The organism is Pseudomonas sp. GW823-FHT03E05, assembly GCF_058796855.1.
This window is the reverse complement of the sequence record NZ_JBXAJB010000009.1, coordinates 1-42,953: the sequence shown is the minus strand read 5'-3', so window position 1 is coordinate 42,953 and position 42,953 is coordinate 1. Positions and strand designations below refer to the sequence as shown.

The following is a 42,953-nucleotide window of genomic DNA, read 5'->3' as shown; positions in this document are numbered from 1 at the left end:
TGATCGGCACTGGCCCTGTAGCCGCTGCCGAGCGTCAGCGAGGCTGCGCAAAGGCCCGCAGGGCCTTGCCTGGCGATCCTCCGTCGGAGCGCTGTCGGCCTTGAGAGCGCCGCGCCCCTTCGGGTCATTCGTCCGAACGCGGCCCGAGCCTGCGGCAGCGGCTACAGGAGAGCGATTTTCAGAGGGTGCGAATCGAGGTGCGGATGGCCCTGGCGCATTCGATCACCGAGGGCGCGAGCTTGCGTTCGGCTTCTTCCAGGGTCCAGCGGCTGCTGGGCACCACCACGTGCACCGCGGCCACCGGCAAGCCCTTGCCGTCGAGGATGGGCGCGGCTATCGCCATGTCGCCCAGGAACAGTTCTTCCGGGTTCAGGGCATAGCCGCGGCGCTGGGTGGCGTCGATCTCGCGCTGGATCTCGTCCAGGTCGGTGCGGGTGTGTCGGGTGTGGGCCTTGCGCTCGCTGGCTTCGAGAATCTGGGTGGCCTCGGCGGCGGGCAGGGCGCTGAGGTAGGCGCGGCCCGAGCCGGTGCAGTACATCGGGATACGACTGCCGATGGGCATGTGGATGGGGATGAACTTGGGCGCCACGAATCGCGCTACATAGACCATGTCCAGGCCATCGGGCTCGGTGAGGTTGGTGGTTTCCCCGGTGACCTGGGCCAGCTCGGCGAGGAAGGGGTTGGCCACGTCCACCAGGGTGTCGGCTGCCAGGTAGTTGTAGCCGATCTCCATCACCCGCGGGGTCAGCTGGAAGCGCTTGGTCTGCGGGTGCTTACGCACGTAGCCCAGCTGTTCCAGGGTGTGGATCATGCGCTGCGCCGAGCTTTTGTTGATGTCGGCGGCCGTGGCGATTTCCGCCAGGTTCATGGTCCGTTGCGCGGCGTTGAAGGCCCGCAGCACCGCCAGGCCCTTCTCCAGTGACTGGTTGAAAAGGGAGTTGTTGTTATCGCTCATGACCAGTCCTTTCAGGTTATTTTGTGTTTTGAATATCGATATTCGATATTTATAAATCTCTTTACGATTTTTGTAAATTGTTTATAGTCGGGTTCATGCCTCCTGCCTTCCACAACAGAGGCTATCCATCACGGACTTCAAACAATAAAACCGTCCAATGGGAGATTCGCCATGCACACCCGCACTCGCGTCCTTGCACCCGCTGTTTTCGCATTCTGTTGCGCCCTTGGCCTGGGCCTTTCGGCGTCGGCCCAGGCCGAGCCGCTGTACAAGGTCGGGGCCACCGCCACCGGCATTCCCTTCACCTTCCTTGACGTCAAGAGCCAGAGCATCGAGGGCATGATGATCGATGCCGCCCGGGCCGTGGGCAAGGCCGGCGGTTTCGCCGTGGACATCCAGCAGACCACCTTCGCCGCGCTGATCCCGTCTCTGACCTCGAACAAGATCGACATCATCTCCGCCGCCATGCTGCGCACCCCGGTGCGCGAGAAAGTGGTGCAGTACTCCGACCCGGTGTTCAGCTATGGCGAGGGCCTGATCGTCAAGGCCGACGACGCCAGCGACTACCGCCGCATGGAGGACCTGGCCGGGGAAACCGTCGGCGCCCAGGTCGGCACGGTGTTTATCGACGAGTTGAACAAGCGCGGGATCTTCAAGGAAGTGCGCGGCTACGACTCGATTCCCGATCTGATGCGCGACCTGGCCCTGGGGCGGATCAAGGCCGGTTTCGCCGACCGGCCGATCCTCGCCTACCAACTGGCCCAGGGCACCCAGAACAAGGTGCGGCTGGTCAAGGGCTACCAGCCGGTGGTCATGGGCGATGTCTGCCTGATCGTGCGCAAGGGCGATGCCCAGACCCTGGCCGAGGTCAATCGCGGGATCGCCGCGATCAAGGCCGACGGCACCCTGGACCGCATCATCGAGCACTGGAAGCTCAACTGATCCAGTCGCGGCCCGGCGCCTGGCCCGGGTCCCTTTCCTGCTGAATAAACGGGTCTCTCCATGTTTCTCCAGAACGCTCTGGACTTCCTGCCCATTCTGTTGAAAGGCGCAGTGGTCACCCTGCAGGTCACCGTTGGCTCCTTCGTGCTCAGCTCGCTGATCGGCCTGGTCTTCGCCTTGATGATGGTGTCCAAGGTGCGCTCGGTGGCGTTGTTCGCCATCGGCGTGGTCAACGTCATTCGCGGGCTGCCGATCATCGTCCAGCTGTTTTACATCTACTTCGTGCTGCCGGATTTCGGCATCCAGCTCACCGCCATGCAGGCCGGGGTGATCGGCCTGGGCATCGCCTACTCGGCGTACCAGGCGGAAAACTTCCGCGCCGGTATCCAGGCCATTCACCAGGGGCAGATCGAGGCCGCCGAATCCATCGGCATGCGCGGGCCGATGATCATGCGCCGGGTGGTGCTGCCCCAGGCCCTGCGCATCGCCTTGCCGCCCTATGGCAACACCCTGGTGATGATGCTCAAGGACTCGTCCCTGGTGTCCACCATCACCGTGGCCGAGATGACCCGGGCCGGGCAACTGATCGCTTCCTCGACCTTCGAGAACATGACCGTCTACACCCTGGTGGCCTTGCTCTACCTGGCCCTGAGCCTGCCGCTGTCCTTTGCCCTGCGCCGCCTGGAGGCGCGCATCAGCACCCGGAGAAAGCCATGATCCAGATCAAGGGCGTACACAAGAGCTTTGGCAACGTGGCGGTGCTCGAAGGCATCGACCTACAGGTGCACAGCGGTGAAGTGGTGTGCCTGATCGGGCCCTCGGGGTCCGGCAAGTCGACCCTGCTGCGCTGCATCAACGGCCTGGAAAGCTACGAGCAGGGCGACATCCTGGTGAGCGGGGCGCGGGTCGACCGGCAGGCCAAGAGCATCCATGAACTGCGTACCCGGGTGGCCATGGTGTTCCAGCGCTTCAACCTGTTCCCCCATCGCACGGCCTTGCAGAACGTCACCGAGGGGCCGATCTACGTCAAGAAACAGGACCCCCGGCAAGCACGCCTGCGGGCCGAGGCGCTGCTGGAAAAGGTCGGCCTGGCCCATCGCATGCACGCCTACCCGGACGAGCTCTCCGGCGGCCAGCAGCAACGGGTGGCCATTGCCCGGGCACTGGCCATGGACCCGGAGGCGATTCTCTTCGACGAACCGACTTCGGCGCTGGACCCGGAACTGGTGGGCGAGGTGCTGGCGGTGATGCGCAAGCTGGCCGACGAGGGCATGACCATGATCGTGGTCACCCATGAAATGGGCTTTGCCCAGGACGTGGCAGACCAGGTGTGCTTCCTCCACAGCGGGCGCATCGTCGAGGCCGGCCCGGCCCGAACCGTGCTCAGCACCCCGAGCCACCCGCGCACCCAGGACTTCCTGCGGCGCTTGCTCAACCAGGGCGCGGAGGTGCAGGCATGAGCGCATCCGAGCCCCTGCGCATGCCGCCCTCGCTGTGGGCGGCCACGGCCATGCCGGCCGAGCACACCCCGGCACTGGCCGAGGACCGGGAGGTCGATGTGGCGATTGTCGGCGCCGGCTACACCGGGTTGGTGAGCGCCCTGCGCCTGGCCCAGAGCGGTGCCAGCGTCTGTGTGCTGGATGCCGGCGAGCCCGGCTGGGGCGCCTCCGGGCGCAACGGTGGGCAGGTGATCCCCGGGCTCAAGTTCGACCCCGAGCAACTGCTGGCCAGGTTCGGCCCGGTACAGGGCGAGGCGCTGGTCGATGCCGTGGGGGGCGCGGCCGATGAAGTGTTCGAGCTGATCAAGGAACACGGCATTCGCTGCGACGCCACCCGCAAGGGCTGGATCCAGCCGGCGTTTTCCGGCGCCGCGATGCACACCCTGGAGCAGCGCGCCGAGCAGTGGCGCCAGCGCGGCGTGGCCGTGGAGTTGCTGGACAAGGCAGCGGTGAGCCAGCGCATCGGCAGCCCGCAGTACCTGGGCGGCTGGGTCGACCCGCGGGCCGGCAGCCTGCACCCGCTGAACTACGCCCGGGGCCTGGCCCGGGTGGCGATGGGGCTGGGGGCGAGCATTCACGGCCAGAGCCGGGTCCGACAACTGCAGCGCGATGGCGGGCGCTGGACCCTGGAGACCGACCGCGGCGCTCGAGTGCGTGCCTCGAAGGTGCTGCTGGCGACCAATGGCTACACCGACGACTTGTGGCCGGGGTTGCGCCAGACGGTGATCGCCGCCAACAGTTTCATCATCGCCACCCGGCCGCTGCCTGCCGAGCTGCGCCAGAGCATCCTGCCGGGCGGCGAGGTGTGTTCCGATGCCCGGCGCCTGCTGCTGTATTTCAAGCAGGACGCCCAGGGGCGCCTGCTGCTGGGTGGGCGCGGGCCGTTTTCCGAGCCGCGCCGGGATGCCGACTGGAACCACCTGGAGCGTTCGTTGCTGAACCTGTTTCCGCAATTGGCGGGGGTCCCCATCGAGTATCGCTGGAGCGGGCGCGTGGCCCTGACCCCGAGTTTTCTGCCGCAGTTGCACGAGCCGGCGCCGGGGCTGTCGATCCTGCTGGGCTACAACGGGCGCGGCATTGCCTTGTCGACCCAGCTGGGCAGGCACCTGGCGGCGCGGCTGACGGGAGCGGGGCAGGGTTTTCCTTTCCCGGTCACGCCGTTGCGGCCGATTCCGCTGCACGGCCTGCAACGCCTCTACCTGGGGGCGGGGATTGCCTGGTACCGGTTGCTCGACGCCCTGGGCTGATCAGCTCGGGCAATCCTGCTCGCCGCCGTCCAGGCCCTGTTTGTAGCTCTGGCTGTGCAGGCTGGCCTTGCCGTTGCGCCAGGTCAGGGTCAGCACGTACAGCGAGTCGAAGTCGCTGGAGGCCCAGTCTTCGGTGATCGGCTGCTGTTGGCCCACGGCTTCTTCGGCGACCTTGTTGATCAGCTCCGGCAGGTAGCCGTGGGACCAGGCGGTGTAGATGATCGAGTTGTGGTAGCGGTCATGCAGCAGCTCGTCCGCCAGGTCGCTGGTGTCATTGGCGGCAAAATCGATGTTCACCGGCAGGCCGAGCTTGATGGCGCTGGGGCTGATGGTCATCAGCGGGCGGATGTAGCTGTAGGAGTTGTCCAGCTCGCCTTCCTCGACGTTGCGCGTGGGGTTGGCGGCGAACACGTACTGCGCCTTGCCGAATTTCTCCGGCAGCAGCGAGGCCAGGTCGATGGCCCGGTTCAGGCCCTGGCAGTTGAGCTGGCCGAGGCCGCCGGCGGGCTTTTCCGCGTGGCGCAGGAACACCAGGGTCTGGGTGCCGTCCACCGGTTGCGCGCGGCTGGCGCTGGATTCCAGGGACAGGCACAGGGCGCTGCCCAGCAACAGGGCCGGCAACGGCAGGTAGCGACGGTGCTTGAAGTGGCGGGCAAGGCGGCGGGGCAGGTTCATGGTGCGGTCATTCTTCAAGTGCGATGCGTGAGGCTGACAAACCCATGTTCCCTGTCGTTGCTCATGGCCTGATCGGGCCGTGGCTTATGAGTCCCTGAACGGCTTTTGGTTCGATTGCAGACAGCTTAAGCACTGCATGTTGCCGATTTAAGAAAACCCGGCGGATAATTCCCCGCCGTTGCCCATCCGTGGCGCCGCCCCCCTTTGATTGAGACTGGAAGCCTGTCATGAGCGATCTTTCCGCCTTTGCCGTCACCCAGAAATGGCCTGCGCAATTCCCTGAGTGGATTCAGTTGTATTCCTTGCCGACCCCCAACGGGGTCAAGGTCTCGATCATGCTCGAAGAGATCGGCCTGCCCTACGAGGCGCACCGGGTCAGCTTCGAGACCCAGGACCAGATGACCCCGGAGTTCCTCAGTGTCAGCCCGAACAACAAGATCCCGGCGATTCTCGACCCCCACGGCCCGGGGGACCAGCCGCTGGCGCTGTTCGAGTCGGGGGCGATCCTGATCTACCTGGCGGACAAGAGCGGGCAACTGCTGGCCCAGGAGTCGGCGGCGCGTTATGAAACCATCCAGTGGCTGATGTTCCAGATGGGCGGCATCGGCCCGATGTTCGGGCAGGTGGGGTTCTTCAACAAGTTTGCCGGCAGGGAGTACGAGGACAAGCGGCCGCTGGAGCGCTACGTGAACGAGGCCAAGCGTCTGCTGGGGGTGCTGGACAAGCACCTGGGGGGGCGCGAGTGGATCATGGGCGAGCGCTATACCATTGCCGATATCGCGACCTTTCCGTGGATTCGCAATCTGATCGGGTTCTATGAGGCGGGTGAATTGGTGGGCATCGACAACTTCCCCGAGGTCAAGCGAGTGCTGGCCAAATTCGTGGCGCGCCCGGCGGTGATCCGCGGGTTGGAGATTCCCAAGGTTTCTTGACGCACGCACGCCCTGTAGCCGCTGCCGCAGGCTGTGCACGAGCGCGCAGCGGTGGCGGCGATCCCAAGAATGCCAGGGGTGTGTCTGGGGGCGCCAAGCCAGGGCCTGCGTACCGAACGCAGCCCGCTCTTTCGCAGCTTCGCCCTGGCTCGGCAGCGGCTACAGCCAACGTTGTGCCTCATAACGCTGGGCCTTATTAAGAAACAGGAATTTTTGTATGCCCCCCTTAAGTTTCAAGCAAGTCGATGTCTTCAGTTCGACTCCCCTCAAAGGCAACCCCTTGGCCGTGGTATTCAACGCCGACGAGCTCAGCACCGAGCGCATGGCCACCTTCGCCAACTGGACCAACCTCAGCGAAACCACCTTTCTGCTCCAGCCCCGCGATCCCCGGGCCGACTACCGCCTGCGGATCTTCACCACCACCCAGGAATTGCCCTTCGCCGGCCACCCGACCCTGGGCAGTTGCCACGCCTGGCTCGAAGCCGGCGGCGTGCCCCGGGGCGAGGAGATCATCCAGGAGTGCGAAGTGGGCCTGGTGCGCATCCGCCGCCAGGGCGATCAGTTGGCCTTTCTCGCGCCGCCGCTGCTCAAGGCCGGCCCGGTGGAGCCCGAGGTGCTGGAGCAGGTGCGCCGTGGCCTGCGCCTTACGCCCGGGGACATCGTGCAGGCGCAGTGGGTCGACAACGGCGCCGGCTGGCTGGCGGTGATGCTCGGCGAACGCCAGCAGGTGCTGGACCTGCAACCGGACTACCCGGCGCTGATCGGTCTGGCGGTCGGGGTGATCGCGCCCTGTGACCCCGAGCGTGATGACAGCGACGCGCAGTTCGAGGTACGGGCCTTTATCGCCGGTGATGGCATGCCCGAAGACCCGGCCACCGGCAGCCTCAATGCCGGCATCGCCCAGTGGTTGCTGGGCGCCGGGCTGGCACCGGCTCGCTACCGGGTCAGCCAGGGCCTGAGCATGGGGCGGGCAGGGCGGATTGACGTGGAACAGATCGGCGACGAAATCTGGATCGGCGGCACGGTGCGAACCTGCATTGAGGGACACCTGCGGCTTCTCCAAACCAGTGAGCAAGCGTGCGGGAATACACCTTCGCCCACTGGACCGAGGCATCCATGAGCGCGCTGGCGCCTGGCGATTTTGCAGGCACCGCCACGCACAGGCAGGCACGGCTCCTGTGCGCCTGGGCCCAGGTTGTTTCCTGTAAGGGCTGGATGCTGCGGGCAGGCCTGCTGGGTTTGCTGGCGCTTGATCCACTGCTTTGCATTGCACAAACCACGGCGGTCAAACAACCGCCCGGCCCGGCAACCTTGCCTGGTAATACACCGGGGAGCGAATCCGCGGCATCCGCCAGCGTGGCGGCCACGCCAGGGGACAACGGCGTGGTGGTGAATGCCACGTGCAACCTGCCGGTCAAGCCATCGGCCGGCAAAGTCGTGGAGATATATTGGACCCAGGGCCCGGAAAATCGTCGCGTGGTGGGCCGCGAGGCTGACCATTACGTCGATCTCAATCTGATCGTTCGAACTGTGGGTTACCGGCCTGGCGAGTGCATCGAGGCGACGATTCAGTCCGAAAACGCTGCCGATGAAATTGTCGACCGGATCAAGAAGATCGTGCTCAGGGGAAAGGTTGACGATACCGGCATGGCCTACTTCAAAACGCCTCTGAAGGACTACACCCTCAATTTGCAGGGCAGCGAGCCGCCGTAGTGTGCACACCCCTGCGGGAGCCAGGAGCTGCTGCAAGCGGCCAACCGCCGGATTTGTCGCACGCAGGTTTTTCAATGGCGGCTGCCGCTGTTGCGTCAGATGGTCGCAGGCTGGCCGCGTCGAGTGACCGATACCCCTTGGATCGCGGGGCCTCAAGGGCATTGTTACGGCTTGGGCAAGACTCTCTTGAGCCGTGCGGGTTTGTACCGGGGCGGCTGCGGGCATAAGCTTTCAGCCTTTTTTCGCCATAGCTCGTGTTGTTTCGCGCTCAGCCTTAGGAAAAATCATGTCCAGCCAGTTCCCAGAAGCCCGTCCGCGTCGCCTGCGTCGCTCCGAACAACTGCGCAGCCTGTTCCAGGAAACCGAATTCACCCTCAACGACCTGGTGCTGCCGATTTTCGTCGAGGAAGAAATCGACGATTTCGTGCCGATCAAGAGCATGCCCGGGGTGATGCGCATTCCCGAATCCAGGTTGGCCGGCGAGATCGAGCGTTACGCCCGCGCCGGGATCAAGTCGGTGATGACCTTCGGCGTCTCCCACCACCTGGACTGCGACGGCAGCGATACCTGGAAGGAAAACGGCCTGGTGTCGCGCATGTCGCGCATCGCCAAGGATGCGGTGCCGGAGATGATCGTGATGTCCGACACCTGCTTCTGCGAATACACCGATCACGGCCACTGCGGGGTCATGCACGGCCATGAAGTGGACAACGACCAGACCCTGCTCAACCTCGGCAAGCAGGCGGTGGCTGCGGCCCGTGCCGGCGCCGATGTGATCGCGCCGTCGGCGGCCATGGACGGTCAGGTCCAGGCCATCCGCCGCGCCCTGGATGCCGCCGGCTTCACCCAGACGCCGATCATGGCCTATTCCACCAAGTTCGCCTCGGCGCTCTATGGCCCGTTCCGTGAAGCCGGCGGCAGCGCGCTCAAGGGCGATCGCAAGAGCTACCAGATGAACCCCATGAACCGCCGCGAAGCGGTGCGCGAGTCCTTGCTGGACGAGCAGGAAGGCGCCGACTCGCTGATGGTCAAGCCCGCCGGGGCCTACCTGGACATCATCCGCGACATCCGCGAGGCTTCGCGCCTGCCGGTGGCGGCGTACCAGGTCAGCGGCGAGTACGCGATGATCAAGTTCGGCGCCCAGGCCGGCGCCATCGACGAGCAGCGAGTGGTGCGCGAAACCCTGGGTTCGATCAAGCGCGCCGGCGCCGATCTGATCTTCACCTACTTCGCCATGGACCTGGCCCTGGCCGGGATCTGATTAGGCCCCGCAGTACTTCCACGAACGTCGCCCGGCGTTCGTGGCTATTGCCAAGACTTCCGCCTCTACATGACAATGCGATTCATTATCAAATATGAATCCTTACTGTCATGCCCGCCGACGACTTATCCCTGCGCTGTGCCGTCACCGACCTCTACACCCATCACCATGGCTGGCTGCAGGGCTGGTTGCGCCAGCGCCTGGGCAACGCCTTCGATGCCGCCGACCTGGCCCAGGACACCTTCGTGCGGGTGCTCAAGGCGCGCAACGCAGTGGAGATCCGTGAGCCGCGGCCCTACCTGTCGCGCATTGCCCGGGGCCTGCTGATCGATCTGTTTCGCCGGCGTTCCCTGGAACAGGCCTACCTCGAAGCCCTGGCGCTGGTGCCCGAGGGCGAGCATCCGTCGCCGGAGGAGCAGAGCGCGCTGTTCCAGGCGCTGATGGAAATCGACCGGCTGCTGGATGGCCTGGGGCCCAAGGTGAAACAGGCTTTCCTGCTGTCCCAGTGCGACGGCCTGACCTACGAGCAGATCGCCGAGCGCCTGCAGATTTCCGTGCGCAGCGTGAGCAACTACATGGCCAAGGCCATGGAGCATTGCTGCCTGATGCAGATGCGGATGCAGCTGTCATGAGTTTCGCCGGCCTGCAACTGAGCGTCGGCGAGCGCCAGGCCATCAGCGGCGCGGCACGCTGGTACGCGCAATTGCGCTCCGGCAGCGCCAGCGAGCAGGAGCAGGCCGCCTGGCGCGAATGGCTGGCCGCCGACCCCTTGCACCGCCAGGCGTGGGAACGCATGCAGCAACTGGGCGAGCAGATGTCGGCGCTGCCCGGCGGCCTGGCCGGTTCCACCTTGCGCGGGGCAGGGCGCTCGCGCCGCGAGCTGATGCGCAACCTGGTGGTGCTGGCCTCGGCCGGTTCCCTGGGCTGGCTGGGCTGGCGCAGCGACAGTGCCCAGCAACTGCTGGCGGACTACCGGACCCAGATCGGCGAGCGCCGGCAAGTGCGCCTGGCGGACGGCACTTCGCTGCTGCTCAATACCAACACCTCGATCAACGTGCAGTTCGACAGTCAGCAACGCAAGGTGCAGCTGTTGTGGGGCGAGATGCTGGTCAGCACCGCTGCCGATCCCTTGCAGCGGCCGTTCCGGGTCTTCACCCGGGACGCCGAGGTGCTGGCCCTGGGCACTCGCTTCGTGCTGCGCAGCGATGAGCGTGAGGAGCAGGTGGCGGTGCTGGAGCACGCGGTGCAGGTCAGCCTGGGCGCAGGCCTTGCGCCGCGTCGGGTCGAGGCCGGCCAGCAACTGGCGTTCAGCGCCGGGGGCTTTGCCGCGCTGCGGCCCAACGATGCCGCGGTGGGTGCCTGGCGCCAGGGCAGCATCATCGCCATCGACCGCCCCCTGGGGGAATTGCTGGCCGACCTGTCGCGCTACCGCCGCGGGGTTGTGCAGTGCGATCCGCAGATTGCCGGGCTGAAGATCTCCGGGGCCTTCCCCATCGATGACACCGACCGCGCCCTGGCGGCGCTGGAAAGCGGTTTCTCCCTGCAGATCAAGCGCTACACCCGCTACTGGGTACGGGTTTCCGATAGCCGCGTGGGTTGAATCCGCGGGGCGAAAAAAAATTCAAGGGTCTTTGCATGTTTGCCCCTCCTGGTCCGGCTTATCCCCCAGTGGATTCATTTTCGTTAGCGGGGAAGGCAAAGCATGTCTGATGTTCACAAGTCGAAGTTGGCCCAGGCGATCAAGGTCGGGCTCTGGGGCGCACTGGCGGTCTACGGGGCGGCACTGCTGCCGTTGACCGCAGTGGCGGCCAGCGAACAGACCGCGGTGCGCCGCTTCGATATTGCCGCCGGTGACCTGACCGAGGTGCTGAGCCGTTACGCCAGCGCCGCCGGCGCGGCAATTTCCTTCGATGCCCGGCAGACCGCCGGCCTGCGTTCGGCGGGGCTCAAGGGTGAATACGGGGTACAGGAAGGCTTTGCGCGGATTCTCGCCGGCAGCGGCTGGCAGGCCGAGCCACAGAGCAACGGCAGCTTCGTGCTGCGCCCCGTGCCCCAGGGCAGCGGCGCTCTGGAGCTGGGCACCACCCAGGTGCAGGGCCAGGAGCTGGGGGCCACCACCGAGTATTCCGGTTCCTACACCACCGGCGCGGTCACCATCGGCAAGGGCCAGCACTCGCTCAAGGAAACCCCGCAGTCGGTGACCGTGATCACTCGCAAGATGCTCGATGACCAGAACCTCAACACCATTGACCAGGTGATGGAGAAGACTCCGGGCATCACCCTTTACGACTCGCCCATGGGCGGCAAGTATTTCTACTCCCGGGGCTTTCGCATGACCGGCCAGTACCAGTACGACGGCGTGCCCCTGGACATGGGTAGCAGCTACGTACAGGCCGACAGCTTCAGCAGCGACATGGCCTTCTATGACCGGGTGGAGATCCTGCGCGGCGCTGCCGGCATGCTCAAGGGCGCGGGCGGCACTGCCGGCTCGGTGAACTTCGTGCGCAAGCGCGGCCAGGCCACGCCGCACACCGAACTGACGATGTCCGCCGGCAGCTGGGACAACTACCGGGCCCAGGTGGACACCGGCGGGCCGTTGAACGATGCCGGTACCGTCCGCGGCCGGGCGGTGGTGACCCAGCAGACCCGGCAGTACTTCTACGACCTGGGCGATCGCAAGGACCAGGTCTATTACGGCGCCCTGGATTTCGACCTCAGCGACGCCACCACCCTGGGCCTGGGCATGGCCTATGAAGACGTCGACTCGCGCCCGTGCTGGGGCGGCCTGCCGCGCTACAGCGACGGCAGCGACCTCAAGCTGGGCCGTTCCACCTGCCTGAACACCGCCTGGAACAATTCGCGCAGCAAGCGCGCGACCTATTTCGCCGACCTGCGCCAGCAACTCAACGACGACTGGGCGCTGAAGGTGGCCGGGGTCTACACCCGCAATACCCAGGATATCGAGTACGCCTTCCCCAGCGGTTCGGTGCCGGTGGGGGCCAGCCGTTCCAGCACCCTGATGCTGGGCAGCATCTACGACTACGACCAGGTGGACTACGGCTTCGATGCCTATGTCGACGGGCACTTCCAGGCCTTTGGCCAGGAGCACGAGCTGACCTTCGGCGCCAACGCCAGCCGCTCGATCAAGGACGACTTCTACGCCGTGGCCGGCTTGCCCCAGCGGCAGAATGTGCTGGACCCCGATCACCACCTGCCCAAGCCCGACGACAGCTACTACGAAAGCAACTCCACCCGGGGCGGCCCCACTGATCTGCGGATCCAGCAGCAAGGGTTGTATTCCACTGTGCGCCTGAAGCTGGCCGACCCGCTGACCCTGGTCATGGGCAGCCGGGTCAGCTGGTACAAGTCGCAGAACGATTCGGTGGCCTACTGGCGCGATACGCGCACCCCCAGCAGTGCCCGATCCAAGGAAACCGGCGAGGTCACGCCGTTCGCCGGGGTGCTGTACGACCTCAACGACAACCTCACGGCCTATGCCAGCTACTCCAGCATCTTCACCCCCCAGGGCAGCTATCGGACCCTGGACGGCGCCTCCCTCAAGCCGCTGGTGGGCAAGAGCTATGAGCTGGGGATCAAGGGCGAGTGGTTCGATGGCCGCCTCAACAGCGCCTTCAGCCTGTTCCGCACCATCCAGCAGGACGCGCAGCAGGACGACCCGGCCTGCCCGGACAGCACCTGCTCGCTGAACTCGGGCAAGGTCCGCGCCCAGGGCTTTGAAGCGGAACTCAGCGGTGAGGTGATCGAACACCTGCAAGTGCTGGCCGGCTACACCTACACCCAGACCAAGACCCTGGAGGACGCCAACAGCGCCAACACCGGCTTGCCGTTCACCACCTATGTGCCGCGGCACCTGCTGCGGGTCTGGGGCGACTATCAGCTGGGCGGTGCCCTGGAGCGCTTCACCGTGGGGGCCGGGGTCAACGCCCAGAGTGACAACTACCGAGTCTCGCCCACCAGCGGCAACCACATCCGCCAGGCCGGCTATGCGATCTGGAACGGACGCATCGGCTATCGCATCGACGACACCTGGTCCCTGGCGCTGAACGGCAACAACCTGCTGGACAAGCGCTACTACACCACCATCGGCACCGAAGGCTTCGGCAATTTCTACGGTGACCCGCGCAACCTCACCCTGTCGGTCAAGGCCGACTTCTAAGGCCCGGTGGCGGTCGCGCAGGCCTTCTGCACGGCCGCTTCAGGCCCCGGGCCCGGCGTCGAGCAAGGCCATGAATCGCTGCAGCTGTGGCGAAGGGTTGTCCCGGTGCCAGTTCATGTACAGCCCGATGCTTGGCCCGGGCTGCGTGCCCATGGCCCGCAGCGGGCGGTAGGCGACGCTGCCCTGCAGCACCGCATCGGCCATCGAGCGGGGTACCAGGGCCACGCCGAAACCGCAGCCCACCAGGCCCAGCTGGGTCTGGACCCGGGCCACTTCCTGGACCACCTTCGGGGTGAACCCGGCCGCGCTGCACAGCGCCATCAGCTGGTTGTGGTAGCCGCTGCCCAGGGCCTGGGGCGTGAACACGAAGTCGTCGTTGGCCAGCTCCCGCAGGTCCACCTCTGGCGCCTGGGCCTGGGGGTGGTCGTGGGGCAGGGCGATGACGATCGGCTCATCGAGGATCAGGCGCGAGGCTATCTGCCCTTCGGGCAGCGGCAGCTCACGCATGAACGCCAGGTCGATGTCGCCGCCGAGCAGGCCCTTGAGCTGCTCGGCCGAAGGCAGTTCCCGCAGTTCCAGGCGCACCTCGGGCAAGGCCTGGCGAAAGCCCCGCAGGCTGGCGAGCAAGCTCGGGTAGCCGGCCAGTGACAGGCTACTGACGCGCAGGCTGCCGGCCAGGCCCTGGGCAATATGGCGCGCCTGCTCGATGCCCTGTTCCAGGGTGGCCAGGGTGCGCCGGGCGCTGTGCAGAAAATCCGCCCCGGCCGGGGTCAGGAGCACGCCTCGACGATTGCGCCGCAGCAGGCTGAAACCGAGTTTTTCCTCCAGGCGGGCGATGGCCTGGCTCAGGGGCGGCTGGGCCATGTGCAGGCGCGTGGCGGCCTTGTGAAAGTGCAGTTCTTCGGCGACGGCGATGAACTGGCGCAACAGGCGCGTTTCGATCATGGCGATGCTTCCTGGCTGGGGGCTTTGGGACTGTAAACCCCAAGGCTCATGGTTTCACAGCGAATTCATTGATATCAAAAACCTCTCACAGAACCTGGAATTTAGTATTAAGTCACTGATTTTCATGCTGTTACCCTGGAATTCACACGGGAGGGAAGAGCATGGATTTCAGCGGCAGAACGGCGATTGTCACCGGCGCCGGGCGCGGCCTGGGCTTGAGTTATGCACGGGCCCTGGCCCGTCGTGGTGCCCAGGTGGTGATCAGCGATTGCGGGAGTGACGGCAGCGGTAGCGGGGCGGATGACAGTGTCGCCCATGATGCGGTGCGGGCCTTGCGGGCCAGCGGTGCCAGGGCGCTGGCCGACACCGCCGACCTGGGCACCGAGGCCGGTTGCCAGGGGCTGGTGCAGCGCACCCTGGAGGCCTTTGGCAGCCTGGATATCCTGATTCACAACGCCGGCTGGGTTGGCTACCAGGCGCTGGAGCAGACCGACGCCGGGTTTCTCGAGCGCATGCTGGGGATCAACCTGTATGCGCCCATCTGGCTGGCCAGGCATGCCTGGCCCCATCTGCGGCAGTCCGCCGCACCGAGGCTGCTGTTGACCACCTCCGACCGTGCGCTGTACCCGGAATATGCCCAGCCGGGGCTGCTGGCCTACTGCGCGGGCAAGATGGCCCAGGTCGGGATCATGAATGCCCTGGGCCAGGAAGGGGCGGAGCACGGGATCCGGGTCAACGCGGTGTCGCCGGTGGCCAAGACCCGCATGTGGGGCGTCAGCGAGGAGCCGCCGGAACTCAAGCCGGACTGGGTGACGCCGGGGGTGCTGTTTCTGGTCAGCGAGCAGTGCCAGGACAGCGGCTACATCCTGCGGGCCAGCAATGGCCAGTTCAGTGCCTGGCGCCCCCAGGAGGCCCCCGGTGTGGATTACCCCCGGGACCTGAAGCGGATCGCGGCGGCCACGCCGGAGCAGTTCGCCCGGCGCTGGGGGCAGATCAAGCAGCCTTTCATCGGGGCTTGAGGGAGGGGGCGGCGCTCTGCGGGGAGATCTCCCGTTCGCGGAAGTAGCGCTCCAGCACGCGCGGGTCGGCCGAGCGCTCGGCCAGGGCCACGTAGGTGTCCGGGCGCAGCAGGTAGAAGGCGTTGCGCGCCAGCCCCGCGGCGGCATGGGCCGGGCGCCAGTCGAAGGTGCTCAACGGCACCTGGTGCGCGGTGCACCAGTCGCGCAGGGCGTCACTGGTGACGCCGTAGACATGCACCTGCCAGCCCAGGTACTCCAGGCTGTCGAAGTTGTCGTGTTCACCATCGCGCACCCAGGGCAGGCGGTCGCCGCCGTGCACCGGGCCGACGCCGCCGGCGCTCAGGGGCATGCCGCGGTAGTTCAGGGTGATCTGCGACACGGTACGGAAGAGAAACTCCCGGGCGCTGTCGAAGGCGGCGATCTTCGGCAGCAGCAGGGGCGCCAGGCGGGTGCGCGCCAGGTAGGCCACCGGGCCGTCGGCGGTGGCGAAGCTGAACACCCGGTCGGTGGTGGCCACCAGGCGCCGGGCGAACTCCATGCGTTCGGTGGCGTAGGTTTCCAGCAGGCGTTCGGCACTCTTGCCGCTCAGTACCGCTGCCAGTTTCCAGGCCAGGTTGATGGCGTCGCCGATCCCGGTGTTCATGCCCTGGCCGCCGGCCGGGCTATGCACGTGGGCGGCGTCCCCGAGGAGGAACACCCGGCCGGTGCGAAACTGCTCGGCCACCCGGTGATGCACCTTGTAGGTGGAGAACCAGTTGACCTGGGCCACCTCGACCTTGAGCTGGCGCATGGCGCGCTGGCTGACATCCTTGAAGCGCAGGTTCTCCGGGTGCTCGGCACGCTCGTCGCGCACCGTGCCGATCAGCCGTGCGCGGCCGCTCTGGGCCAGGGGGAACACCGCGAGAAAGTCGGCGTCATCCAGGTCCACGTGCAACTGGCCGTCGATGCTCGGGCCGCTGGCCTGCACATCCGCGACGTAGAACACCTGCTGGTAGGTGCCGCCGGGAAAGCTGGTGCCCAGGGTCTTGCGCACCGTGGAGCGGGCGCCGTCGCAGCCGGCCAGGTAGAAGGCCTGGCAGTGTTCTTCGCGCCCGTCGGGGCCGCGCAGGCGGGCGTTGATCAGGTGGCCGTGGTCGGTGAAGGCCAGCAGCTCGGTGTTGCGTTCGACCTCCACCCCCTGCAGCGCCAGGCGTTCGATCAGCAGTTGCTCGTGTTCGTCCTGAGGAAAGATCTGCAGGAAGGGGTAGGGCGTCAGGTCTTCGCCGATGGCGTTGAGCGGCAGGTGGGCGGCGCGCTCGCCCTTGACCCAGAGGTTCACCGCCGGCACATGGTGGCCGCGCTCGACGATGGCCCGGGTCAGGTCCAGCTGGCGGTACAGCTCAAGGGTTCGCGCCTGCACCGCCAGGGCCCGGGAGGTAGTGCCCGGGCCCGGGGTCTTGTCGATGATCCGCACCTTGACCCCCTGCCGGCGCAGCCAGAGCGCCAGGACCAGGCCGGTGGGGCCGGCGCCGATGATCAGTACGTCGCTGCAATTCATGGGCTTGCCCTCGGTAGACGATCAAGGTCATGCAGGCGGCTGCCGCCGGGCTCAGCGCTGGGCGAAGGCCAGGTTCAGGCCGAGCCCGGCGAAGCTTGCGGCAAAGCTGCGGCGCAGCCAGTTCTGCACCTGGGGCGACTCGATCACCGCGGTGCGGAACAGGTTGGCCAGCAGGCCATAGAGCACGAACACGAAGAAGGTCATGGCCATGAACACGCCGCTCAGGAGCAGCATCTGCGGGATCGGGTCGCTGCCGTCATGGGCGATGAACTGGGGCAGGAAGGCCAGGAAGAAGAGGGTCAGCTTGGGGTTGAGGATATTCAGCAGGCAGGCCTTGAGCATCAGCGCGCCGGGGCCATGGCTGACGGCGTTGCTGTCCACGGCGAAGGCCGAGCGGTCGCGCCAGGTGGCGTAGGCCAGGTACAGCAGGTAGGCGACGCCGGCGAACTTCAGGCCCTGGAAGGCCAGCGCGCTGGAGTGCAGGATGGCCGACAGGCCGAGGATCGAGGCCAGCAGGTGCGGGACAATCCCGGCGGTGCAGCCGATGGCGGTGAACAGGCTGGCGCGCTTGCCGGCCACCAGGGCGGTGGAAATGGTCAGGATCACGCCGCTGCCGGGAATCAGCACGACGATCAGGCTGGTGATCAGGAAATCCAGGGTCAACATCCGGGCATCACTCCATTGAGGGCAGGCGCGGGGTCAGGGCTGGGCGCCACACCGAGGTCGGGGGTCATCAAAATACACCCAGCCACACCGCCAATAGAAGGATTCTAGCCTGTAGCCGCTGCTGAGCCCGCGAAGCTGCGCAAAGGTCCGCAGGACCTTGCCTGGCGATCTCCCGCCGATCGCGCAGAGGCCTCAGGGTCGCGGCGTCTGCTGCGCAGCCTGCGGCAGCGGCTACAAGGGCCGCGGCGGGAACAGCGCTCGCATTCCTTGGTCGAACGCCCCAGCCGCTGCTTTACTTGCACGGCCCTCGCCCAGCCATCTCGCGGAGCCCCATGATTTCCTCTCGTCTTCTCAGTTGCTTCCTGGGCCTGTCGCTGCTGGCCGGTTGCGCCAGCCAGCGCGGCCCCCAGGCACCAACACTGACCCCCGAACAGACCCAGGCCCGGATCCTGCGCCTGCTGCCGGCCCAGGTGGCGGACCGCCCGGGCTGGGCCCGGGACATCCAGGTGGCCTTCAGCGCCCAGGGCCTTGAGCCGAGCCAGAGCAACCTGTGCGCGGTGCTGGCGGTGACCGAGCAGGAATCCACCTTCCAGGTCGACCCGACGGTGCCGGGCCTGGGGCGCATCGCCCGGCAAGAGATCGACCGCCGCGCGGCCAAGGTGCATGTGCCGGCGCTGCTGGTCAGCGCCGCCCTGCAAGTGCGCGGCCCGGACGGCCAGTCCTACAGCCAGCGCCTGGCCAGTGCCCGCAGCGAGAAGGAATTGAGTGCGATCTTCGATGACTTCATCGGCATGGTGCCCCTGGGCAAGACCCTGTTCGGCGGCTTCAACCCGGTGCACACCGGTGGGCCGATGCAGGTCAGCATCGAGTTCGCCCAGCAGCATGCCCAGGGCTATCCCTACCCGGTGCAGGACTCCATCCGTCATGAGGTCTTCAGCCGCCGCGGCGGCCTGTATTTCGGCATCGCCCACCTGTTGGGCTACCCGGTGGACTACCCGCAGCCGTTGTACCGTTTCGCCGATTTCAACGCCGGCTGGTACGCCAGCCGCAACGCGGCGTTCCAGAGCGCGGTGAGCCGTGCCAGCGGGATCAGGCTGGCGCTGGATGGCGACCTGATCCGCTACGGCTCGGTCATGCCCGGCAGCACCGAACTGGCGGTGCGCACCCTGGGCAAGCAGCTGGGGCTGCGTAACCCGCAGATCCGCGCCCAGCTGGAGAAGGGCGACCGCCAGGACTTCGAAGAAACCGAGCTGTACCGTCAGGTGTTCGCCCTGGCCGATCGCACGGCGGGCAAGCCCGTACCGCGCCAGCAACTGCCCGGCATCGAACTCAAGAGCCCGAAGATCACCCGCCAGCTGACCACTGCCTGGTTCGCCAAACGGGTGGACGAACGCTACCAGCGCTGCCTGCAACGCCCGCTGTAGCAGCTGGCGTGCCAGCGAAGGCGGCCGCCAGGGCGATGCAGGGCCTCTTCGCCGGCAAGCCGGCTTCCACAGAGGGCACTGTTGTGCGGGGCGCAGGTGCTTGCTTGTCAGGCCCGGGGGCGGCGTGGCAGGATGCGCCATGAATTTTTCCCGGCTCGTCTCCCGCCTTCATCACCATCGACCTCATCTCCGGGGCCGTGGTCGCTTGTGCGCGTCGAGCTGTCAGTCATCGAGCAATCGCGAGCACTGACCTTCGATGAAAAAAACCAAGGCGCCCCACAAGGCGCCTTTTTTATTGCCTGTCAAAAAACCAGAGGAATGACCCATGACCATGTTACGTGGCACTCGAATGATCACCGGCGAACAAGCCGCCACCCTGCGCACCCTGGAAGGACGCTTCCGGAGCTGGCTTCATCGAAGCGGGCGCTGAAGAAGTCATTGTCCCGGCGCTGTGGGGCCAGGACACCTTTATCGAGAAGGCCGGCGGCAGCGAAGTCATCGGCCAGATGTGGGCCTTCAACGACAAGGCCGGGCGGCCTTGCTGCCTGATCCCGGAAGCCACCGCGCTGTTCCAGGAAACCGCCGGCGAGCTGCTGGCGGGGCGCGAGCAGGCGGCCTTCTTCTACGTTGCCCGCTGCTATCGCTACGAGCGGCCGCAAGCCGGGCGCTACCGCGAGTTCACCCAGTTGGGCCTGGAGATTCTCGGCCCCGATCCGCAGCGCGCCCTGGAGCAGGCGCGGGCGCTGTGCGTGGGCTTTCTCGACGCCTTGGGCCTGGAATACCAGCTCAACCTCGGGGTCAAGCGCGGCCTGACCTACTACCTCAATGGCGAGGGTTTCGAAGTGCGCTGCCCGCGCCTGGGGGCGCAGCAGCAAGTGGTGGGGGCAGGCGCCTATCGCCAGGGTGCCGGCTTCGGCATTGGCCTGGAGCGCCTGCAACTGGCGCTGCAAGCCTGACCGCCTGCGTGCGGTAGGAGCTGGCTTGCCAGCGAAGGCGTTCGCCAGGGCGGTGCAAGGCTTGAGGGCCTCTTCGCCGGCAAGCCGGCTCCTACGGGGTGGGGCTGCGGGAGGTGCCTGCTTGCTGTAGGAGCTGGCTTGCCAGCGAAGGCGTTTGCCAGGGCGGTGCAAGGCTTGCGGGCCTCTTCGCCGGCAAGCCGGCTCCTACGGGGTGGGGCTCCGGGATGTGCCTGCTTGCTGTAGGAGCTGGCTTGCCAGCGAAGGCGTTTGCCAGGGCGGTGCAGGGCTTGCGGGCCTCTTCGCCGGCAAGCCGGCTCCTACGGGTGGGGTCAGGGGCGCCGGCGTACGAATTTGCGCCACAGCCAGACCCACAGCAGCACCAGGGGGAAGGCCAGGATCACGAAGGGCAGCACATAGCTGCCTTTCTCCAGGGCCTCGGCGGTGCCGTCGGCCAGGTTGTCCAGCAGGTTGCTGAAGGCGCGCTTGAGGCTGGATTCGCGCTGGACGCCGTCGCTGGGCAGGAACTTCAGGGTCAGGAGGTTGGTGTCCAGGCGGCGTTGCTGGCCGGCGGCGGTCTGGGCCAGGGCCTGCAGGTCGTTCTCGATGCCGGCCTGTTCCCGGCTCAGGGCAATCAGGTCGCTGACGCTGATGTCCTTGCGCGCCGCCAGTTCGTCCAGGCGCTGCTGCTGGGCCTTGAGCCGCTGCTGCTGGCGCTGCACATCGGCCACGGCATCGGCCAGGTCTTCGGCGCTGGTGATGCGCTCGCCCAGTTCCGCGCCCTGGGAGGCCTGCTGGACGATGGGCTCCACACCGTCCGGGACTATTCGCAGCGTCACCTGGGCACGGTACTTGCCCTGTTCCAGGCGCAGGATATTGCACGGGCCGAACTGGACCTTCTCGCAGGCTTCGCGGGTTTGCGCCAGGCGCGGACCGATCTGCGCGGCCGGCAGTGACAGGGTCAGCTCATGCTCATAGGCCAATTGCGCGCCGGCCTTGCCCTGGGCCCCGCCCAAGGCCACGGCGCTGCTGTTGTGGTCGCCGGGAGAGCAGGCGCTGAGGGCCAGGGCGCCGAACAGGGCCAGGGCCAGTCGACGGAATTTTGCAGGGTGATCGTCCTGATGCTGCATGGGGGCTCCTTGAGGGATGAATCGGCGACAGGGTCGCAGGTGCGCATCTTACCGTCGTTCGGGGAAAGACCACGATCCCGGCTTGGCTTATCGACGACAATTTTCCTGGCTGATGCTGATAGGCGCGGCGCGGGTTCAGGACTACACCTGTGGCAGCCCGGGACGACGGTGTTTCGGCGCAGATCAAGGAGTGCGTCATGCGCGAGTCGGCTATCCCCCCAGGTTTTGCCCCCTTGCCCCGCAGCAGCCCGCTGCTGGAACTGATCGGCCCGGTCTACGGCTGCGGCAGTGGCAGCGAACTGCGCGTCGGCCTGCGGGCCGATACCCGGCACGCCAACGGCCGGGGCACGGTACATGGCGGCATCATCGCCACCCTGGCAGACATCGGCATGGGCTACGCCATGGCGTTTTCCAGCGATCCGCCCTTGCCGTTGATCACCGCCAGCATGACCCTCGACTACCTGGGGGCGGTGCAGGTCGGGGAATGGATCGAGGTGCACCTGGAGCATGCCAAGCGTGGCCGGCAGATGGCCTTTGCCACCTTGGTGCTGCGGGTCGGCGAACGGGAAGTGGCCCGGGCCAGCGGCGTCTTCGCCGTCCCAGCCGCAGCCCTGTAGCCGCTGCTGAGCCCGCGAAGCTGCGCAAAGGTCCGCAGGACCTTGCCTGGCGATCTCCCGCCGATCGCGCAGAGGCCCCAGGATCGCGGCGTCTGCTGCACAGCCTGCGCCAGCGGCTACAGCTGTTTCCAATCCAGGCCGAAACGCGCCAGGTATTTGCGCAGGCGGTCGGCGTCGTTGGGGTTGGCCTTGCCCAGGCGTGACACGCCGAACAGCCGGCGCCCCGCCTCCGACAGGCTGTCGGCGCGGCGGCACTCGGCAATCACTGCCTTGAGTTGCAGGCGGTCGAACAGGTCCAGCTCCACATCGTCGCCCAGCAGTTTCTGCAGTTCGTCCTCTTGGTTCTCCAGCCCCCAGGCGTGGCGCAGGCGCTGGATCTCTTCCTCGGCCTGGGCCTGGTCGATGCGCCCGCTGTCGGCCAGGGTGGCCATGCGGGTGATGGACGCCGACAGCTCGCGGAAGTTGCCCAGCCACGCCGCTTCGCTGGAGCTGGCAAAGGCCAGGTAGCGTCGCCGCGCTTCAAGGTTGAAGCGCACCAGCTGCCCTTGTTCCCGGGCGTGACGCTCCAGCTCGAAATCGATGTTCGGTTCGATGTCTTCGCGGCGCCCCGCCAGCCCCGGCAGGTTGAAGGTCCAGAGGTTGATCCGCGCATACAGGTCCTCGCGGAACAGGCCCTGGGCCACCCGGCCACGCAGGTCGCGGTGGGTGCCGGCGATGATCAGGAAATCGCTCTGCACCTCCTGGTCCGAACCCATGGGAAAGAAGCGCTTCTCCTCGATGGCCTTGAGCAGCATGGCCTGTTCGTCCAGCCCCAGTTCACCGATCTCGTCGAGAAACAGCATGCCGCCATCCGCCGCCCGCAGCAGGCCTTCGCGGGCATTCTGGGCGCCGGTGAAGGCGCCCTTGATATGGCCGAACAGTGCCGACATGGCCCCGTCGCCGCGCAGGGTGGCGCAGTTGACCTCGACAAAGCGCCCCTGCACCTGGTGCCGGCCACGCTTGAGCTCATAGATGCGCCGGGCCAGGAACGACTTGCCGGCACCGGTGGGACCGATCAGCAGCATCGGTGCCCTGGAGCGCACGGCGACCCGTTCGATCTGCTCGATGGAGCGGTTGAATGCCGGGTTGCGGGTGGCGATCCCGGACTTGAGGAAGGCCAGGCCTTCCAGGCGCTTGTGGGCAAAACGCGAGGCGATGCGGTCGTAGCGCGACAAGTCGAGGTCGATCAGGGCGTGGGTGCCGGTGGCGTGCTGGTCCGGGTCGCGGCGCCGCGCCGGCGAGGTCTGGATCAGCCGGGCAGGGAGGTAGCGCGCCTCGGTCAGCAGGAACCAGCAGATCTGCGCCACGTGGGTGCCGGTGGTGATATGCACCAGGTAGTCCTCGCGCTCGGTGTCGAACGGGTAGGCGCTGGTGAAGTCGTGCAGGGCGCCGTACACCTCCTCGAAATCCCAGGGATTGTTCAGGCCCATGGGGTGCAGGCGCACCTCGGTTTCCGGCGACACCTGGCGCACGTCGTTGGCCACCCGTTCGGCCAGGCTGACATCCCGCGCGTCCAGGCCATGGATCAGTTCCAGGCGGTTGATCAGCACATCCTGCTGCTGGCACAGACCGACCGTGGGCCGCCAATGGCTCCAGCGGTTGGCACCCTTGCCGACGCGATCGAGGGTGGAACCGACAAAACCTATGGCGACCGTGGGCTTGTTCGACATGTTTATACCTGGAGATAAAAAACGATAAGCAAAGATATAAAATTATCGAGGCGTTTGTCTTTCCGGATACGTGATGAAAAAGTGATAAAAAATAAAAACCTTATAAATCAATGAGTTGAAAAATAATTTGTTGGAAAATCAAAACCTGGCACAGCGGCTGCAATATCTCTGGCAACGAACAAGACAACAGAGCGAGACGCCAAGATGGCCAACTTCCAGCTGTTCAACACCCAACAGGCAAAAGCGCCAGCGAGCACCACCCTGAACGCTTCCAAGGCCGGGGCCTATGCCTACAACGCCAAGCATCGCCTGGCCCAGCTGGCGGTTACCGGTTGCTTGAACTCGACCTTCTACACCTCGCCTGAAGGCCAGCTGGAAGCGGTGCTGCAACTGGTGAGCGAGCTGGACAGCCGCTTCGTCGCCCAGGCCGCCCGTTACGCTCGCCAGCAAGGCCATATGAAGGACATGCCGGCGCTGCTGCTGGCGGCGCTGACCGCGCAACGTTCGGCCCTGGTGCCGGAGCTGTTCGCCCAGGTGGTGGACAACGGCAAGATGCTGCGCAACTTCGTGCAGATCCTGCGCAGCGGCGTGACCGGGCGCAAATCCCTGGGTTCGCAGCCCAAGCGCCTGGTGCAGAACTGGTTGAACAGCGCCACCGAGCGTCAGCTGTTGCAGGCCTCGATCGGCAACCAGCCGTCCCTGGCGGACGTGGTGAAGATGGTTCACCCCAAGCCAGGCGAGGCCTGGCGTGAAGCCTTCTTTGCCTGGTTGATCGGCAAGCCGGTGGATGTGCAGGCGCTGCCTGAGCTGACCCGGGACCTGCTGGCGTTTCGCAGCGGAGCGACCCGGGAAGTGCCCCAGGTGCCGTTCCAGTTGCTCGGCAACGAGACACTGAGCGCCGAACAATGGGCCGGGCAGGCCCGCAACATGGGCTGGCAGGGGCTGCGCATGAACCTCAATACCCTGGCCCGCCACGGCGCGTTCCAGGTGCCGGGTTGCACCGAGTACGTGGCGGCGCGGCTGGCGGATGCGGGGGAGGTGGCCAAGGCCCGGGTCTATCCGTACCAGTTGCTGGCGGCCTACCGCATGGCCGGTGACGAGGTGCCGCAGCCGGTCCGCGAGGCGCTGCAGGATGCCCTGGAGCTGTCCCTGGCCAACGTGCCGGCGCTGGCGGGCAACGTGGTGGTCTGCCCGGATGTCTCGGGCTCGATGCACAGTCCGGTCACTGGCTATCGCCAGGGCGCCACCACCGCGGTGCGTTGCATCGATGTGGCGGCACTGGTGGCGGCCGCGGTGTTGCGCAAGCAGCCGGCGGCGCGGGTCATGCCGTTCGAGCGTGGGGTGGTGAACATCCACCTCAACCCGCGGGACAGCGTGATGAGCAACGCGCAGAAGCTGGCGAACATCGGCGGAGGGGGGACCAACTGCTCGGCGCCCCTGGCGCAGCTGGCCAACGCCAAGAGCCGCGTGGACACGCTGATCCTGGTCTCGGACAACGAGTCGTGGATCGATGCGCGGCGCCACGGCGCCACGGAAACGATGCGCCAGTGGGAGCGGATCCGGGCCATCAACCCGCAGGCGAAGCTGGTGTGCATCGACATGCAGCCCGGGGCCACGACCCAGGCACCGGACCGCGAGGACATCCTCAACGTCGGCGGCTTCAGTGACGCGGTGTTCGATGTGATCGAGCAGTTCACTGCGGGCAATTATGGTGCGCAGCACTGGGTAAAGGCGATCGAGGCGATGTAACGCTGATCGGTAGAGGATGAAACACACCGTGCGCCGGCCAGCCGGCGCACACCACAGATTTTTTGCTCATTGGCCCTGAATGCCGCTGTGACTACATCCAAAGGCGTCTCAGCAACTCTTGTCAGGGCCGGTGACGGCACGAATGCCAGTGGCTGTACATATTGGTTAAGCCGGTTCGAATCCGGCGATCAGTCACTTCTTTTGTCGTGCCACCTTTTTTGCAGTTTTTGCGACGAATGCTGATGGAACTACATCCAAGGTTCGAGATGCGGGTTCGATTCCCGCCGGTGCCGGAAAACGGCGCCGTGGTTCAATGGTCAGAACGCGAGTGCACCGTTTCATCGACTCCTTGTCGTCGCATCTTTTCCCCCCGCCTCGGCGGGATGGCAGCGAATGCCACGGGTACTACATCGTGTCGCGGGTTCGAACCCCGCCAGCCGCAAGTCTGTAGCTCAGTCGGTAGAGCAAATGTGCCTGTTCCCTTGTCGCTGCCCGCAGGCCCGGCCTGCACCGATTGACCCGGCGAATGCCGGTGGAACTACAGGACAGCGTGGTCGCGGGTTCGAGTCCCGTTCACCGCAAGGTGCTAGCTCAGAGGCAGAGCGCGCTGCATGTTTCACCTCCACTTGTCGCCGTTTGCACCGAACACCGCAATTTCGTAGGAGCTGGCTTGCCAGCGAAGAGACTCCCGAGATCGTCTGCTGCGACCCGGCTCCTGCGCACCCTATTGAACAAGGCCGTATCCGCGGCCACAGGAAAAAGAGTCAACGACATGGAACACAAGACCTACCAACTGCTGGAAGTCGCCAACGGCAAGCCGATCAAGATGTGGACCCAGGGCGTGCCGGTGGAAAACGAAGCCCGCCAGCAATTGATGAACACTGCGAAGATGCCGTTCATCTTCAAGCACCTGGCGGTGATGCCCGACGTGCACCTGGGTAAGGGTTCGACCATCGGTAGCGTGATCCCCACGGTGGGCGCGATCATCCCGGCTGCGGTCGGGGTGGATATCGGCTGCGGAATGATCGCCGCCCGTACTTCGCTGACCGCCTCCGACCTGCCGGATAACCTGGCCGGATTGCGTAGCGCCATCGAGGCGGCGGTGCCTCACGGTCGTACCTCGCCCCGTAGCGGTCGCGATAAGGGCGCCTGGGGCGACGTGCCGAATCAGGCCGACCAGGCCTGGGCTGCGCTGCACCCACGTTTCAAGGCGATCACCGATAAGTACCCGGCCCTGGCCAACAGCAACAACCGCAAGCACCTGGGAACCCTCGGCGGGGGTAACCACTTCATCGAGGTCTGCCTGGATGAGGCCAACCGGGTCTGGTTCATGCTCCACAGCGGTTCCCGTGGCGTAGGTAACGCCATCGGCAACCTGTTCATTCACCTGGCCCAAGCCGATATGCGCCAGCACATCGCCAACCTGCCGGACCGCGACCTGGCCTATTTCGAGGAAGGCAGCCAGCACTTCAACGATTACGTGGAAGCGGTGGCCTGGGCCCAGGATTTCGCCCGGCAGAACCGTGAGCTGATGATGCAACTGGTGATCCAGGCCACCCGCAAGGTGATCAGCAAGCCCTTCGAGGTGGCGCTGGAGGCAGTCAACTGCCACCACAACTACGTGCAGAAGGAGCGCCACTTCGGTGAAGAGGTGCTGGTGACCCGCAAGGGGGCGGTGTCGGCGAAGAAGGGCGAGCTGGGGATCATTCCGGGTTCGATGGGGGCCAAGAGCTTCATTGTCCGCGGATTGGGTAACGAGGAGGCGTTCTGCTCCTGCAGCCACGGCGCGGGGCGTACCATGAGCCGCACCAAGGCCAAGAACACCTTCACCCTGGCCGACCAGATCCGCGCGACCGCCCATGTGGAGTGCCGTAAGGACGAAGCGGTGATCGATGAAATCCCGATGGCCTACAAGGACATCGACCAAGTGATGCACGCCCAGCGCGAGCTGGTGGAAGTGCTGCACACCCTGCGTCAGGTGGTGTGCGTTAAGGGGTAGAACAATGGACGACATGGATGCATTGATAGCAACCCCGCCCGGCTGGCAGTACCAGCTGAGCGACTACGAAGCCCGCCGCGTGCGGGAGGTGATGGACGAGTTGGACAGGCACAGCGCCTGGCTGGAGCTGAGCCGCTTCGGCAACGGTTTCGTGCGTCAGGCCGCGGTGCGCGGGCTGGCCGCGCAGCCTTCGGCAGAGGCCCTGGTGGCTTTGCTGGAGCGCCTCAACGACTGGGTGCCCCAGGTTCGCCAGGAGGCCGCCGCGGCGGTCGAGGCCTATTGGGTGCCGGAGCATGCCGGGCTGCTGTTGCAGACCCTGGCACCGCTGCTGGCCCTGGCCGGCAAGCAGCGCGCCGACCACGGCGCGACTCTGGAGCGGGCCAGCGCCGTGTTGCAACTGGCCCAGGTGCGCGACCAAGTGCAAGGGGCCTTTGGCACTTGCCGGGGCAAGGCTGCGCGCTTTGTCTTCGAGCTGTTGCTCAAGGGCGTCGAAGACCGACCGGCGCTGCTGGCCATGGCCCTGCGCCACCCGGAGGTCAGCGTGCGGCAGATGGCGGTGGACGCCTGCGCCGAACTGCCCGATGAGCAGGCGCTGCCCTTGCTGGAAGAGGTGATGCGCAGCTGCGGCGCCAGTGTGCGGGTCAAGGCCCTGCGGCTGCTGCTGTCGCGCCTGGCCGATTGTCGCGAGTATCTGGCGCAGGCCCTGCTCGACCCTTCGGGGGCCTTGCGTTGCCTGGCTCACTGGGCCGCGCCGCGCCATGGGCTGGACCCGCGGGCAGTGCTGCTGGCCCGCTTGCAGCAGCCGGCCCCGGGCAACAAGCGCCAGTGGCTGGGGCTACTGGGGTTGGTCAGGGAGCTGCAGGAGCCACAGGCCGATGCCATGGTGCGCCAGGCCCTGGCTTCGCCGGCGCTGAGCGTGCGCCTGCAGGCCCTGCAAACCCTGGGCGAACGTGGCATGGCCGAGCAACTGGCGGCCCTGGACGATGCCTCGGACAAGGTCTTCGACTGCGCCCTGGGCCTGTTGCGCCAGCAGCCGTGGGCGGTATTCGACGAGGCCCTGGAGCAGCGTCTGGACCAGCATTGGCACGATCTGCCCAAGGCGCGACGCTGGGCCATGCTGGCCCTCAAACCGGGCTGGCGTCAGTTGGAGTACCTGCTGTGGCGCCTGGGGCAGGGCGGCAGTGACGCCGCCTATTGGCGCGAGGCCCTGGCACGCTGGTGCGACAGCCGCTACGGGATGTTCGACCCGGTGACCCCCAAGCCCCTGCGCGAGGCCATGGTGCAACGCTTGCAGGCGATGGAAGCCGCCGGGGAATTACCCGTCGGTTCGGTCCAGCGGCTGTTGTGAGGAAAGGAGAGCCGCCATGTTGACCCTGGTTGAAGATGAGCACAGCCAGGCGCTGCGCCAACAGCTGGAAGCGGCGTTTTGCGTGTTCGATTTTGTGCGGCTGGCGGTGGAGCCGGGTGTCGAGGTGAATCAGGCCTTGCATCGCCAGGGCTTGCAGCACCTGTATCAGCACCTGATGGCCAGGCGCCGTGAGGCCTGGAAAAAGCTGCGCCAGGACCCGCGCTACGCCGACGTTGGTGAACCGCAGATGCGCTGGGAACCGGAGCGGGCACTGCCTGAGCGGCTCAGCCCGCAGCAGGTCCGGCAACTGGTTTGCGAAGACCCGGAGCAGCAGGACTGGGCCTTGTACCGGGCGTTTTGCCAGCCACCGTACGGGCTGCATTTCCCGGGTGGGGCCGAACAGGCCCGGCAGGTGTACGGCCAATGGCTGGACCTGCTGGGGCTCGATCTCCAGCAGCAGCCCCAGGTGATCAACTGGGTGGGCGACCTGGAGCTGGATTGTCAGGCCCCGGCCATGGGCCCGCATTGGCTGCCCTGGAGTGAATATTTCGACGAAGGCCTGGAGTGGTGGGGCGTCTGGTGCCTGACGGTGTGGAACCCCGTGCGCCGGACCCTGAGTGTGCTGGCCGCCAGCGCCACGGATTGAACAAGGAAAAGGATCATGGAACATCTGGAGCGCCATCCCCTGAGCAGCGCCATGCGCGAACGGGTATTGGCCGAGCTGGCGCGGATCGAGCGCGAGCGCAATGTGCAGGTGCTGTATGCCTGCGAATCCGGCAGTCGGGCCTGGGGCTTTGCCTCTACCGACAGCGATTACGATGTGCGTTTCGTCTATGTGGAAAAGCCCGAATGGTTCATCCAGGTGGATGCCGGGCGCGACGTGATCGAGCGGCCCCTGGACGACGAGCTGGACATCAGCGGCTGGGAACTGCGCAAGACCCTGGGGCTGTTGCGCAAGTCCAACCCGACCCTGCTGGAATGGCTGGATTCGCCCCTGGTGTACCGCAGCGAACCGACCGCCGCCAAGCGCCTGCGTGAGCTGGCCGAGGCGTTCTACAGCCCGCCGGCGGCGCGCAACCATTATCTGTCGATGGCCAGGAAGAACTTTCGCGGTTACCTGCAAGGCGACAGCGTGCGCTTCAAGAAGTACTTCTACGTCCTGCGGCCCTTGCTCGCGGTGCGCTGGATCGACCAGGGGCGCGGCCGACCGCCGATGACCTTCGCCGACCTGCTGACCACCGTCGACCATCAGCCACTGCTGGACGAAGTGGCCGAGCTGCTGGTTTTGAAACGCTGCGCCGACGAGTCCGCCTACGGACCGCGACGCCCGGCACTGCACGCCTTTATCGCCGCCGAGCTGGAACGCCCGGTGCCGAAACTGGCGCGTACCCATGAAGACAACGCGTTGCTGGACGCTTACCTGCGGGAAACGGTCCGGCACTACGCCTGAGGAATGTGATGAAACAGGATGTAATCGAACTGGACGGCGCCATCGGCGGCGGCCAGGTACTGCGCAGCGCCCTGAGCCTGTCGATGCTCACCGGCAAGACCCTGCGTATCCATAATATTCGCGCCCGGCGCAGCCGCCCTGGGCTGTTGCGCCAGCACCTGACTGCGGTGCTGGCGGCGGCCCAGGTATGTGGCGCCAGAACCACTGGGGCCGAGCTTGGCTCCCAGGTCCTGAGCTTCGAGCCGGGGCCGATCCGCGGCGGCGACTACCGCTTCGCCATCGGCACCGCCGGCAGTTGCACCCTGGTGCTGCAGACCCTGCTGCCGGCCTTGCTGCGAGCGCCGCAGCCGAGCCGCGTGAGCATCAGCGGCGGCACCCACAACCCCCTGGCGCCGCCGGTGGATTTCCTCCAGCAGGCCTGGCTGCCGCAACTGCGGCGCATGGGCGGGCGGGTGGAACTGCAGCTGCTGCGCCATGGTTTTGTCCCGGCCGGCGGTGGCGAGCTGGAGGCCTTTATCCAGCCTTCGGAGCTGCAACCCTTGCATCTTCAAGAGCGCGGAGCATTGCTCGGCAGTCGAGCCTGGGCCTTGAGCGCGGGCCTGCCCGAGCATGTGGCGGAACGCGAGTTGCGCCGGGTGCACGATCGCCTGCAACTGCCTCGCGAGCAGCTCACCCCGGTGCTGCTGGATGAAGAGTACGGCCCGGGCAATGTGCTGCTGCTGGAGTTCGCCTTCGAGCACCTGACCGAGCTGTTTTGCGGTTTCGGCCAGAACAGCCTGCGGGCGGAGAAGGTCGCCGACGGCGCCATCGATCAGGCCCTGGACTGGCTGGACTCCGGTGCCGCAGTGGCGGAACACCTGGCCGATCAACTGTTGCTGCCCATGGCCCTGGCCGGTGGCGGCAGCTTCACCACGCCGTGCATGACCGAGCACCTGCAGAGCAATATCCGGGTGATCGAGGCATTCTTGCCGGTGCGGATCGAGGCGCGGCCACTGAGCGAGCAAGTACTGCAGGTGCAATGCCACGCCCTGTCGTGAAAGGGCTAATGGGCCCGGGTCATCAAGGAGGTTATCGCCATGTATCACCTGTATGGAAGCCAGGGCACCGGCTCGGCCATCGTCGAGATCGCCCTGGAGTACTGCCAGCTGGCCTACCGCCGCATCGAGGCCGCGCCCTGGGAGGACAGCCCCGGGCGCGAGGCCCTGGCACGGCTCAATCCGCTGTTGCAGATTCCCACCCTGCAACTGCCCGATGGCAGCATCCTCACCGAAAGCGCGGCGATCCTGATCCACCTGGGCCTGGAGTTTCCCGACTCCGGGTTGCTGCCTGCGCCAGCGTCGGCCCGGGCCCAGGTGATACGCGGCCTGGTGTACATCGCCGCCAACTGCTATTCGGCCATCGGCATCCTCGACTACCCGGAACGCTGGATCAGCGACCCCGACGAACCGCTCAAGGCCCGGATGCGCGCCGCCGCGGCCGAGCGCCTGTATCGCAGCTGGGGGCTGTTCGCCGAGCAGTTTGCGTCGCGACCATATTTCGGCGGTGCGGCGCCGGGTGCCCTGGATATCCAGGCGGCAGTGGTGTCGCGCTGGTCCGGTGCGCGAGAGCACCTGCGCGATAGCCATCCCGATTTTCTCGCCCTGCTGCAACGCATCGACCGCGAACCGCGCATCTCCGCGGTCCTGGCCCGCCACTGGCCCCCCGCATCCTCGTAGGAGCTGGCTTGCCAGCGAAAGCGGCCGCCAGGCGTATGCAGGGCTCAAGGGCCCCTTCGCCGGCAAGCCGGCTCCTGCGGTTAGGAGGCGGGGTGATAGAGAGGTGAATCAGCGGTTGAGTTTCCTGGGGCGAAGCTGGCAGTCTGCGCGCCCGGTTCAGTGTCGGTTTTCTCTCAGGGACGTACTCGATGGATGGCAACACCTGGCTCAAGGCCTTGAACACTCTGCTGACGATTGTGCAGCGCCTGGTGCTGCTCAGTGGCTGGTTTATCGCCGCGCTGGTGCTGGGGTTCACCATCAAGTCCGGGTTGCAGCCCTTTCTGGCGATGTTCCTGGCTTCGCTGTTGGGGGTTGTCGCGTTGGTGGTGCATGAGGGCGGGCATTACCTGGGGGCACGCGGGTGCGCGATGCCGGTGTTGCATGTACGGGTGGCCGCCGTGGAGATCCAGGTGCTGCGGCGCGGCTGGCGGGTGCGCTGGGCACCGCAGCTCAAGCGCAATCGCCTGGGCGGCTATGTGATTGCCGCGAGCAATCTGCAACGGCCACTGCGGCAGCAGTGGATGCTGGTGGTCCTGTGCGGGCCGCTGCTGAATCTGCTGGTGGGTGGCGCTTCCCTGGCGCTTGGGCTGTCCTGGCCCGGGGTGCCGGGGGCCATTGCCCTGGCGTTTGCCGTGATCAATCTGGCCATGGGGGTGGGTAACCTGATGCCTGCCTGGCGGGTATTGCCCAGCGACGGCATGCTCCTGCTGGGCTGGTACCGGCATCGCGACGATCAACGTCCGGAGCTGGCCCAGGCACGCCTGTTGGCCCTGACCGTGGCCGGGGTGCCCAGCGCACAATTGCCGGTGGACGATCTTCAGCGCCTGGCCGAAGGCCCCATGCCCGGGCCCCTGGTCGCATTCGGCTGCCGCCTCAATGCCCTGCAGGACCAGGGCGACTGGCCGGCCGCGGTGCAGATGGAGCAGGAACTGGATCAATTGCTGGCGGCCCGGTCGGCGCAACTGAACGGCATGAGTGGCCTGATCGAGTTGTTGAGGGGCGAGTTGGCGTTCTGCCGCGCTTTGCTGCAGCGTGACGCCGCGCCCCTGAACAACACGCCGATGAGCGCCGAAGTGGATTGGAACGCACCCTGGCTGCGACCGCGCTGCCTGGCCTTGCAAGCCATTCTTGAAGGCGACCGGCAGCGGGGCGAGCACCACCTGCAACAGGCGCTGCAAGCGGCCAATAACAGCGTGGTGCTGTCCCAGGGCAAGAGTGAAGCCCTGCTGGCCGAACAGCTGCGAGCCTTGCCGGCGCCCACCCATCTGTAGGCGCTGGCTTGCCAGCGAAAGCGGCTGCCAGCCTGGCGCAAGGCTCGCGGGCCGCTTCGCCGGCAGCCCGGCTTCTGCGGCCTGGGGATGAAAGTAGTCGGTGCAGGAGGACAAAACTCTTATACTCCGGCGCTTTATTTTCCCCACTCCGCCAGAGGAACGCCCCGTGGCCAATGACACCGACCAGGATTTCTACAACCGCGCCGACGCCGTTATCGAGCTGGCCAACTCCCATATCGCCGACAGCAGCCGGGGCAAGGCCAGCGCGTCGCTGATGTACGCCAACTCCCGTTTCAGCGCCTGGGTCAGCGCCTGCGGGTGCCGCAATGCCCAGGAGCTGGCGGCGGCCAAGCAGCAGGCGGTGGATTATTTCGTCGAGGAGTTCCGCCTGATGATGGAAGAGAACCTCACGGACTACATCGAGAACTTCGAGCTGTACATGGGCGCCAAGCAGGACTGAAGGCGCCAGCGCCGCCAGTTGTGTAGCGCTTCTCGTGCCTGGCCCGGGCTGCCCGTAGCCGGGGGTCTTGTTTCGAGGATGGCAGGGCCCCGGCTACCGAGGGCCCTGCCTGAGTCGCCCCCTCTCCAGGTGTACTCCCGCCTGTTGCGCTGACAAAAAAAGTGAACGGCATCACTCTTTGTTCAAGGGAAGCATGCATCCGGTCGATAAGCTCTGAATGCCTATTGATATGGAGTTCGTCATGGCCTTGCTACCGGTTCGTCTGTCTCATCGTTTGACCCTCGGCAGTGTGTTGCTGTTGCTGTTCACGGCGCTGGCGGTATTTGCCGTGATGACCTTACGGGGGCAGCCCAAAGTGGTGGAGGCAAGCTCGGCACTGATCGAGCAGACCGGCAGCGCCATCGTTCGCCAGCTGGCGTTGCAGTTGGCGGGCATCGAAGGGGTGACCGCGAGCATGGCCCACCTGCTGGAAGGGCTGCCCAAGGAGCAGGCGCTGGTCATGGCCACCCTGCCCAAGGTGATCGACCATGAAGGCGACAAGGCGATCGCCGGGGGCGGCATCTGGCCAGAACCCAATGCCTTCACCCCCGGCGTGGAGCGCCGCAGTTTCTTCTGGGCCCGCAGCGATGCCGGGCCCCTGGCATTCTCCGATGACTACAACGCCGCCGGCAGCGCCGGTTATCACCATGAAGCCTGGTATACCGGCGCCCGCAACAGCGCGCCGGGCCGTTGCCTGTGGTCCGAGGCCTACCAGGACCCGGTGACCCAGGTGCCGATGACCACCTGCAGCGTGCCCTATCGCCAGGACGGTGCCTTTGCCGGGGTCGCCACCATCGACCTGCGCCTGGACGACCTGGCGCGCTTCCTCAAGGAGCAGGGGGCGGTCACCGGCGGCTATGCCTTCGCCCTGGACCAGGCCGGCAACGTGCTGTATTTCCCTGATGCCCAGGCCGGCGGCGGGGGCCAGATGCTCAGCTTCGACGCCCTGAGCAAGCAGCAACCCTGGTTGCTTCCGGTGGCCGAGGCCCTGGCCAAGCCGGCACCGACCGGGCAGGTGCGCAGCCTGGACCTGGACGAGGACGGGCGCTTGCAGGAAGCGGCGCGGGTCAGCTTGTTCAGCATGCCCGGCAGCGGCTGGACCATCGGCCTGGTGACCCCGGAGCAGAAGGTCACCGGCCTGGCCCGGGCCATGACCACCGAGATCCTGCTGTTCCTCCTGCCGTTGCTGGCGCTGCTGCTGTTCTTTGCCTGGCTGGCCGGGCACAAGCTGATTGCCCAACTGGAAGAAACCACCCGGCAGATCGATGCCCTGGGCAGTGGCCAGGCCAGCGACAACGCCGAGCTGCACGTGGCCCGGGCCGACGAGATCGGCGCCTTGCGCGCCGCGGTGAACCGCTATGCCGGGCAGTTGCGGCAAATGCTGCAGAAGATCGCCAGCGAAGCCCGGCAGTTGCAGAACGAAGCCGCGCGCCTGGGTCAACTCAGCAGCACCCTGGCCCAGCGTGCCGAGCAGCAGCGCCAGGAGAACACCCAGTTGGCCACGGCCATCACCGAGATGTCCTCCAGTGCCCTGGAAGTGGCGCAGAACACCAACAACTGCGCCGACACCGCGCGCCAGTCCCTGGTGGTGGTGCAGGAGGGCCAGCACAAGGTCGATGCCAACAGCCAGTCGATCCAGCAGTTGTCCGCGGAAATGGCCGAGGCGGCGGCAGTGATCCAGCGCCTGGAGCAGGACAGCCAGCAGGTCGGCGCGGTGCTGGATGTGATCAAGGCGATCTCCGAGCAGACCAACCTGCTGGCGCTGAACGCCGCCATCGAAGCGGCCCGGGCCGGGGAGCAGGGCCGGGGCTTTGCCGTGGTGGCGGACGAAGTGCGGACCCTGGCCGGCCGCACCCAGACCTCGGCCAACGAGATCAGCGGCATGATCAACGACTTGCAGCAGGCCTCGCGTCAGGCGGTGCAGGCGATCCAGGCCGGCGAAACACGAACCCGCCAGGCGGTGGGCGAGGCGTCCGGTGCATCGGATGCGCTGTCCAGCACGGTGACCAGCTTCGACGATATTTCCCAGCGGGCGCAGCAGATTGCCGTGGCGGCCCAGCAGCAGAGCCACGTGACCCAGGAGATCAACGAACTGGCGGTGCGCATCCACGGCATCAGCGAGGACAACGCCCGGGACGCCCAGGCCCTGGACAAGGTCAGCGAGGCCATGCAGGCCCTGTCCGGGCGCTTGTCGAACCTCAGCCAGGGCCACCGCTGAGGCATTGTCTGCCCGGGCCGTCGGTGGCCCGGGCGGGTTTCAGTTCCCTCGGGCCGCATTCGCCGGCCAGTTTCAGACCTGGCTGTACATCATCAGCTTGAAGTTCAGCAACAGCCCCAACGACACCCAGCCGAGCCCCAGCAGGCCATTGATCAACGGCTTGCCGGGAGCCACGCGCGTGGCCAGGAAGCGGGCGATGGCGGCGCCGATCAGCGCGCCGGGAAAGTCGAACAGATAGAACAGCCAGCCCAAGGCGCCTTCCGGGGAACTGATCCACAGGCAGAACAGTTGCAGGTGCGCGGCCAGGGCCAGGGCCACCCCGGTGAACAGCGCCGGCGTGGGCCGGGTGCACAGCAGCAGGCCGAGAATCAGCCCCTGGGGCAGCCAGTAGGCGGCGAAGTTCTCCCAGAAATAATCTATCGGTTGCCAGGCCCGGACGATTGCCAGGGACAGCCCCCAGAGCAACGCGGCGGCAGCGGGCAGGTGATTCAGGGAGAGCAGGCGCAGGGAGCTGGAAGACATGCAGGATCTCGCTAATGAAGTTGTGGATCAGCCGGGCTGATGGTCGGGGAGGGCGCTCTGGCTGCACAGCTCATGCACCACCTGGCGCAACCAGCGATGGGCCGGGTCAGCCTCCATGCGCGGGTGCCAGAGCAGGGAGATGGTCATTTCCGGCAGGGGCACCGGCAGGCTGAAACCGTGCAGGCCGTGCCGCAGGTTGCTGGTGTGGCGCTCGGGCACCATGGCGATCAGGTCCGAACCCCGGGCCAGGGCCAGGGCGGCGGAAAAACCGCTGACCAGGGTGACGATCTGCCGTTCCAGGCCCAGGGCTTTCAGGGCCTCGTCCATGCGCCCATGAGCATGGCCCTGGTGGGCGGCGAGGATATGTTCGCCAGCCACGTAGGCATCCAGGCTTACCGGCCCCCGGCTCAAGGGGTGGCCGGCGCGCACCACGCCGATAAAGCGATCGCAAAACAGCGCCCGGGTGCGCAACTCGGGGCTGGTGTCGGCGTCGATCACCGCGGTTTCCAGGTCGACGCTGGCATCGCGCAGGGGCTGGCTGTCGCGGTCCAGCTTGGGTACGAAGTGCACCCGCACCCCGGGCGCTTCAGCCCGCAGTCGACTGACCAGCGCCGGGCCGAAATTCTCGACGAAACCATCACGGCTGCGCAGGGTGAAGGTGCGCTGCAGGCGGCCAAGGTCGATCTGCTCGGCCGGGCGCAGAGCGGCCTGGGCGTCTGCCACCAGTTGGCCGATGCGCTGGCGCAGCTCCAGGGCCCGAGGGGTGGGCACCAGGCCGCGCCCGGCGCGCACCAGCAGCGGGTCGCCGGTGGCCTGACGCAGGCGGGCCAGCGCCCGGCTCATGGCCGAGGGGCTCAGATGCAGGCGCTGGGCAGCCCGCGCCACGCTGCCTTCGGCCAGCAGTACGTCCAGGGTCAGCAGCAGGTTCAGATCGGGAGTCGACATCGGCGCAATGTAGCACGCAGGCAGCTGGCATGGCGTTGAATGCATCAATTAACTGCAAAGGCTGCGCCTTCCGCCTAGTCACGGCTGGCCCTAGGCTGGCGGGCATCACCTTGCCGGAGCCTGTGCGATGCCCATTCCCGAGTCCCAAGCCACCCCCCAGGAAGCCCTGGCGCCCCGTGCGCGCCGGGCCCTGGCCAGCCTGTCGCTGGCGATGCTGATGCCGTCCCTGGACACCAGCATCGCCAATGCCGCGCTGCCGAGCCTGGCCCAGACCCTTGAGGCGTCGTTCCAGCAGGTGCAATGGATTGTCCTGGCCTACCTGCTGGCCATCACCACCCTGATCGCCAGCGCCGGGCGCCTGGGGGACCAGTGGGGCCGGCGTCGGGCGCTGCTGGCGGGGATCGCCCTGTTCACCTTGGCCTCGCTGTGCTGCGGCCTGGCCCCGGGCCTGGGCTGGCTGCTGGCGGCCCGCACGCTGCAAGGCCTGGGGGCGGCGGTAATGCTGGCCCTGAGCATGGCCCTGGTGGGTGACGCGCTGCCCAAGGCCCGCACCGGGGCCGCGATGGGCTGGCTGGGCAGTATGTCGGCCCTGGGCACCACCCTGGGCCCGGCCCTCGGTGGCCTGATACTGGCCAGCGTCGGCTGGCGCTGGATGTTCCTGGTCAATGTGCCTCTGGGGTTGGTGGCGCTGTTACTGGCCTGGCGTTGCCTGCCACCGGACCGGCCTGTGGCGTCTGCCAGTGCCTTCGATGTGCCGGGCAGCCTGCTGCTGGCCTTGAGCCTGGGCGCCTATGCCCTGGCCCTGACCCTGGGGCCCAACTTGCTGGCGCCGTTGAACCTGGGCCTGCTGGCGGCCAGCGTGGTCGGGGTCGCGCTCTTGGTGCGTGTCGAGCGCCGGGCCGCCGCGCCGCTGTTCCAGCCGGCCCTGCTGCGCCGGCCACAACTGCGCAGCAGCCTGTGGCTGAGCCTGCTGGTGTCGACGGTGATCATGACCACCCTGGTGGTGGGGCCGTTCTACCTGGCCCGGGGGCTGGGGCTCGGGAGCCTGGCAGTGGGCCTGAGCCTGTCCCTGGGGCCGCTGGTGGCGACCCTGTGCGGCGCCCCCGCCGGGCGTCTGGTGGACCGTTATGGTGCCTGGCCGCTGTCCCGGCTCGGCCTGCTGGGGTTGTGTGGCGGCCTGGGCCTGCTGGCGCTGCTGCCCCGGAGCCTGGGGCTGGCAGGCTACCTGCTGCCGCTGGCCCTGGCCACCGCCAGCTACGCGCTGTTCCAGGCGGCCAACAACAGCCTGGTGATGCGTGATGTGGCGCCGCAGCAGCGCGGGCTGACGGCGGGGTTGCTGAGCCTGTCGCGCAACCTCGGGCTGATCAGTGGCGCGGCGGCCATGGGCGCACTGTTCGCCTGGGGCTCGGGGCCGCAGGCCAGCGTCGAGGCCGTGTCCCGCGGCATGCACTGGACCTTTGGCGTGGCGGCGCTGCTGATGCTGCTGGCCTTGCTCAGCGCCGGGCGCAACCGGCTGTCCGAGGACGCCGGCTCGCCCTTCATCAGTCGTCTGCTGGCGCACAAACCCACCTACATGATCCTCGACGACCACGAGATCGAGGACAACTGAACGCAGGACCGCATCGACAAGAACGGTAGCAAGCGCACCCTGTTCAACTGGGCGATGAGCGCCTACATGAGCTACCAGTGGAGCCATGGGCCGCGCTTCGAGGACAGCTATGTGCAGAACCGTGCGATGTCCGGCAACGATCAGTACCTCAAGCACCGTTCGGTCAAGCAGCTGTTCTACGACTTTTCCTGTTCCAACTATCCGTTCTTCGTGCTGGATACCCGTACCCAGCGCTTTGTCGATGATGTGCCCGGCGCCCTGCAGGACAACCACCTGCTGGGCCGACCTTCACTGCACCCGGCCGAACCCGGCCAGTTGGATCGCTTGTGCGCCTGGTGACAGCAAGCAGGACGATAGCGTCAACGACCAGCCGGAGCGGCTGCAACTGATGCCCTGGTAGCGGGTCTGGCCCGGGTGCACCTGCTCTAGTGGCCTGTCACATGGAGTTGGTGCAGATGGCTCACCCGCCCGAGAAACATCATCTGGCGCATGTACATCGCCACGAGCAGGGCCAGGGCGATAAAGCCGTTGAACCCGGGATGCTGGGCCATGGACAGCGCCCCGCAGGCGCTGAAGCCGATTTCGATCAGGGCCAGGGCGATACAGCCGGTCAACAGGTTCTGGCAGAGGCTGACCTCCGCCATCGCCTTGACCAGGGTCTTGCCGGCGCCGTCATCTGCCTGGATGACTTCATCCAGTTGCCTGGTCACCGCCTTCCACCTGGCGAAGCTGGAGGATGCCGGGGCATCTGCCAGGCCTACCAGCGCCGCCAGGAACCTGCAGTGGTTCAGCGTAGCGATGGATAGCCAGTCCCAGAGCGGGGCGAAGCCGGTGAAGACGATACCGGACACGTAGCTGAGGATGATCAGCACGAACAACAGGGCGCCGCCGAGAATATCGGGGGGTTGCAGCTGTTCGTGGGGGTACTTGAAGGCCAGGACGATCCAGAACGCCATGCCCGGGCAGATCCGTGCAATCAGATCGTAATAGACGCTGGGAATGAGGTTGAGGATCGAGGTGAGCCCGCTGCCGCCCTCGCTCTTGCCAGGCTCTTTTTTGCCCTTGTCTGCTTCGCACATGGCGCTCTCCCTTGCCCAGGAACTCCTGGCTCCTAACTCTTAGTTCAAGGGGGGAGCGTTGTCCACGGAACGGGCTGGACAAGCACTTTCAGTGCTGCCAGGGCAGGGGGGCGCCTCGAACACGCGGTTGGGCGAACACAGGGCCTGGGTGCCCTGTGTCCCTTTGCCAGTCAGTACCCAGGGGCGGCTTACAGCCCCAGTTCCAGCGCCAGCAGGTCCGCCAGTGGCTGGCGGCGGCGGATCAGTTTCGGCTGGCCGTTCTCGAACAGCACCTCCGGCAGCAGCGGGCGGCTGTTGTAGTTGGAGGACATGCTGGCGCCATAGGCGCCGGTGTCGTGCAGTACCAGCAGGTCGCCGACCCGGGCCTGGGGCAGGGGGCGCGGGGTCAGGCATTCGTCGTCCTGGGTGAAGATGTCGCCGGACTCGCACAGCGGGCCGCCGACCACGGTCAGCTGTTGCGGGCGCTCCACCGGGTTGCCGGCGGCGTCCAGCAGGCTCATGCCGTGGTAGGCGCCGTACATGGCCGGGCGCATCAGGTCGTTGAACCCGGTGTCCACCAGCACGAAGTGATGCTGGCCGGCGGTCTTCACCACCCGCACTTCGCTGACCAGGCAGCCGGCCTCGGCCACCAGGAAGCGCCCCGGTTCGATCTCCATACGCACGCCGTGGCCCAGGTAGGCCTCGATCTCCTGGCGCGCCACTTTCCAGGCATTGGCGTAACGCTGCACGTCCACCGGGGTGTCGCCCTCGCGGTAGGGGGTGGACAGGCCGCCGCCGATGGAGAAGGCCTCGAGGTCGTGGTCCAGGGATTTCACCGCCGCCACCATGGCTGCGCCCACCTGTTCCAGGTGGTCGTAGTCGACCCCGGAGCCGATGTGCATGTGCAGGCCCACCAGGTGCAGGCCATGCTGGCGGATCACCGCCAGGGCTTCGCTCATCTGGTCGTGCCAGATGCCGTGCTTGCTGTTTTCGCCACCGGTGTTGGTCTTGCGGCTGTGGCCGTGGCCGAAGCCCGGGTTGATCCGCAGCCAGACCCGGTGCCCCGGGGATTTCTCCCCCAACTGGCGGAGCATGTCGATGGAGCCGGCGTTGACTTCCACCTGCAGTTCCACCACCCGGGCCAGGGTGGCCTCGTCGAACAGGTCGCAGGTGAAGACGATGCCGGCATCCACCGGGCTGAAGCCGGCCAGCAGGGCGCGTTCGATTTCCCCCAGGGACACCGCATCGACCCGTACCCCGGCCTCGCGGATCAGGCGCAGCAGGTGCAGGTTGGACGAGGCCTTCTGGGCGTAGCGCACCACGTCGAACGCCTGCAACTGGGCGATGCGCGCCTGGATGGTGGCGGCGTCATAGCACCACAGTGGAGTGCCGTACTGGCGGGCGGCGGCGACAAGTTGAGCGGGGGAAAATGGAATGGCCATGGCGAATGCAATCTGTGATCAGTGGGAATGGAGGCAGCATGCCCGTTGGCGGCTATTCAAGAAAATATCTATTCTTTGCCAAGATATTCATATCTGATATGGATTGGTTGATTAAGCGAGTTTCCCGCCATGGACATCTCCCTGCGGCACATCGAAGTGTTCCGCGCCATCATGCAGGCCGGCAGCGTCACCGGCGCCGCGCGCCTGCTGTTTACTTCGCAGCCCACCGTGAGTCGCGAGCTGGCCCGGCTGGAAACGCTTTCCGGCTTGCGCCTGTTCGATCGTGAAGGCGGGCGCCTGCTGCCCACCGCCCAGGCCCTGCTGTTGCTGGAGGAAGTCGAGCGGGCCTATGTGGGGCTGGAGCGGATCAACAGCGTGGCCCAGTCGATCCGCCGTTTCGAGCACGGCCAGTTGAGCCTGAGCTGCCTGCCGCTGTTCTCCCAGACCCTGCTGCCGCCGGTGTGCAAGCAGTTCCAGGCGCAGCACCCGGGCATCGGCCTTAGCATCACCGCCCAGGAATCGCCGCTGTTGGAAGAGGCCCTGAGCGCCCAGCGCCATGACCTGGGCCTGACCGAAAGCGAGCACCTGCCCCGGGGCACCCAGGGCGAACTGCTGTTCTGCGCCGACATGGTCTGCATCCTCGCGGACGACCATCCGCTGCTGGCCAGGCCACGGCTGGCGCTTGCGGATTTTCGCGGCCAGGACTTCATCAACCTCTCGGGCCTGGATATCTACCGCCAGACCCTGGATGAGCATTTTCGCCAGGCCGGGGTGGATCGCCGGATAGTGGTGGAAACCACCAACGCAGCTTCGGTGTGCGCCATGGTGCGCCAGCGGCTCGGGGTGGCGATCATCAACCCCTTGAGTGCCATGGAAGAGGCCGGGCGCGGCCTGGCGATCCGGCCGTTGCAGCTGTCGGTGCCCTATCGGGTGATGCTGATCCGCCCGGATTACCGGCCCTCGTCGAGTTTTGTCGAGGGTTTCAGTGAAGCCCTGCGCACCCAGGCCAAGGCACTGCAAAAGCAGGTCGGGCGGATAGTGCAGGGAGGGCAAGGGGTGAATCGCTCAGGCTGATGGGGGCATGGCCCAATGTTCAGCTTGTTGGTGAAGAGGGCGCGTTGGCGCTTCAGGGAAACATGTCCCTCTCGTATGGCGGCAGACAGTTACCGAGGATAGCCCTGCGGTCGGCCGATCTTGTGGCAAGCCTCAGGTGCAGGCCAGGACCGTAGCGACTCAACCCCCTGACCAGTTCTGGAGTCAAATAAAATGCCTATTGCCATTCACGCACGCAACAACACCGCCGCTGCGCAGCAAGTTGCCATCAGGAATACCGCCCAGGGCAACAACCTGGCCAACGTCAACATACCTGCCCAAGGCAACGTGGTTCTTTATGTCCTGCAAGCGGATGCCAGTGCCGACCTGTATCTGATCTGCAATGCCAATGCTGCCCAGGCTGCCCAATTGAGCGTCGTCTACCAGGGCCATAGCAGTGTGGTTCAAGACAGCGACTGGGCCCGCCAATGGACAGTCGATGGTGCCGTGGATGGCGTACAACTGGACCTGGCATAGCGGGAAAAACTCGCTGGCAAAGACCATCCTGCGCACGCCTTCCCCGTAGGAGCCAGCTTGCTGGCGAAGGCGCTCTCACGGGCGCCTTCGCTGGCAAGCCAGCTCCTACAAGGAGGGCG

40 protein-coding genes and 1 pseudogene are annotated in these 42,953 nt (G+C 66.3%); 30 read left to right on the top strand and 11 right to left on the bottom strand.

The genetic code is table 11. From position 1 onward, the window contains the following. Window positions 1-178 precede the first annotated feature (178 nt). Complete coding sequence (locus AC1RCO_RS28430; protein WP_492618270.1) at window positions 179-955, bottom strand: IclR family transcriptional regulator; 777 nt, start codon at window positions 953-955, stop codon at window positions 179-181. Window positions 956-1,126: 171 nt separating this feature from the next. Here AC1RCO_RS28430 and AC1RCO_RS28425 point away from each other — a divergent pair, with 171 nt between their 5' ends. From AC1RCO_RS28425 to AC1RCO_RS28410, 4 genes are read left to right on the top strand one after another with little or no spacing between them, the layout of a single operon-like run. Next, on the top strand, window positions 1,127-1,897 hold the full coding sequence (locus AC1RCO_RS28425) for an ABC transporter substrate-binding protein (protein WP_015635071.1): 771 nt from the start codon (window positions 1,127-1,129) through the stop codon (window positions 1,895-1,897). Between the two features lie 60 nt (window positions 1,898-1,957). Next, on the top strand, window positions 1,958-2,614 hold the full coding sequence (locus AC1RCO_RS28420) for an amino acid ABC transporter permease (protein WP_011060581.1): 657 nt from the start codon (window positions 1,958-1,960) through the stop codon (window positions 2,612-2,614). Further along, window positions 2,611-3,357, top strand: a complete 747-nt coding sequence (locus AC1RCO_RS28415; RefSeq protein WP_011060582.1) for an amino acid ABC transporter ATP-binding protein — start codon at window positions 2,611-2,613, stop codon at window positions 3,355-3,357. The genes AC1RCO_RS28420 and AC1RCO_RS28415 overlap by 4 nt, the downstream gene beginning before the upstream one ends. Continuing rightward, window positions 3,354-4,643: an NAD(P)/FAD-dependent oxidoreductase gene (locus tag AC1RCO_RS28410; protein WP_220224130.1), complete on the top strand. Its 1,290-nt coding sequence runs from the start codon at window positions 3,354-3,356 to the stop codon at window positions 4,641-4,643. Before AC1RCO_RS28415 ends, AC1RCO_RS28410 begins: the two co-directional genes overlap by 4 nt. Here AC1RCO_RS28410 and AC1RCO_RS28405 read toward each other — a convergent pair whose 3' ends face one another. Continuing rightward, a complete protein-coding gene (locus tag AC1RCO_RS28405) occupies window positions 4,644-5,318 on the bottom strand; it encodes a hypothetical protein (protein ID WP_026020093.1) in 675 nt (224 codons plus the stop codon). 227 nt (window positions 5,319-5,545) lie between these two features. Here AC1RCO_RS28405 and AC1RCO_RS28400 point away from each other — a divergent pair, with 227 nt between their 5' ends. From AC1RCO_RS28400 to AC1RCO_RS28370, 7 genes are all read left to right on the top strand, one after another. Further along, on the top strand, window positions 5,546-6,250 hold the full coding sequence (locus AC1RCO_RS28400) for a glutathione binding-like protein (RefSeq protein ID WP_011060585.1): 705 nt from the start codon (window positions 5,546-5,548) through the stop codon (window positions 6,248-6,250). Between the two features lie 217 nt (window positions 6,251-6,467). Then, window positions 6,468-7,370, top strand: a complete 903-nt coding sequence (locus AC1RCO_RS28395) for a PhzF family phenazine biosynthesis protein (RefSeq protein WP_311168226.1) — start codon at window positions 6,468-6,470, stop codon at window positions 7,368-7,370. Then, window positions 7,367-7,963, top strand: coding sequence for a hypothetical protein (locus tag AC1RCO_RS28390; RefSeq protein ID WP_492618269.1), 597 nt, complete (start codon window positions 7,367-7,369; stop codon window positions 7,961-7,963). Before AC1RCO_RS28395 ends, AC1RCO_RS28390 begins: the two co-directional genes overlap by 4 nt. 286 nt (window positions 7,964-8,249) lie before the next feature. Beyond that, window positions 8,250-9,224 (top strand): porphobilinogen synthase, encoded by a 975-nt coding sequence (gene hemB, locus AC1RCO_RS28385; protein WP_015635078.1) that lies wholly within the window; start codon window positions 8,250-8,252, stop codon window positions 9,222-9,224. Between the two features lie 110 nt (window positions 9,225-9,334). After that, complete coding sequence (locus tag AC1RCO_RS28380) at window positions 9,335-9,856, top strand: sigma-70 family RNA polymerase sigma factor (RefSeq protein WP_492618268.1); 522 nt, start codon at window positions 9,335-9,337, stop codon at window positions 9,854-9,856. After that, the gene (locus tag AC1RCO_RS28375) at window positions 9,853-10,824 is read left to right on the top strand and encodes a FecR family protein (protein WP_065363575.1); all 972 of its coding nucleotides are present in this window, start codon (window positions 9,853-9,855) and stop codon (window positions 10,822-10,824) included. The genes AC1RCO_RS28380 and AC1RCO_RS28375 overlap by 4 nt, the downstream gene beginning before the upstream one ends. A gap of 102 nt (window positions 10,825-10,926) precedes the next feature. Next, window positions 10,927-13,401, top strand: coding sequence for a TonB-dependent siderophore receptor (locus AC1RCO_RS28370; RefSeq protein WP_401333848.1), 2,475 nt, complete (start codon window positions 10,927-10,929; stop codon window positions 13,399-13,401). A 39-nt stretch (window positions 13,402-13,440) separates the two neighbouring features. Here AC1RCO_RS28370 and AC1RCO_RS28365 read toward each other — a convergent pair whose 3' ends face one another. After that, a complete protein-coding gene (locus AC1RCO_RS28365) occupies window positions 13,441-14,346 on the bottom strand; it encodes a LysR family transcriptional regulator (protein ID WP_492618267.1) in 906 nt (301 codons plus the stop codon). Window positions 14,347-14,507: 161 nt separating this feature from the next. Here AC1RCO_RS28365 and AC1RCO_RS28360 point away from each other — a divergent pair, with 161 nt between their 5' ends. After that, window positions 14,508-15,365 carry an SDR family NAD(P)-dependent oxidoreductase gene (locus AC1RCO_RS28360; protein WP_015635082.1) on the top strand — a complete coding sequence of 286 codons (858 nt, stop codon included), beginning with the start codon at window positions 14,508-14,510 and terminating at the stop codon, window positions 15,363-15,365. Here the strand turns inward: AC1RCO_RS28360 and AC1RCO_RS28355 are convergent. Then, the gene (locus AC1RCO_RS28355; protein ID WP_492618266.1) at window positions 15,352-16,902 is read right to left on the bottom strand and encodes an FAD-dependent oxidoreductase; all 1,551 of its coding nucleotides are present in this window, start codon (window positions 16,900-16,902) and stop codon (window positions 15,352-15,354) included. The genes AC1RCO_RS28360 and AC1RCO_RS28355 overlap by 14 nt on opposite strands. 51 nt (window positions 16,903-16,953) lie before the next feature. After that, on the bottom strand, window positions 16,954-17,568 hold the full coding sequence (locus AC1RCO_RS28350; protein WP_011060595.1) for a LysE family translocator: 615 nt from the start codon (window positions 17,566-17,568) through the stop codon (window positions 16,954-16,956). A gap of 332 nt (window positions 17,569-17,900) precedes the next feature. On the opposite strand from AC1RCO_RS28350, the gene AC1RCO_RS28345 reads away from it, so the two are divergent. Next, window positions 17,901-18,992, top strand: coding sequence for a DUF1615 domain-containing protein (locus AC1RCO_RS28345; protein WP_015635084.1), 1,092 nt, complete (start codon window positions 17,901-17,903; stop codon window positions 18,990-18,992). 413 nt (window positions 18,993-19,405) lie between these two features. After that, window positions 19,406-19,948 (top strand): ATP phosphoribosyltransferase regulatory subunit, encoded by a 543-nt coding sequence (locus AC1RCO_RS28340; RefSeq protein WP_041117318.1) that lies wholly within the window; start codon window positions 19,406-19,408, stop codon window positions 19,946-19,948. A gap of 329 nt (window positions 19,949-20,277) precedes the next feature. On the opposite strand, the gene AC1RCO_RS28335 is transcribed toward AC1RCO_RS28340, so the two are convergent. Further along, window positions 20,278-21,075 (bottom strand): DUF4349 domain-containing protein, encoded by a 798-nt coding sequence (locus tag AC1RCO_RS28335; protein WP_401333840.1) that lies wholly within the window; start codon window positions 21,073-21,075, stop codon window positions 20,278-20,280. A 197-nt stretch (window positions 21,076-21,272) separates the two neighbouring features. Here AC1RCO_RS28335 and AC1RCO_RS28330 point away from each other — a divergent pair, with 197 nt between their 5' ends. Further along, window positions 21,273-21,692 (top strand): PaaI family thioesterase, encoded by a 420-nt coding sequence (locus AC1RCO_RS28330; protein WP_401333837.1) that lies wholly within the window; start codon window positions 21,273-21,275, stop codon window positions 21,690-21,692. Between the two features lie 116 nt (window positions 21,693-21,808). Here the strand turns inward: AC1RCO_RS28330 and rtcR are convergent, their stop codons facing one another. Next, entirely contained in the window at window positions 21,809-23,401 is a 1,593-nt protein-coding gene (rtcR, locus tag AC1RCO_RS28325; RefSeq protein WP_065363581.1) for an RNA repair transcriptional activator RtcR, read from the bottom strand. Between the two features lie 204 nt (window positions 23,402-23,605). On the opposite strand from rtcR, the gene AC1RCO_RS28320 reads away from it, so the two are divergent. From AC1RCO_RS28320 to AC1RCO_RS28270, 11 genes and pseudogenes are all read left to right on the top strand, one after another. Next, window positions 23,606-25,150: an RNA-binding protein gene (locus AC1RCO_RS28320; RefSeq protein WP_125063393.1), complete on the top strand. Its 1,545-nt coding sequence runs from the start codon at window positions 23,606-23,608 to the stop codon at window positions 25,148-25,150. 772 nt (window positions 25,151-25,922) lie between these two features. Continuing rightward, entirely contained in the window at window positions 25,923-27,149 is a 1,227-nt protein-coding gene (locus AC1RCO_RS28315) for an RtcB family protein (protein WP_011060602.1), read from the top strand. Window positions 27,150-27,153: 4 nt separating this feature from the next. After that, complete coding sequence (locus AC1RCO_RS28310) at window positions 27,154-28,497, top strand: hypothetical protein (protein WP_053150613.1); 1,344 nt, start codon at window positions 27,154-27,156, stop codon at window positions 28,495-28,497. Window positions 28,498-28,513: 16 nt separating this feature from the next. Beyond that, complete coding sequence (locus tag AC1RCO_RS28305; RefSeq protein WP_492618265.1) at window positions 28,514-29,143, top strand: hypothetical protein; 630 nt, start codon at window positions 28,514-28,516, stop codon at window positions 29,141-29,143. Window positions 29,144-29,158: 15 nt separating this feature from the next. Continuing rightward, on the top strand, window positions 29,159-29,947 hold the full coding sequence (locus tag AC1RCO_RS28300) for a nucleotidyltransferase domain-containing protein (RefSeq protein ID WP_404673292.1): 789 nt from the start codon (window positions 29,159-29,161) through the stop codon (window positions 29,945-29,947). Window positions 29,948-29,955: 8 nt separating this feature from the next. Further along, window positions 29,956-30,984 (top strand): RNA 3'-terminal phosphate cyclase, encoded by a 1,029-nt coding sequence (gene rtcA, locus AC1RCO_RS28295; protein WP_492618264.1) that lies wholly within the window; start codon window positions 29,956-29,958, stop codon window positions 30,982-30,984. 39 nt (window positions 30,985-31,023) lie between these two features. Further along, a complete protein-coding gene (locus AC1RCO_RS28290; protein ID WP_123473613.1) occupies window positions 31,024-31,662 on the top strand; it encodes a glutathione S-transferase family protein in 639 nt (212 codons plus the stop codon). Between the two features lie 188 nt (window positions 31,663-31,850). Next, the gene (locus AC1RCO_RS28285; RefSeq protein ID WP_019093713.1) at window positions 31,851-32,972 is read left to right on the top strand and encodes a site-2 protease family protein; all 1,122 of its coding nucleotides are present in this window, start codon (window positions 31,851-31,853) and stop codon (window positions 32,970-32,972) included. A 166-nt stretch (window positions 32,973-33,138) separates the two neighbouring features. After that, the gene (locus tag AC1RCO_RS28280; protein WP_011060609.1) at window positions 33,139-33,432 is read left to right on the top strand and encodes a DUF3144 domain-containing protein; all 294 of its coding nucleotides are present in this window, start codon (window positions 33,139-33,141) and stop codon (window positions 33,430-33,432) included. Window positions 33,433-33,649: 217 nt separating this feature from the next. Beyond that, a pseudogene (locus AC1RCO_RS28275) lies at window positions 33,650-34,279 on the top strand (cache domain-containing protein); the annotation flags it as partial. Window positions 34,280-34,399: 120 nt separating this feature from the next. Beyond that, complete coding sequence (locus AC1RCO_RS28270; protein WP_428985084.1) at window positions 34,400-35,689, top strand: methyl-accepting chemotaxis protein; 1,290 nt, start codon at window positions 34,400-34,402, stop codon at window positions 35,687-35,689. A gap of 72 nt (window positions 35,690-35,761) precedes the next feature. Here the strand turns inward: AC1RCO_RS28270 and AC1RCO_RS28265 are convergent, their stop codons facing one another. Continuing rightward, on the bottom strand, window positions 35,762-36,211 hold the full coding sequence (locus AC1RCO_RS28265) for a hypothetical protein (RefSeq protein WP_041117341.1): 450 nt from the start codon (window positions 36,209-36,211) through the stop codon (window positions 35,762-35,764). A gap of 27 nt (window positions 36,212-36,238) precedes the next feature. Beyond that, entirely contained in the window at window positions 36,239-37,156 is a 918-nt protein-coding gene (locus tag AC1RCO_RS28260; RefSeq protein WP_404673293.1) for a LysR family transcriptional regulator, read from the bottom strand. A 127-nt stretch (window positions 37,157-37,283) separates the two neighbouring features. Between AC1RCO_RS28260 and AC1RCO_RS28255 the strand changes: the two genes are divergently transcribed. Together AC1RCO_RS28255 and AC1RCO_RS28250 are read left to right on the top strand one after the other, a co-directional pair. Then, window positions 37,284-38,765, top strand: coding sequence for an MFS transporter (locus AC1RCO_RS28255; protein ID WP_492618263.1), 1,482 nt, complete (start codon window positions 37,284-37,286; stop codon window positions 38,763-38,765). Between the two features lie 66 nt (window positions 38,766-38,831). Next, window positions 38,832-39,104: a hypothetical protein gene (locus AC1RCO_RS28250; protein ID WP_258571645.1), complete on the top strand. Its 273-nt coding sequence runs from the start codon at window positions 38,832-38,834 to the stop codon at window positions 39,102-39,104. 86 nt (window positions 39,105-39,190) lie between these two features. Here the strand turns inward: AC1RCO_RS28250 and AC1RCO_RS28245 are convergent, their stop codons facing one another. Both AC1RCO_RS28245 and lysA read right to left on the bottom strand, forming a co-directional pair. Further along, window positions 39,191-39,844 (bottom strand): hypothetical protein, encoded by a 654-nt coding sequence (locus tag AC1RCO_RS28245; RefSeq protein ID WP_492618262.1) that lies wholly within the window; start codon window positions 39,842-39,844, stop codon window positions 39,191-39,193. Between the two features lie 188 nt (window positions 39,845-40,032). Further along, on the bottom strand, window positions 40,033-41,265 hold the full coding sequence (gene lysA, locus AC1RCO_RS28240) for a diaminopimelate decarboxylase (protein WP_103408329.1): 1,233 nt from the start codon (window positions 41,263-41,265) through the stop codon (window positions 40,033-40,035). 129 nt (window positions 41,266-41,394) lie between these two features. Here lysA and AC1RCO_RS28235 point away from each other — a divergent pair, with 129 nt between their 5' ends. Then, window positions 41,395-42,339 carry a LysR family transcriptional regulator gene (locus tag AC1RCO_RS28235; protein ID WP_492618261.1) on the top strand — a complete coding sequence of 315 codons (945 nt, stop codon included), beginning with the start codon at window positions 41,395-41,397 and terminating at the stop codon, window positions 42,337-42,339. Between the two features lie 192 nt (window positions 42,340-42,531). Next, window positions 42,532-42,834, top strand: a complete 303-nt coding sequence (locus tag AC1RCO_RS28230) for a hypothetical protein (RefSeq protein WP_015635102.1) — start codon at window positions 42,532-42,534, stop codon at window positions 42,832-42,834. Window positions 42,835-42,953 lie beyond the last annotated feature (119 nt).

Coding starts and splice junctions, on each gene's coding strand:
- AC1RCO_RS28270 (WP_428985084.1), top strand. CDS start 34,400: ATGCTCAGCTTCGACGCCCTGAGCAAGCAGCAACCCTGGTTGCTTCCG.
- AC1RCO_RS28285 (WP_019093713.1), top strand. CDS start 31,851: ATGGATGGCAACACCTGGCTCAAGGCCTTGAACACTCTGCTGACGATT.
- AC1RCO_RS28400 (WP_011060585.1), top strand. CDS start 5,546: ATGAGCGATCTTTCCGCCTTTGCCGTCACCCAGAAATGGCCTGCGCAA.
- lysA (WP_103408329.1), bottom strand. CDS start 41,265: ATGGCCATTCCATTTTCCCCCGCTCAACTTGTCGCCGCCGCCCGCCAG.
- AC1RCO_RS28310 (WP_053150613.1), top strand. CDS start 27,154: ATGGACGACATGGATGCATTGATAGCAACCCCGCCCGGCTGGCAGTAC.
- hemB (WP_015635078.1), top strand. CDS start 8,250: ATGTCCAGCCAGTTCCCAGAAGCCCGTCCGCGTCGCCTGCGTCGCTCC.
- AC1RCO_RS28360 (WP_015635082.1), top strand. CDS start 14,508: ATGGATTTCAGCGGCAGAACGGCGATTGTCACCGGCGCCGGGCGCGGC.
- AC1RCO_RS28405 (WP_026020093.1), bottom strand. CDS start 5,318: ATGAACCTGCCCCGCCGCCTTGCCCGCCACTTCAAGCACCGTCGCTAC.
- AC1RCO_RS28410 (WP_220224130.1), top strand. CDS start 3,354: ATGAGCGCATCCGAGCCCCTGCGCATGCCGCCCTCGCTGTGGGCGGCC.
- AC1RCO_RS28390 (WP_492618269.1), top strand. CDS start 7,367: ATGAGCGCGCTGGCGCCTGGCGATTTTGCAGGCACCGCCACGCACAGG.
- AC1RCO_RS28305 (WP_492618265.1), top strand. CDS start 28,514: ATGTTGACCCTGGTTGAAGATGAGCACAGCCAGGCGCTGCGCCAACAG.
- AC1RCO_RS28245 (WP_492618262.1), bottom strand. CDS start 39,844: ATGTGCGAAGCAGACAAGGGCAAAAAAGAGCCTGGCAAGAGCGAGGGC.
- AC1RCO_RS28235 (WP_492618261.1), top strand. CDS start 41,395: ATGGACATCTCCCTGCGGCACATCGAAGTGTTCCGCGCCATCATGCAG.
- AC1RCO_RS28345 (WP_015635084.1), top strand. CDS start 17,901: ATGATTTCCTCTCGTCTTCTCAGTTGCTTCCTGGGCCTGTCGCTGCTG.
- AC1RCO_RS28370 (WP_401333848.1), top strand. CDS start 10,927: ATGTCTGATGTTCACAAGTCGAAGTTGGCCCAGGCGATCAAGGTCGGG.
- AC1RCO_RS28335 (WP_401333840.1), bottom strand. CDS start 21,075: ATGCAGCATCAGGACGATCACCCTGCAAAATTCCGTCGACTGGCCCTG.
- AC1RCO_RS28365 (WP_492618267.1), bottom strand. CDS start 14,346: ATGATCGAAACGCGCCTGTTGCGCCAGTTCATCGCCGTCGCCGAAGAA.
- AC1RCO_RS28430 (WP_492618270.1), bottom strand. CDS start 955: ATGAGCGATAACAACAACTCCCTTTTCAACCAGTCACTGGAGAAGGGC.
- AC1RCO_RS28250 (WP_258571645.1), top strand. CDS start 38,832: ATGAGCTACCAGTGGAGCCATGGGCCGCGCTTCGAGGACAGCTATGTG.
- AC1RCO_RS28380 (WP_492618268.1), top strand. CDS start 9,335: ATGCCCGCCGACGACTTATCCCTGCGCTGTGCCGTCACCGACCTCTAC.
- rtcA (WP_492618264.1), top strand. CDS start 29,956: ATGAAACAGGATGTAATCGAACTGGACGGCGCCATCGGCGGCGGCCAG.
- AC1RCO_RS28320 (WP_125063393.1), top strand. CDS start 23,606: ATGGCCAACTTCCAGCTGTTCAACACCCAACAGGCAAAAGCGCCAGCG.
- AC1RCO_RS28415 (WP_011060582.1), top strand. CDS start 2,611: ATGATCCAGATCAAGGGCGTACACAAGAGCTTTGGCAACGTGGCGGTG.
- AC1RCO_RS28425 (WP_015635071.1), top strand. CDS start 1,127: ATGCACACCCGCACTCGCGTCCTTGCACCCGCTGTTTTCGCATTCTGT.
- AC1RCO_RS28265 (WP_041117341.1), bottom strand. CDS start 36,211: ATGTCTTCCAGCTCCCTGCGCCTGCTCTCCCTGAATCACCTGCCCGCT.
- AC1RCO_RS28290 (WP_123473613.1), top strand. CDS start 31,024: ATGTATCACCTGTATGGAAGCCAGGGCACCGGCTCGGCCATCGTCGAG.
- AC1RCO_RS28355 (WP_492618266.1), bottom strand. CDS start 16,902: ATGAATTGCAGCGACGTACTGATCATCGGCGCCGGCCCCACCGGCCTG.
- rtcR (WP_065363581.1), bottom strand. CDS start 23,401: ATGTCGAACAAGCCCACGGTCGCCATAGGTTTTGTCGGTTCCACCCTC.
- AC1RCO_RS28300 (WP_404673292.1), top strand. CDS start 29,159: ATGGAACATCTGGAGCGCCATCCCCTGAGCAGCGCCATGCGCGAACGG.
- AC1RCO_RS28260 (WP_404673293.1), bottom strand. CDS start 37,156: ATGTCGACTCCCGATCTGAACCTGCTGCTGACCCTGGACGTACTGCTG.
- AC1RCO_RS28420 (WP_011060581.1), top strand. CDS start 1,958: ATGTTTCTCCAGAACGCTCTGGACTTCCTGCCCATTCTGTTGAAAGGC.
- AC1RCO_RS28330 (WP_401333837.1), top strand. CDS start 21,273: ATGCGCGAGTCGGCTATCCCCCCAGGTTTTGCCCCCTTGCCCCGCAGC.
- AC1RCO_RS28350 (WP_011060595.1), bottom strand. CDS start 17,568: ATGTTGACCCTGGATTTCCTGATCACCAGCCTGATCGTCGTGCTGATT.
- AC1RCO_RS28395 (WP_311168226.1), top strand. CDS start 6,468: ATGCCCCCCTTAAGTTTCAAGCAAGTCGATGTCTTCAGTTCGACTCCC.
- AC1RCO_RS28375 (WP_065363575.1), top strand. CDS start 9,853: ATGAGTTTCGCCGGCCTGCAACTGAGCGTCGGCGAGCGCCAGGCCATC.
- AC1RCO_RS28230 (WP_015635102.1), top strand. CDS start 42,532: ATGCCTATTGCCATTCACGCACGCAACAACACCGCCGCTGCGCAGCAA.
- AC1RCO_RS28315 (WP_011060602.1), top strand. CDS start 25,923: ATGGAACACAAGACCTACCAACTGCTGGAAGTCGCCAACGGCAAGCCG.
- AC1RCO_RS28255 (WP_492618263.1), top strand. CDS start 37,284: ATGCCCATTCCCGAGTCCCAAGCCACCCCCCAGGAAGCCCTGGCGCCC.